The 55674-nt window shown below is 64.7% G+C and carries 55 protein-coding genes and 3 pseudogenes (2 of these 58 only partly in view); 20 read left to right on the top strand and 38 right to left on the bottom strand.

What is annotated here, in order from left to right; genetic code table 11:
* The 7 genes and pseudogenes from ASG57_RS36355 to ASG57_RS30110 all read right to left on the bottom strand — a co-directional run.
* Positions 1-16 carry the 5' portion of an OmpA family protein gene (locus tag ASG57_RS36355; RefSeq protein ID WP_063997030.1) on the bottom strand. Its footprint begins 2153 nt before the window's first position, so only the first 16 of its 2169 coding nucleotides appear in the window; it begins with the start codon at positions 14-16; its stop codon lies off the left edge, out of view.
* Positions 17-203: 187 nt separating this feature from the next.
* Complete coding sequence (locus tag ASG57_RS30135; protein WP_024338799.1) at positions 204-446, bottom strand: hypothetical protein; 243 nt, start codon at positions 444-446, stop codon at positions 204-206.
* Positions 446-931, bottom strand: a complete 486-nt coding sequence (locus tag ASG57_RS30130) for a pyridoxamine 5'-phosphate oxidase family protein (protein WP_057198710.1) — start codon at positions 929-931, stop codon at positions 446-448. The genes ASG57_RS30135 and ASG57_RS30130 overlap by 1 nt, the downstream gene beginning before the upstream one ends.
* 66 nt (positions 932-997) lie before the next feature.
* Positions 998-1383: pseudogene (locus ASG57_RS30125) on the bottom strand (VOC family protein).
* 24 nt (positions 1384-1407) lie between these two features.
* Entirely contained in the window at positions 1408-2232 is an 825-nt protein-coding gene (locus ASG57_RS30120; RefSeq protein WP_057198819.1) for an FkbM family methyltransferase, read from the bottom strand.
* 279 nt (positions 2233-2511) lie between these two features.
* Positions 2512-4667, bottom strand: a pseudogene (locus tag ASG57_RS30115) (ATP-binding protein).
* Positions 4668-4876: 209 nt separating this feature from the next.
* Positions 4877-6490, bottom strand: coding sequence for a GMC family oxidoreductase (locus ASG57_RS30110; protein WP_057198818.1), 1614 nt, complete (start codon positions 6488-6490; stop codon positions 4877-4879).
* Between the two features lie 427 nt (positions 6491-6917).
* On the opposite strand from ASG57_RS30110, the gene ASG57_RS30105 reads away from it, so the two are divergent.
* Positions 6918-8081, top strand: coding sequence for a GAF domain-containing protein (locus ASG57_RS30105; protein WP_057198708.1), 1164 nt, complete (start codon positions 6918-6920; stop codon positions 8079-8081).
* A 39-nt stretch (positions 8082-8120) separates the two neighbouring features.
* On the opposite strand, the gene ASG57_RS30100 is transcribed toward ASG57_RS30105, so the two are convergent.
* The 4 genes from ASG57_RS30100 to sdhC form a co-directional block, all read right to left on the bottom strand.
* Entirely contained in the window at positions 8121-8903 is a 783-nt protein-coding gene (locus ASG57_RS30100; protein ID WP_024338806.1) for a succinate dehydrogenase iron-sulfur subunit, read from the bottom strand.
* A 135-nt stretch (positions 8904-9038) separates the two neighbouring features.
* Entirely contained in the window at positions 9039-10874 is a 1836-nt protein-coding gene (gene sdhA / locus ASG57_RS30095) for a succinate dehydrogenase flavoprotein subunit (protein WP_024338807.1), read from the bottom strand.
* 3 nt (positions 10875-10877) lie between these two features.
* A complete protein-coding gene (gene sdhD / locus ASG57_RS30090; RefSeq protein WP_035697998.1) occupies positions 10878-11294 on the bottom strand; it encodes a succinate dehydrogenase, hydrophobic membrane anchor protein in 417 nt (138 codons plus the stop codon).
* Positions 11291-11689, bottom strand: a complete 399-nt coding sequence (gene sdhC / locus ASG57_RS30085) for a succinate dehydrogenase, cytochrome b556 subunit (RefSeq protein ID WP_024338809.1) — start codon at positions 11687-11689, stop codon at positions 11291-11293. Before sdhC ends, sdhD begins: the two co-directional genes overlap by 4 nt.
* Positions 11690-12188: 499 nt before the next feature.
* On the opposite strand from sdhC, the gene ASG57_RS30080 reads away from it, so the two are divergent.
* Positions 12189-13049 carry a sulfite exporter TauE/SafE family protein gene (locus tag ASG57_RS30080; RefSeq protein ID WP_024338810.1) on the top strand — a complete coding sequence of 287 codons (861 nt, stop codon included), beginning with the start codon at positions 12189-12191 and terminating at the stop codon, positions 13047-13049.
* A gap of 337 nt (positions 13050-13386) precedes the next feature.
* Here ASG57_RS30080 and ASG57_RS30075 read toward each other — a convergent pair whose 3' ends face one another.
* Entirely contained in the window at positions 13387-14916 is a 1530-nt protein-coding gene (locus ASG57_RS30075; protein ID WP_024338811.1) for a malonate--CoA ligase, read from the bottom strand.
* Between the two features lie 86 nt (positions 14917-15002).
* Between ASG57_RS30075 and ASG57_RS30070 the strand changes: the two genes are divergently transcribed.
* The 4 genes from ASG57_RS30070 to ASG57_RS30055 all read left to right on the top strand — a co-directional run bounded on the left by ASG57_RS30070 (position 15003) and on the right by ASG57_RS30055 (position 18307).
* Positions 15003-15764: an SDR family oxidoreductase gene (locus ASG57_RS30070; protein ID WP_057198706.1), complete on the top strand. Its 762-nt coding sequence runs from the start codon at positions 15003-15005 to the stop codon at positions 15762-15764.
* Positions 15765-16146: 382 nt separating this feature from the next.
* Positions 16147-16701, top strand: coding sequence for a fasciclin domain-containing protein (locus ASG57_RS30065; protein WP_024338813.1), 555 nt, complete (start codon positions 16147-16149; stop codon positions 16699-16701).
* A 183-nt stretch (positions 16702-16884) separates the two neighbouring features.
* Complete coding sequence (locus ASG57_RS30060) at positions 16885-17514, top strand: cytochrome b/b6 domain-containing protein (protein ID WP_024338814.1); 630 nt, start codon at positions 16885-16887, stop codon at positions 17512-17514.
* A gap of 10 nt (positions 17515-17524) precedes the next feature.
* Positions 17525-18307 carry a molybdopterin-binding protein gene (locus tag ASG57_RS30055; RefSeq protein ID WP_057198704.1) on the top strand — a complete coding sequence of 261 codons (783 nt, stop codon included), beginning with the start codon at positions 17525-17527 and terminating at the stop codon, positions 18305-18307.
* Between the two features lie 46 nt (positions 18308-18353).
* On the opposite strand, the gene ASG57_RS30050 is transcribed toward ASG57_RS30055, so the two are convergent.
* On the bottom strand, positions 18354-19550 hold the full coding sequence (locus ASG57_RS30050; RefSeq protein ID WP_057198703.1) for a YbfB/YjiJ family MFS transporter: 1197 nt from the start codon (positions 19548-19550) through the stop codon (positions 18354-18356).
* A 255-nt stretch (positions 19551-19805) separates the two neighbouring features.
* On the opposite strand from ASG57_RS30050, the gene leuB reads away from it, so the two are divergent.
* On the top strand, positions 19806-20918 hold the full coding sequence (gene leuB, locus ASG57_RS30045; RefSeq protein ID WP_024338817.1) for a 3-isopropylmalate dehydrogenase: 1113 nt from the start codon (positions 19806-19808) through the stop codon (positions 20916-20918).
* A gap of 104 nt (positions 20919-21022) precedes the next feature.
* On the opposite strand, the gene ASG57_RS30040 is transcribed toward leuB, so the two are convergent.
* The gene (locus tag ASG57_RS30040) at positions 21023-21409 is read right to left on the bottom strand and encodes a hypothetical protein (RefSeq protein WP_024338818.1); all 387 of its coding nucleotides are present in this window, start codon (positions 21407-21409) and stop codon (positions 21023-21025) included.
* Between the two features lie 156 nt (positions 21410-21565).
* On the bottom strand, positions 21566-22354 hold the full coding sequence (locus ASG57_RS30035) for a hypothetical protein (RefSeq protein WP_057198701.1): 789 nt from the start codon (positions 22352-22354) through the stop codon (positions 21566-21568).
* Between the two features lie 116 nt (positions 22355-22470).
* Between ASG57_RS30035 and ASG57_RS30030 the strand changes: the two genes are divergently transcribed.
* Positions 22471-23505 carry an aspartate-semialdehyde dehydrogenase gene (locus ASG57_RS30030; RefSeq protein ID WP_024338820.1) on the top strand — a complete coding sequence of 345 codons (1035 nt, stop codon included), beginning with the start codon at positions 22471-22473 and terminating at the stop codon, positions 23503-23505.
* 62 nt (positions 23506-23567) lie between these two features.
* Here the strand turns inward: ASG57_RS30030 and ASG57_RS30025 are convergent, their stop codons facing one another.
* The gene (locus tag ASG57_RS30025; protein ID WP_024338821.1) at positions 23568-24209 is read right to left on the bottom strand and encodes a carbonic anhydrase; all 642 of its coding nucleotides are present in this window, start codon (positions 24207-24209) and stop codon (positions 23568-23570) included.
* A gap of 102 nt (positions 24210-24311) precedes the next feature.
* Between ASG57_RS30025 and ASG57_RS30020 the strand changes: the two genes are divergently transcribed.
* The gene (locus tag ASG57_RS30020; protein WP_024338822.1) at positions 24312-25193 is read left to right on the top strand and encodes an HpcH/HpaI aldolase/citrate lyase family protein; all 882 of its coding nucleotides are present in this window, start codon (positions 24312-24314) and stop codon (positions 25191-25193) included.
* A gap of 62 nt (positions 25194-25255) precedes the next feature.
* On the opposite strand, the gene ASG57_RS30015 is transcribed toward ASG57_RS30020, so the two are convergent.
* Positions 25256-26224, bottom strand: coding sequence for an AraC family transcriptional regulator (locus ASG57_RS30015; protein WP_057198699.1), 969 nt, complete (start codon positions 26222-26224; stop codon positions 25256-25258).
* Between the two features lie 515 nt (positions 26225-26739).
* Here ASG57_RS30015 and ASG57_RS30010 point away from each other — a divergent pair.
* A pseudogene (locus ASG57_RS30010) lies at positions 26740-28393 on the top strand (methyl-accepting chemotaxis protein).
* Positions 28394-28700: 307 nt separating this feature from the next.
* Positions 28701-30182, top strand: a complete 1482-nt coding sequence (locus ASG57_RS30005) for a tetratricopeptide repeat protein (RefSeq protein WP_024338825.1) — start codon at positions 28701-28703, stop codon at positions 30180-30182.
* Between the two features lie 18 nt (positions 30183-30200).
* Here ASG57_RS30005 and ASG57_RS30000 read toward each other — a convergent pair whose 3' ends face one another.
* The 4 genes from ASG57_RS30000 to ASG57_RS29985 form a co-directional block, all read right to left on the bottom strand.
* On the bottom strand, positions 30201-30620 hold the full coding sequence (locus ASG57_RS30000) for a DUF6455 family protein (protein WP_057198817.1): 420 nt from the start codon (positions 30618-30620) through the stop codon (positions 30201-30203).
* Positions 30621-30887: 267 nt separating this feature from the next.
* On the bottom strand, positions 30888-31673 hold the full coding sequence (locus tag ASG57_RS29995) for a glycosyltransferase family 32 protein (protein WP_024338827.1): 786 nt from the start codon (positions 31671-31673) through the stop codon (positions 30888-30890).
* 80 nt (positions 31674-31753) lie between these two features.
* Positions 31754-32359 (bottom strand): 3-isopropylmalate dehydratase small subunit, encoded by a 606-nt coding sequence (leuD, locus tag ASG57_RS29990; protein WP_024338828.1) that lies wholly within the window; start codon positions 32357-32359, stop codon positions 31754-31756.
* Between the two features lie 164 nt (positions 32360-32523).
* The gene (locus tag ASG57_RS29985; protein WP_057198697.1) at positions 32524-32922 is read right to left on the bottom strand and encodes a metallopeptidase family protein; all 399 of its coding nucleotides are present in this window, start codon (positions 32920-32922) and stop codon (positions 32524-32526) included.
* 157 nt (positions 32923-33079) lie between these two features.
* On the opposite strand from ASG57_RS29985, the gene ASG57_RS29980 reads away from it, so the two are divergent.
* Positions 33080-33361 (top strand): hypothetical protein, encoded by a 282-nt coding sequence (locus tag ASG57_RS29980; RefSeq protein ID WP_024338830.1) that lies wholly within the window; start codon positions 33080-33082, stop codon positions 33359-33361.
* A gap of 54 nt (positions 33362-33415) precedes the next feature.
* Positions 33416-33676: a hypothetical protein gene (locus tag ASG57_RS36350; protein WP_035697995.1), complete on the top strand. Its 261-nt coding sequence runs from the start codon at positions 33416-33418 to the stop codon at positions 33674-33676.
* A gap of 9 nt (positions 33677-33685) precedes the next feature.
* Here ASG57_RS36350 and ASG57_RS29975 read toward each other — a convergent pair whose 3' ends face one another.
* Entirely contained in the window at positions 33686-33985 is a 300-nt protein-coding gene (locus tag ASG57_RS29975) for a DUF1330 domain-containing protein (protein ID WP_024338831.1), read from the bottom strand.
* Positions 33986-34158: 173 nt separating this feature from the next.
* On the opposite strand from ASG57_RS29975, the gene ASG57_RS29970 reads away from it, so the two are divergent.
* Complete coding sequence (locus tag ASG57_RS29970) at positions 34159-34722, top strand: hypothetical protein (protein WP_057198816.1); 564 nt, start codon at positions 34159-34161, stop codon at positions 34720-34722.
* A 116-nt stretch (positions 34723-34838) separates the two neighbouring features.
* Here ASG57_RS29970 and ASG57_RS29965 read toward each other — a convergent pair whose 3' ends face one another.
* The 7 genes from ASG57_RS29965 to ffh form a co-directional block, all read right to left on the bottom strand.
* Positions 34839-35048, bottom strand: coding sequence for a hypothetical protein (locus ASG57_RS29965; RefSeq protein ID WP_024338833.1), 210 nt, complete (start codon positions 35046-35048; stop codon positions 34839-34841).
* A 93-nt stretch (positions 35049-35141) separates the two neighbouring features.
* Positions 35142-36548: a 3-isopropylmalate dehydratase large subunit gene (gene leuC, locus ASG57_RS29960; protein ID WP_057198695.1), complete on the bottom strand. Its 1407-nt coding sequence runs from the start codon at positions 36546-36548 to the stop codon at positions 35142-35144.
* Between the two features lie 435 nt (positions 36549-36983).
* Positions 36984-37367, bottom strand: a complete 384-nt coding sequence (gene rplS, locus ASG57_RS29955) for a 50S ribosomal protein L19 (protein ID WP_024338835.1) — start codon at positions 37365-37367, stop codon at positions 36984-36986.
* Between the two features lie 109 nt (positions 37368-37476).
* Positions 37477-38232, bottom strand: coding sequence for a tRNA (guanosine(37)-N1)-methyltransferase TrmD (gene trmD, locus ASG57_RS29950; protein ID WP_057198693.1), 756 nt, complete (start codon positions 38230-38232; stop codon positions 37477-37479).
* A gap of 33 nt (positions 38233-38265) precedes the next feature.
* A complete protein-coding gene (rimM, locus tag ASG57_RS29945) occupies positions 38266-38817 on the bottom strand; it encodes a ribosome maturation factor RimM (RefSeq protein WP_057198692.1) in 552 nt (183 codons plus the stop codon).
* 9 nt (positions 38818-38826) lie between these two features.
* On the bottom strand, positions 38827-39159 hold the full coding sequence (gene rpsP / locus ASG57_RS29940) for a 30S ribosomal protein S16 (protein WP_024338838.1): 333 nt from the start codon (positions 39157-39159) through the stop codon (positions 38827-38829).
* Positions 39160-39244: 85 nt separating this feature from the next.
* Positions 39245-40792 carry a signal recognition particle protein gene (ffh, locus tag ASG57_RS29935; protein WP_057198690.1) on the bottom strand — a complete coding sequence of 516 codons (1548 nt, stop codon included), beginning with the start codon at positions 40790-40792 and terminating at the stop codon, positions 39245-39247.
* Between the two features lie 358 nt (positions 40793-41150).
* Here ffh and ASG57_RS29930 point away from each other — a divergent pair, with 358 nt between their 5' ends.
* The gene (locus ASG57_RS29930; RefSeq protein ID WP_156402856.1) at positions 41151-42140 is read left to right on the top strand and encodes an MBL fold metallo-hydrolase; all 990 of its coding nucleotides are present in this window, start codon (positions 41151-41153) and stop codon (positions 42138-42140) included.
* A 193-nt stretch (positions 42141-42333) separates the two neighbouring features.
* On the opposite strand, the gene ASG57_RS29925 is transcribed toward ASG57_RS29930, so the two are convergent.
* Positions 42334-43041, bottom strand: a complete 708-nt coding sequence (locus ASG57_RS29925) for an SIMPL domain-containing protein (RefSeq protein WP_057198688.1) — start codon at positions 43039-43041, stop codon at positions 42334-42336.
* Positions 43042-43046: 5 nt separating this feature from the next.
* Complete coding sequence (locus tag ASG57_RS29920; protein ID WP_024338842.1) at positions 43047-43808, bottom strand: GyrI-like domain-containing protein; 762 nt, start codon at positions 43806-43808, stop codon at positions 43047-43049.
* A 243-nt stretch (positions 43809-44051) separates the two neighbouring features.
* Here ASG57_RS29920 and dapF point away from each other — a divergent pair, with 243 nt between their 5' ends.
* Both dapF and mtaB read left to right on the top strand, forming a co-directional pair.
* A complete protein-coding gene (gene dapF, locus ASG57_RS29915) occupies positions 44052-44927 on the top strand; it encodes a diaminopimelate epimerase (RefSeq protein WP_024338843.1) in 876 nt (291 codons plus the stop codon).
* Positions 44927-46180: a tRNA (N(6)-L-threonylcarbamoyladenosine(37)-C(2))-methylthiotransferase MtaB gene (gene mtaB, locus ASG57_RS29910; protein ID WP_057198686.1), complete on the top strand. Its 1254-nt coding sequence runs from the start codon at positions 44927-44929 to the stop codon at positions 46178-46180. The genes dapF and mtaB overlap by 1 nt, the downstream gene beginning before the upstream one ends.
* Before the next feature lie 199 nt (positions 46181-46379).
* Here mtaB and ASG57_RS29905 read toward each other — a convergent pair whose 3' ends face one another.
* A complete protein-coding gene (locus ASG57_RS29905) occupies positions 46380-47492 on the bottom strand; it encodes a DUF2336 domain-containing protein (RefSeq protein WP_024338845.1) in 1113 nt (370 codons plus the stop codon).
* 187 nt (positions 47493-47679) lie between these two features.
* On the bottom strand, positions 47680-48381 hold the full coding sequence (locus tag ASG57_RS29900) for an RluA family pseudouridine synthase (RefSeq protein WP_024338846.1): 702 nt from the start codon (positions 48379-48381) through the stop codon (positions 47680-47682).
* Positions 48382-48591: 210 nt separating this feature from the next.
* Between ASG57_RS29900 and ftsY the strand changes: the two genes are divergently transcribed.
* Both ftsY and ASG57_RS29890 read left to right on the top strand, forming a co-directional pair.
* Positions 48592-49536, top strand: coding sequence for a signal recognition particle-docking protein FtsY (gene ftsY / locus ASG57_RS29895; protein ID WP_024338847.1), 945 nt, complete (start codon positions 48592-48594; stop codon positions 49534-49536).
* 3 nt (positions 49537-49539) lie between these two features.
* Complete coding sequence (locus ASG57_RS29890) at positions 49540-50142, top strand: septation protein A (protein ID WP_057198685.1); 603 nt, start codon at positions 49540-49542, stop codon at positions 50140-50142.
* 132 nt (positions 50143-50274) lie between these two features.
* Here ASG57_RS29890 and ASG57_RS29885 read toward each other — a convergent pair whose 3' ends face one another.
* The 5 genes from ASG57_RS29885 to ccmA all read right to left on the bottom strand — a co-directional run bounded on the left by ASG57_RS29885 (position 50275) and on the right by ccmA (position 53426).
* Positions 50275-50868, bottom strand: a complete 594-nt coding sequence (locus ASG57_RS29885) for a DsbE family thiol:disulfide interchange protein (RefSeq protein WP_057198682.1) — start codon at positions 50866-50868, stop codon at positions 50275-50277.
* Complete coding sequence (ccmD, locus tag ASG57_RS29880; RefSeq protein WP_024338850.1) at positions 50865-51050, bottom strand: heme exporter protein CcmD; 186 nt, start codon at positions 51048-51050, stop codon at positions 50865-50867. Before ccmD ends, ASG57_RS29885 begins: the two co-directional genes overlap by 4 nt.
* A complete protein-coding gene (locus tag ASG57_RS29875; protein ID WP_024338851.1) occupies positions 51047-51778 on the bottom strand; it encodes a heme ABC transporter permease in 732 nt (243 codons plus the stop codon). Before ASG57_RS29875 ends, ccmD begins: the two co-directional genes overlap by 4 nt.
* Before the next feature lie 90 nt (positions 51779-51868).
* On the bottom strand, positions 51869-52537 hold the full coding sequence (gene ccmB / locus ASG57_RS29870) for a heme exporter protein CcmB (RefSeq protein ID WP_018318886.1): 669 nt from the start codon (positions 52535-52537) through the stop codon (positions 51869-51871).
* Positions 52538-52823: 286 nt separating this feature from the next.
* Complete coding sequence (ccmA, locus tag ASG57_RS29865; RefSeq protein ID WP_024338852.1) at positions 52824-53426, bottom strand: heme ABC exporter ATP-binding protein CcmA; 603 nt, start codon at positions 53424-53426, stop codon at positions 52824-52826.
* A gap of 240 nt (positions 53427-53666) precedes the next feature.
* On the opposite strand from ccmA, the gene acnA reads away from it, so the two are divergent.
* Positions 53667-55674 carry the 5' portion of an aconitate hydratase AcnA gene (gene acnA / locus ASG57_RS29860; RefSeq protein WP_024338853.1) on the top strand. The gene runs 713 nt beyond the window's last position, so only the first 2008 of its 2721 coding nucleotides appear in the window; it begins with the start codon at positions 53667-53669; the stop codon falls past the right edge of the window.

Below are 55674 nucleotides of genomic sequence, written 5' to 3'. Positions count from 1 at the left end.
AACGAAGGTTGGTCATGGTGGTGAACTTCCCCGGAAGGTTCTTTGACGAAGTGTTGGGATGAACAGCTAGGCGTTAGGCCGCATTGTGGCGGGTGGTGTCGTCGCGGCCGAATTTATTTCTGCACCGAAATCATCTCACTACGGCAACGTTCATTGCGCATTCAGACCCTGCTTGCAATCGCCTCACATGCGATGAGCCAGCCTCAAGCGTAACCGCGCGACGAACTCGCGTCCGTCGCAGGGTTCGGCGTCAGCGGTCCATTCGGACCGCGCGATGGAATCTCTTCGGGCACGCGGCCCGGCAATTCGTCGGGGCTCGGTGATTCGCCCGGCTCGCGGACCGGCGGTGTGATTTCGGGCTGCGGATTGCCGGGCGGGACTCCGAGTGGCGGCTCGGTCGGCGTGCCTGGTGTCGAGGGTGGAATCTCGGGCGGTTCAATCGGCATCACATCGAGACCTTGCGGTTCTCGCCGAGATCGGGGCGCGTATTCGTGACTGCAGCGGCCGCCATCTTCACATAGGAGATCACCGTCCCCGGCGAGTCCCAGAATTCGGCGTCATCAGGCGTGATCTTGAGCACGCGGATGTTGGGATCTTCCGCGGAGTCCCACCATGCCTTGGCGGGTGTCGAGAACAGCTCCTTGATCTTGGCACGGTCGTTGGAGATGACGGCGGTGCCCGTCAGGGAAACGTACTTCTGGCTGCCGGCATCGGCGAACGACAGGTTGATCGACGGATCGCGCGCGATTTCCTCGTCCTTGTGATTGCGCGCATCGGTCAGGAAGAAAATCGTGTTCGCGGCGCGATCGAGATAGGCGCTCATGGGCCGGGCACGGAGCTTGCCGCCGTCGCGTGTGACAAGCATTGCGAATCCGATTGTCTTCATCAGGTCCCAGACGCGATCGACGTCGCGGGCATTGTCGTTGGCCATGTCGTGCTCCTTGCTGGAAGGAACAATAACGACCTGCCGGGAACGATGTTCCCCTGGGAATCCTCGCTATTCCGGCGCGTGGCAGACGGCCTCGATGTTGTGGCCATCAGGGTCGAGCACGAATGCGCCATAATAGTCCGCATGGTAATGTGGGCGGATGCCGGGCGGACCATTGTCGCGGCCGCCGGCCGCGATGGCCGCGTTGTAGAACGCATCCACCGTAGCGCGGTCCTTGGCGCGGAGCGCGATATGCACCGGCTTGTTCATGGCGCCGTCGCCGCCGAACCAGAAGTCCGGCTTGCCGTCCGCTCCGAAACCTGCGGCTGCGGCGTGACCGGTCTGCTCCGCCGTCACTTCCATGATTAGCCCATAGCCGAGTGGGGCCAGCGCCTTCGCATAGAACGCTTTGCGCGTTCATAGTCGGAGACCGAGATGCCCAAATGGTCGATCATCGCAACCTCTTTTGTCTGCCCTCGTCAGCGCGACAGGAACGTATTGCTTCGTGTCTTGCGCGCGATCGTAAAGCCGCGCGCGACCATGTCGGCAATACAATCCTGCTGCCATTCGTTTTGTGACAGATGCTCGATCACGACAGCGCGTGGCCACAGCGATGGCGGCGCGTCGCGGAAGAATCCGATCAGCACGCGGTCCTCGAATCCCTCGACGTCGATCTTGAGCGAATCGACCTGCGTAACGCCGGCCTCGCCGAGGATGCGCGTCAGCCGCAGCGACGGGACTTTGATCGCGTCGGTGCTCGCGGTGCCGGTAACGACATGCGTGGCGCCGAGATTGCCGCCGCCGCTCTCGATCATCAGCTCGCCATCTTTGTCGCCCGCGGCCGCCTGCAACAGGCGCACCTGCGCCGCTTTCGATGCGGACTGGTTGAACGAGAGCCGTGCGAACGTCAGCGGGTGCGGCTCGATCGCGACCACCTTACCCGTGGGCCCGACCTGCCGCGCCATCACCAGCGCAAAGGTGCCGACATTGGCGCCGACATCGACGAACACGCCGCCGCCGGACGTGTGCTGGCGCAGGAAATCCAGCTCGTCGAGATTGTACTCGGGATTGAATAGCGCGCCGCGCTCGGTCGCGCTGCCCTGATGATAGAACCGGAAAGAGGCGCCCTGATATTGCACGTCCACAGGGCCGCTGCGCACGAGGTTCACCAGCCGCGACATCCAGGGCCGGAAGGCGCCGCGCTTCAGTCGCGATCGTTGAGCGAGGCGGATGATCGCCGCCTGCGCCGCATTCGGCGCAAACGTGCCGAACGGCGCGGACGAAGAATTGTTGTCGGTCGTCAAACAGGCGGTCCTCATTGCAAGCGGCGCATGCATAGCCGGTTTTGCGAGGGGCCACAATTTCAGTGTCGGTCGGGACGCGAACCGAGCCCCGGGACGAGGGCGAGAAAGGCCCCCGGCATGGTGCGATGCGCGACGCCGACGATGGGTGCCTTCGGCAGCGCATCGGTGGCCCAGGAGCGCGTCCTCGGATAGTCCTTGCGCGCCTGCGGTCCGTTTGTGCATGAGCGGGCAACGCGAAGGGAACTCAGTCGGTCCGCCCGCGAGTTCCCCAGGGCACACCTATTCGGCGGCGCCGTCGCGCACGCGCCCCAGCCGCGCCGCGTGGTGCAGAACGCGCGACAATTCCTCGATCGAATAGGGCTTTTGCACGAGGTCGCAGCCGGCAGTGCCCTCTTGTGAAAGGGCCTGACTGTAGCCGGTGGTCAGCACGACGGGGACGCCGATGCCGCGGTCGCGAACTGCCTTCGCTAGGTCGAGTCCGGTCATCCCGGGCAGCGCCACGTCCGAGAACACGACGTCAAAGCGGTCCGCGTCCATGACGAGCTCGGCGAGTGCGTCGTTTGCATTGTCGACCAGCGTAATGCTGTAGCCGAGTTCGGTAAGGCCATCGGCGGCGAAATTGGCGAGCTCGATATTGTCCTCCACCACCAGTACGGACATGCCGCTGCCGGCTACCGCCGGCGCTGTGTGGGGCGCCTGCTGTTGCGGCAGCAGGTCAGGCGACACGCGCGGCAGATACAGCGAGAAGGCGCTGCCGCGCCCCACCTCGCTCGCCACGGTCACTTCGCCGCCGGACTGCCGGGCGAAGCCGAACACCTGGGACAGGCCGAGACCGGTGCCGTGGCCGACCTGCTTGGTGGTGAAGAACGGCTCGAAGATGCGCCCGAGCCTGGCTGCGGGAATGCCGACGCCGGTGTCGCTCACGGTCACGCAGACGAAGCCATGGTCCGCCAAGGCCTGGTTCGCCGAAAGCTGCGGCAGCGTCTGCGGAACGGTTGTCGTTGGCTCGACCCTGAAGACGATTCTGCCCTTGCCCTGCATGGCATCGCGCGCATTGGTCGCCATGTGTTGATCAGCGCGGTCTCGAATTGGCCGGCATCGGCATTGACGAGGCAAGGCTCCGCCGGCAGCCGCATCACGATTTCGATCGCAGAACCTAGCAGCGTGGCGAGCATGTCGTGCAGCGAGTGCACGCGCGCCCCGACGTCGAACACCTCCGGTTTGAGGGTCTGGCGCCGCGCAAAGGCGAGCAGCTGCGAGGTCAGCTTGGCCGCGCGCGCGACCGAGTCCGCAATGGCCGTGATGTAGCGCTGTCGCCGCTCCTCCGTCAGTTGCGGCCGGTTCAAGAGATCGACCGAAGCGCGGATCACCGTCAGGAGATTGTTGAAGTCGTGCGCGACACCGCCGGTGAGCTGCCCGAGCGCCTCCAGGCGCTGGCTGTGCTTGAGCGCCTCCTCGGCCTCGCGGCGCGCGGCGGCTTCGGCATGAAGATGCTGGGTGCGGCGGAAGGCGAAGGCGAGCAGCAGGAACAGCAGCGCGGTGGCGGGAATGCCGAACACCAGATGCTGGCCGATGGTGGCGAGCCAGCGCGCGCGGATCGCCGAGGTCTCGAGCCCGGCACTGACATAGATCGGATAATCGGTGATGCGTCGGTAGCCGATGCGGCGTTCGATCCCGTCCGGCGGCCAAACGATCGTCATCAGCCCATGCTCGGGGCTCGACGCAATCTTTTGGCCGACCGGGCCGCCCGGATCAAGCCGCAGGTCGCGGTCGAGCCGCGGGAAATGCGCAAGCACGGCGCCGTCGGCGCGTCCCATTGCGAAGAAGCTGCCGGGGTCGGAGCCGATCCTGGCGTAGAAGCTCTCGAAGTATTCCGGCAGGACAGAGGCCTGGATCACGCCGATGAAATTGCCGTCGTCGGAATCGCGGCGGCGGCTCACCCCGAAGAAGCGCGCGCCCTGATAGGGTGGACGCGGCGCCAGGGCCGTGCCGATGAACGTGCCGATGCTCTGGTCGACATGGGCATAGAAATAGTCACGGTCGGCAAAGCCCAGGTCCGGCGGCGGCGAGGCGAGGCTGTTGACCAGCGCCTTTCCATCCGCGTCGAAAATCCATGCCGATTTGAGCTGCGGCAGCGAATCGGCCAGGCGCTTCAGGCGAAGATGCAGCGTCGGCTCGCGCGCGCGGATGACGTCGTCGGAAAGGCCGCGCACGACCTCGTTGAGTTCGGCGAGGCTGCGGTCGATCGTCTCGAACACCTTGAGTGCGTGCTCATGCGCGACGTCGAGCGTGCGCTCGATCTCGCGGTCGGCGATGTCTGTGGTCGAGGTGTAGGAAATCGCGGAAGTGATCGCGAACAGCGCAACCGGAAGCGCCAGGGATGCAGCCATCATCCACTGCAGCAGTCTGAGCGATTTGCGTTGCGCGCCCTGCACGGCTCCTGTCCCTGACCGCGAGCTTAGCTGAATTTCGCGCAAAGAAGGAAGCCGATTATCGCTGGAACCCGTGGTTGTATCGTGATGAGATCACGCGCGCGGGCGTCCTGCAGCGCCATGTCGCGCTGCCCGGCAGGCCCCTCGATTCTTGGTTCGAGGGGCCAATGACACGAGCCAGCACTTTGGCTGTCGCTCTCGAGGGCGGCGGTTCAGATGCCGTGCTCGCTGCGCATCGCACGGGCAGCCTTCTCGCCAATGATGACGCAAGGCGCCATCGTGTTCCCGGTGGTGATCCGCGGCATCACGGAGCCGTCGGCGATGCGCAAGCGGTCGATGCCGTAGACCTTCAGCCTGCTGTCGACCACGGACATGGCATCGCGTCCCATCTTTGCCGTGCATGTCTGGTGCCAGTAGGTTACGGCGGAGTCGCGCACGAAACGCTCCATCCCGGCAGCGCCGAGAGGGCCGGGCAGACTTTCGCGCGCGACCAGCGGCTCGAAGGCGCGGGTATTGCCGAGCGTACGGCAAAGATCGACGCAGGCGACTGCCGTCGTCACATCGTCAGGATGCGACAGCATGTTGGCTTCGATCTGCGGCAGTGCAAGCGGCTCGGCGCTTCGAAGCCTCACCCTGCCTCGGCTCTTCGGCAAGGCAAGGCCGGCGAACATCGTCCAGCCATGGGCCGGCGCCCGCCCTGCCGTCTCACGGCTCGGCACCGGAAACTCGACTTGGCAGAACAGCAGGTCGGGAGTCTTGAGCGTGGAACGGGATTTCCAGTACAGGGTCGCCGCATTGCCGGTGTTGCGCGGCGCGATCGGCTCTCGATACTCCCAAATGCATCCGAACGACACGTGATCCTGCAGGTTCTGTCCGACACCGGGCAGATGCTGGACCAAAGATATGTCAAGTCTTCCAAGCTCCTTCTCATCGCCGATGCCGGAGCGCATCAGCACTGACGGCGTCTGGATCGCCCCGAGCGCGAGCACGACTTCCCGGCTCGCATTGATCCGCAAGGGACGGCCGTGACGTATCGCCTCGACGCCGACGGCCCTCCCGCGCTCGAGCAGGATGCGTGAGACGTGCGTGCCGGTGAGCAGAGTGAGATTGGGCCGATCGAGAAATGGATAAGTATAGGCGCGGAAGATGGAGTTGCGCCTGCCGTTACGGACAAGGATGTCCGTGACTGCGCAGCCGCCTTCGCCCTCCATCATCTCGCCGTTGGGGCTTTCGAAAGTCGGAATACCGATCTCCCTCGCCGCGGCGAGCATGGCCAACGCGGCCGGCCCGGGATCCGGTGACGGCTGCACGAAGACGGGCCCGCCGGTGCCGCGGTGGCGCGGATCAGGCGGTCCTTGCCAGTTCTCGATGTCCCGGAAGATTGTCGAGACCGCATCGTAGCCCCAGGATTGATCGCCGGTTTCGTCGGCGAAGAAATCCCAGTCGCTGCGATGGCCGCGCGCCCACAGCATCACGTTGATACTCGATCCGCCGCCGAGAACCTTGCCCATCGACATCGCTAGCGCTCGCCCGTTCAAGTGCGGGTTGGGCTCTGCGACAAAGCCCCAGTCCGTCGCGCTGCCGAGATTGCCGGGCCACGCCGCCGGGTCCATGACGGTCGGCACGTCGTCGCTGCCCCCCGCTTCGATCAGCAGGACCGTGACCGCCGGATTTTCGGCAAGGCGGCGTGCGACGACCGAGCCGGAGCTGCCGGCGCCACAGACGATGAAATCGTAGCTGCCGCGAGAATCTTCGTTGAGCCGGCGCTGGTTGGCGGCAACGCGGTCCGCGAATTCCGGCAGGTCGGAGGGCAGGAAGTCGTTCATGGTCATACTCCGGTGAAGCTGGCGATCCGGCCCGTGCGACGTTCCGGGCGGATGCCGTTGAGTGAAGGAAAGGGGGCTAGCGCCGGCGAGACGGCCGGCAAGGGCGCCAGGGATCGGACCGTTGCTGCAGTTTGGATCGCGTGGGATGCCTGACCGAGCCAGGGTTCGGATCGGCTGCTGGAGGCTCGTGGGCTTGGCTGGAAGGGGGCGGTCCAGAACATGATCTCCTCCATTCAAGCGGGCGCCTCCGGGCAGCTCGCATATGCCAAGCGGCTCGAAGACAGTTTATCAGATCTATCAAATCTATCATAATCATCGAATTTATCAAAATAGCACTGAAGTCCCCTTGTCAACACAGGCGGGAGCACGACATTGTGAGGTCTGGGGCAAGGCCGGCCGGCACGCGGCCGGGGGCAAGATGGACAGCATGGCCAAGGAAATTCTGACAACGGCGGGCGCTGCCAAGATCCTGGGCGTCTCGATCCGCACGGCGCAGCTTCTGATCGAAGGCGGATCGATCCCGTCCTGGAAAACGCCGGGAGGCCATCGCCGGGTCTACCGCCGCGACGTTCTGGGGCTGATCTCCGGTCCCGGCGCGTTACCGCCCCTTGCCTCCGCGCGGGTGGTCGTCATTGCGCGCCCGGAACGCATCGTTGATTACGAAGCAGCGCTGGCCAACGTGAAGGCCTGTGTCGTCGAAAGCTACTCGGATCCCTACGCGGCGCTGCTCGCGATAGGCACCCGGTTGCCGGCCGCAGTCGTGGTCGAAGCCGAGGCATCGGGCGCGAGCAGACGGGCCATGCTGGAGAGCCTGCGCGGCGATCCTGCGCTGGGACGCACCAAAATCCTGGTTGTCGGGGCTTCGGCGGCAGATCGGACGGTCGACGGGATCGGACCTGACATCAGAACGACAGTGTTCGTCGACGGATTGCCGGCGTTGCCCGAAGCGATCGACACCATTTTCAGAGCCGCCATCGAGCACCCGGCTCCGTTCGAGACGCCGCCCTCGTTTCCCTTTCCGGACAATGAGGGCGAGCGGCTTCTCGCGCTCGAACGCTCCGGTCTGATCGACACGCCGCCGGAGGATTCGTTCGACCGCCTGACCTGGCTGGCGGCGCGCAGCCTCGACGCTCCCGTCGCGCTCTTGACGCTGCTGACTCCAAACCGGCAATGGTTCAAGTCGCGCTATGGACTCGACATGTCCGATACGCCGCGCGACTGGGCGTTCTGCAACTACACCATCTTGCAGAAGGGCGTCATGGTCGCCGAGAACCTCGCGACTGACCCGCGCTTCTCGGAAAATCCCGCCGTGTTGGGCGAACTGGGATTTCGGTTCTACGCTGGCTGCCCGGTGAGCGATCCCGACGGCTTCACACTGGGCTCACTCTGCGTGATCGACACCCGGCCACGCACGCTGGACGATACCCAGAAGCAGACACTTGCCAATCTCGCCGCGCTCGCCTCGGACGAGATCAAGCTGCGCGCAACGGACCGCCAATTGCGCTGGGCAATCGATCAAGGAGTTTCAAAAGCGGGCGTGGCAGTAGCGCAGCCCCCGCTTGGTACCAAGCGTCTCGCGGAGCATCACTAGACCAGGGCCGCCGCGAGACGAGGTGCGTCCCAGACGCAATCAGATCTGCCGCTCGACCATCTTGAGCTTGAGCTCGGCGATGGCTTCGGCCGGGTTCAGCCCCTTCGGGCAGGCCTTGGCGCAGTTCATGATGGTGTGGCAGCGGTAGAGGCGGAACGGGTCCTCCAGATTATCGAGCCGCTCGCCGGTGGCCTCATCGCGCGAATCCGACACCCAGCGGTTGGCCTGCAGCAGCGCGGCAGGGCCGAGATAGCGCTCGCTGTTCCACCAATAGCTCGGGCAGGAAGTCGAGCAGCAGGCGCAGAGGATGCACTCGTAGAGCCCGTCGAGCTTCTCGCGATCCTCGTGGCTCTGGCGCCATTCCTTCTGCGGCGTCGGCGAGGTCGTCTTCAGCCAGGGCTCGACCGAGGCGTACTGGGCGTAGAAGTTGGTGAGGTCGGGGACGAGGTCCTTCACCACCGGCTGGTGCGGCAGCGGGTTGACCTTCACCGCGCCGTCCTTCACCTCGTGCATCGACTTGGTGCAGGCCAGCGTGTTCTGGCCGTCGATGTTCATGGCGCAGGAGCCGCAGACGCCTTCACGGCAGGAGCGGCGGAAGGTCAGCGACGGATCGATATGGTTCTTGATCCAGATGAGGCCGTCCAGCACCATCGGGCCGCAATCGTTGGTGTCCACGTAATAGGTGTCGACGCTCGGATTCTTGCCGTCATCGGGATTCCACCGATAGACCTTGAACTCGCGAAGCTCGGCCGCGCCCGCGGGCTTCGGCCAGGTCTTGCCGCCTGAAATCTTGGAATTCTTTGGAAGTGCGAATTCAACCATAAGTCCTGCCTCTGGTTTTCCGCGTCATTGCCGGGCTTCACCCGGCGATCCATCCCTTTTCGAAAGATGGATGCGCGGGTCATCAGGTTTGAAGACGTCGCTTCGCGCCCTTTGCCCGCGCATGACGAGCCCTGATCAATACACGCGCGCCTTCGGCGGGATGTACTGCACGTCGTTGGTCATGGTGTAGTTGTGAACCGGGCGGTACTCGATCCTGACCTTGCCGGCATCGTCCAGCCAGGCCAGCGTGTGCTTCATCCAGTTCTTGTCGTCGCGTTCGGAAAAGTCCTCGCGGGCATGGGCGCCGCGGCTCTCGGTGCGGTTGGCGGCCGAGTTCATCGTCACCACCGCCTGCGAGATCAGATTGTCGAATTCGAGCGTCTCGACGAGGTCCGAATTCCACACCAGCGAGCGGTCCGACACGCCGATGTCGGTGATGCCGCTGTGGACCTTCGCGATCAGATTCTGGCCCTCGCTCAGGACATCGCCGGTGCGGAACACCGCGCAATTGTTCTGCATGACGTGCTGCATGCCCTCGCGCAGCTTCGCGGTCGGCGTGCCGCCGGAGGCGTAGCGGAAATGGTCGAGGCGGCCGAGCGCCATCTCGGCCGAGTTCGCCGGCAGCTCCGGCTGCTTGCCGTTCGGCGTGAGCTTCTCGGCGAGACGAAGCGCGGCGGCGCGGCCGAACACGACGAGGTCGATCAGCGAGTTGGAACCGAGGCGGTTGGCGCCGTGCACGGAGACGCAGGCGGCTTCGCCGATCGCCATCAGGCCCGGGATCACCGCGTTGTCGTCGCCGTCCTTCTTGGTCAGGACTTCGCCGTGATAGTTCGTTGGAATGCCGCCCATGTTGTAGTGCACGGTCGGCACGATCGGGATCGGCTCGCGCGTCACGTCGACATTGGCGAAGATCTTTGCCGATTCCGAGATGCCCGGCAGGCGCTCGGCCAGCACGGCGGGATCGAGATGGTCGAGATGCAGGAAGATGTGGTCCTTCTTCTTGCCGACGCCGCGGCCCTCGCGGATCTCGATGGTCATCGCGCGCGAGACGACGTCGCGGGAGGCGAGGTCCTTCGCCGACGGCGCGTAGCGCTCCATGAAGCGCTCGCCCTCGGAGTTGACGAGATAGCCGCCTTCGCCGCGCGCGCCTTCGGTAACGAGACAGCCCGAACCGTAGATGCCGGTCGGGTGGAACTGCACGAACTCCATGTCCTGCAAAGGCAGGCCCGCGCGCAGCACCATGCCGCCGCCGTCGCCGGTGCAGGTGTGCGCCGAGGTGCAGGACGCATAGGCGCGGCCATAGCCGCCGGTCGCGAGAATGACGGTCTGGGCGCGGAAGCGGTGCAGCGTCCCGTCGTCGAGCTTGAGCGCGATGACGCCGCGGCAGGTGCCCTGGTCGTCCATGATCAGGTCGATGGCGAAGAACTCGATGAAGAACTCGGCCGCATGGCGCAGCGACTGGCCGTACATCGTATGCAGCATGGCGTGGCCGGTGCGGTCGGCGGCGGCGCAGGTGCGCTGTGCCTGGGCCTTGCCGAACTCGGTGGTCATGCCGCCGAACGGACGCTGGTAGATCTTGCCGTCCTCAGTGCGCGAGAACGGCACGCCCCAATGCTCGAGCTCGTAGACCGCCTCGGGCGCGTTGCGCACCATGTATTCGATCGCGTCCTGGTCGCCGAGCCAGTCCGACCCCTTCACGGTGTCGTACATGTGCCAGCGCCAGTCGTCCTTGTGCATGTTGCCGAGCGAGGCGGAGATGCCGCCCTGCGCCGCAACGGTGTGTGAGCGGGTCGGAAACACCTTGGTGATGCAGGCGGTGCGCAGGCCGGCCTCGCTGCAGCCGACCACGGCGCGCAGGCCCGCACCGCCGGCGCCCACCACGACGACGTCGTAGGTGTGGTCTTCGATCGGGTAGGCTTTGCCGTTGGTGGCGGGAGCGCCGTTGCCCTTGCCATTGATCTCAGCGGCCATGGGTTACACTCCGGAGGAAAGTTTCAGGATCGCGTAGGTCGAGGCGAGCGCCACGGCGACCGAGAAGAAATTGTTGAGCATGATCGCGGTGAGCTTCAGCTTCTCGTTATGGACATAGTCCTCGATCACCACCTGCATGCCGATCTTCATGTGCCAGGCGCTGGCGAAGATGAAGAGGAGCAGGATCACCGCAACGGGAATGGAACTCAGGGTCTGCGCAGCGTAGACTTGGTTGCGGCCGAGCAGCATGACGATGATCACCAGCGCCGGGATGATCAGCAGCGTCATCGCAACGCCGGTGATGCGCTGGCGCCAGAAATCGGACGTGCCGGAATGCGCGGCGCCGAGATTGCGGACGCGGCCGAGCGGCGTGCGCATCGAGGGGCGCTTCGGAGAGCCGTGGGATTCGTCGAAACTCATCGGCCGCCTCCGTTCGCATAGGCGATGATCCAGATCAGCACCGTCAGCGCGATGCCGCCGATCAGGGCGCCCCAGGTCAGTGCTTCGCGCTCGTTGGGTTTGAAGCCGTAGCCGAGGTCCCAGACGAAATGCCGGATGCCGCTGAGCATGTGGTGCATCAGGGCCCAGGTGTAGCCGAACACGATCAGCCGGCCGATGATGCTGCCGGCAAAGGCCTGCACGTGGGCGTAGGCGGTCGGGCCGGAGGCCGCGGCAACCAGCCACCAGACCAGCAGCAGCGTGCCGACATAGAGGGCGATGCCGGTGGCACGGTGAACGATGGAGAGCGCCATCGTCAGGGTCCACCGATAGGTTTGGATGTGCGGCGAAAGCGGTCGTTCGATCCGTGCGGTCATGGGCGGCTTTTGATGTTTGTTGCGGCCCAGCAGGGCACGCGGGGATCGCGAAAGGGTCGGCTCTATTTACGGAGTCGATTGGGCCTGCGCAATCACCAAATCGCCATAAATCGAACGCGCGTTCAGCTCTATGGCCTTGATGAAACAGGGTCAATCCCCGTTCTGGTATACCAGAAGGCAGGTCCGCCAACGAACAAATGATCTCAAGATCACTTCTTGTGCCGTGCTGCGAGACACATTGAAATTACTATTGGAATGCCTCTAATGCACGGGGTCGCCGCCCTGGGCCGCCGCTGACGCAGCCCTGCCCCTGATTCCCCGGCTCGAGTCTCGCACGCGCCCGGCGGCAATGCGCAACGGCGACCGATATGCGCGACCCGCAATCCACCCCCGCCAGCAACCTGGCCTGTCGACCGGATCAAGCAGATCGCCTACTGCTCCGCACAGCAAGTTCCGAGCTGACGTCACGGACGAGCTGCGACCAGTGGGGGGGAGGGGGTTGATTCCTGCTCTTGATCTCAAGGAAATCGTCGAGCTGACCCTGCTGCTGATCGCAACGGGCGCGGCCTCGGGCTTTCTGGCAGGCGTGTTCGGCATCGGCGGCGGCGCCATTCTGGTTCCGGTGTTCTACGAATGCTTTCGCATCGCCGGCGTGCCGCTGGAGGTGCGGATGCCGCTCTGCGTCGGCACCTCGCTCGCCGTGATCATCCCGACCTCGATCCGTTCGTTGCGAGCTCACTACAAGCGGGGCGCGGTCGACATGACGATCCTGCGCGTCTGGTGGCTGCCGATCCTGATCGGTGTCGTCATCGGTAGCGTGGTCGCACGCTATGCGCCGGAGCGGCTGTTCAAGATCGTGTTCGTCGCGGTCGCCTGGTCGGCCGCGGTCCGGCTGATCTTCGCGCGCGAGACCTGGAAACTCGGCGACGATCTGCCGAAGGGTCCATTGATGCGCGTCTACGGCCTCTGCGTCGGTCTGCTCTCGACCTTGATGGGCATCGGCGGCGGCCTGTTCTCGAACCTGCTGATGACGTTCTACAGCCGTCCCATTCATCAGGCCGTCGCAACCTCCTCCGCGCTCGCGGTGCTGATCTCGATTCCCGGCGCGCTCGGCTACATCTATGCGGGCTGGCCGGCGGCGGCGACCTATCCCGGTGTCGCAGCGCTGCAAGTGCCGTTCGCGCTCGGTTATGTCTCGCTGATCGGTGCCGTGCTGGTGATGCCGATGAGCCTCGTCACCGCGCCGCTCGGCGTGAAAGCGGCGCATGCGATGTCGAAGCGCACGCTGGAAGTGGCGTTCGGGTGTTATCTGTTGATCGTCGGCGGCCGGTTTGTGCTGAGCCTGCTGGGCGGGCTGTAGCCGCCACATCCACCGTCATTGCGAGCGAAGCGAAGCAATCCAGGCTGTCTCCGGGGAACGATTCTGGATTGCTTCGCCGCAAGTGCTCCTCGCAATGACGGGGAAGAGAGAAGAGCCCAGAAATCGCAAGGCGGACTGATCCTTCAGTCGCACTTCGCTACCCAACCAATCCCGGAGATTGCCGATGCCTTCGATGCGATCGGAGCCGGAAAGCACCTTCAGGCCGCGATGCTCACTCGGGCCCGGTCTAGGGCGCTATAAGCATCGAGGAGATGATCGTTGATCCGGGCAGCCTGCTCGCGCTGCATGCATTTCCCCAGCCCTGGAGCTTTTGCCCCTACTTCTTCGCGTAAATGTCCTTGTACGTCTCGCGCAGAATGTTCTTCTGCACCTTGCCCATGGTGTTGCGCGGCAGCTCGTCCACGACGAAGACCCGCTTGGGCATCTTGAATTTCGCGAGGCGCCCGTCCAGTCCCTTCAGGACAGTCGCTTCATCGATGCTCGCGCCGGGCTGGCGCACCAGCACCGCGGTGACGCCCTCGCCGAAATCGGCATGGGGCACGCCGATCACCGCGGATTCGACAACGCCGGGCATGGCGTCGATCTCGCTCTCGATCTCCTTGGGGTAGACATTGAAGCCGCCGGAAATGACGAGATCCTTGCCGCGGCCGAGGATGTGGACGTAGCCCTTTGCATCGATCTTGCCGAGGTCGCCGGTGATGAAGAAGCCGTCGGGCCGGAATTCGGCCTTGGTCTTCTCCGGCATGCGCCAATAGCCCTTGAAGACGTTCGGGCCCTTCACCTCGATCATGCCGATCTCGTCGCGCGGCAGCTCTTTCCCCGTTTCGGGATCGGTCACGCGCACGGAGACGCCCGGCAGCGGGAAGCCGACTGCGCCCGGCACGCGCTCGCCGTCGTAGGGGTTTGACGTGTTCATGTTCGTTTCGGTCATACCGTAGCGCTCGAGCACGGCATGTCCCGTGCGCGCCGACCATTCGCGATGGGTATCTGCGAGCAGCGGCGCCGAGCCCGAGATGAACAGGCGCATGTGCTTGGTCGTCTCGTGCGACAGGGCCGGGTTCTGCAGAAGACGCGTGTAGAAGGTCGGTACGCCCATCAGCACCGTCGCGCGTGCCATCAGCTTGATGATCAGGTCCGGATCGAGCTTCGGCAGGAAGATCATCGAGGCCCGCGCGAACAGCGTCACATTCGTCGCCACGAACAATCCGTGCGTGTGATAAATCGGCAGCGCGTGGATCAGCACGTCCTTGTCGGTGAAGCGCCAGTAATCGACCAGCGAGAGCGAGTTCGAGGCGAGATTGTCGTGGCTGAGCATCGCGCCTTTGGAGCGGCCGGTGGTGCCGGAGGTGTAGAGAATGGCAGCGAGGTCGTCGCTCGCGCGCGGCACGGTCGTGAACTCGCTGCCCGCCTTGTCTGCGGCCTCCGTCAGCGAACCCTTGCCGTCAGCCCCGAGCGTCTCGACCTTGGCCTTCACCTTGCCTGCGATCGGCGCGAGCCCTTCCGCCTTCGATGGATCGCAGACCACGAGCGACGGCTCGGCATCGCCGATGAAATAGTCGAGTTCGTTGAGCGTATAGGCCGTGTTCAGCGGTAGATAGACCGCGCCGGCGCGCACTGTGCCGAGATACAGCACGATGTTGGCGACGGACTTCTCCACCTGCACCGCAACGCGGTCCCCGGGTTTCACGCCGCGGGCGGCCAGCACGTTCGCCATCTGCCCGGCGCGTGCGATCAGATCGCCATAGCTGATATGGGCGCCGTCATACGTCTCGATCGCGAGCCGTTTCGGATCGTCCAGGCCGTCGAACAGGCGGGAAAACAGGTTGGCGTTGGCAGCTTGGTTCATGCAACATTCCTCGCCGGCAGAAGCCGGTCAAAACCGAGGGCTGGATTAGCAAAAACCGCCCCGTAGAAGCAACGGAGACAGTTTGCATGTCAAAAAGCGGGAAACGCGTGGCCTGGGTCACGGGTGGCGGCAGCGGGATCGGGGAGGCGGGCGCAGAGGCGCTCGCCGCCGATGGCTGGACGGTGGTGGTGTCCGGCCGTCGCAAGGATGCGCTGGATGCAGTGGTTGCGAAGATCACGAAAGCGGGCGGCGCGGCCGAGGCGATCGCGCTGGACGTGTCCAACGCCGCCGAGGCGCAGAAGGCGGCGGATCAGATCGTCGCCCGACACGGCCGGATCGATCTGCTGGTGAACAACGCCGGCATCAACATCCCCAAGCGCAGCTGGAGGGACATGGAACTGGAAGGCTGGGACAAGCTCGTCCAGGTCAATCTCAACGGCGTGCTCTACTGCATGCGCGCGGTGCTGCCGACGATGCGCAAGCAGCAGGACGGCTCGATCATCAACGTCTCGTCCTGGGCGGGCCGTCATGTCTCGAAGATGCCGGGCCCGGCCTACACCACGACCAAGCATGCGGTGCTGGCTTTGACCCATTCCTTCAACATGGACGAATGCGTCAACGGCCTGCGCGCCTGCTGCCTGATGCCGGGCGAGGTGGCGACGCCGATCCTGAAGCTGCGGCCGGTGGTGCCGAGCGAGGAGGAGCAGGCGAAGATGCTGCAACCCGAGGACTTGGGACGCACCATCGCTTTCATCGCGAGCATGCCGGCGCGCGTCTGCATCAACGAGCTGCTGATCAGCCCGACACACAATCGCGGCTTCATCCAGACGCCGAACAGCAGGGATTGAGACGCAAAGACCGCGCGGCAAAATCTCCTCGTCGTCCCGGGGCGCGACGCAGTCGCGAACCCGGGACCCATAACCACAGGGAGTAGTTTGGCGAAGACTCGGAGTGACCATCTCGTGTCACGACATCTGCCTGGGGCTATGGGTCCCGGATCTGCACTTCGCTTGTCCGGGACGACAGCGGAGCGCGAGAGGTTCGCCAACACGAACATCGCCCCCGATAGTTTCAAGCATCACAAAGAATTTTTCCCCGAAACCGCAACGCAAAGCCTCCCGTAGTTCGGTCCAACGACGGCACTGCTTCATCACCTCAACTGTCGCAGGTGCCGTTGTTGCCAACTCAACGCCGGCCGTCGCCGGCTACGGTTCAATCGGGAGATTCTCCATGTCCAAGCGCATTGCCTATCTTGCTGCCGCCGCCTTCAGCGCCCTCGCCATCACCGCGACCGTCGTCGCGCCTGTTAGCGCCGAGGAAAAGACCGTCATGGTCGGCGGCGCCGCGATGTACCCGTCCAAGAACATCGTCCAGAACGCGGTCAACTCGAAGGATCACACCACGCTGGTGGCGGCGGTGAAGGCGGCCGGCCTGGTGCCGACGCTGGAAGGCAAGGGCCCGTTCACGGTGTTCGCGCCCACCAACGCGGCTTTCGGCAAGCTGCCGGCCGGCACCGTCGACAACCTCGTCAAGCCCGAGAACAAGGCGACGCTGACCAAGATCCTCACCTATCACGTCGTGCCCGGCAAGCTCGCGGCCGCCGACCTCTCCGACGGCAAGAAGCTGAAGACCGCCGAGGGCGAGGAGCTGACGGTCAAGAAGCAGGACGGCAAGGTCTGGATCGTCGACGCCAAAGGCGGCACCTCGATGGTGACGATCTCCAACGTCAACCAGTCGAACGGCGTGATCCATGTGGTCGACACTGTGCTGATGCCGGCGACGTAACACCACGCGATCCTGTTTCTTCCCCGAGCAGGATGCTTCCAGACCGCGAGCCGGGGATACCCGGCTCGCTTTTTTGTGACCACAATAGCCTCGCGGTATCGATTCCATGGCGGACAGGGCGTAACGAAAACCGAAATACAGGCGTATAATTGCCATCGCACGGACCTTCAGGACGGAACCATCATGGCGAGCCTCACAGTCACCGACGAGCAGGTCGGAGCCACCCCGGCCAAAGTCATCCAGCCGGCCTGGGTCCGGATCATGCACTGGATCAACGCGCTTGCCATGATCCTGATGATCCTGTCGGGCTGGCAGATCTACAACGCCTCGCCGCTGTTCGACTTCCGCTTCCCGCGCGAATACACGCTCGGCGGCTGGCTCGGCGGCGGCCTGCTCTGGCATTTTGCCGCGATGTGGCTGCTGATGATCAACGGACTCGCCTATCTCATCACCGGTCTCGCCACCGGACGCTTCCGAAAAAAGCTGCTGCCGATCACGGCGTCCGGCGTGCTTCACGACGTCAGGGCCGCGCTGACCTTCAAGCTCGGCCATGACGATCTCACCGTCTACAATTACGTGCAGCGCCTGCTCTATGCCGGCATCATCGTGGTTGGTGTGCTGATCGTGCTCTCCGGCCTTGGAATGTGGAAGCCGGTGCAGCTCTATTATCTCGTGATGCTGTTCGGCGATTATCCGACCGCCCGCTATGTGCACTTCTTCTGCATGGCCGCGATCTGTGTGTTCCTTGTCATCCACGTTCTGCTTGCGCTGCTGGTGCCGAAGAGCCTGCGCGCCATGATCATCGGCCGCTGAGGAGGAGACTATGGCGAAGCGTCCGTTCCTGATTCCCGGCGTCGACAGGCGGCTCCTGATCAAGGATTCCCTCAAGACGATGCCAGATGTCACCCGCCGCCGCTTCATTGCGGGCGGCGCCAGCCTGGGCGCGCTGACGCTGCTCACCGGCTGCGACGTCATCGACTCCTCCTCGGCCGAAACCATGCTCGCCAAGGTCTCGAAGTTCAACGACGCCGTGCAGGCGTGGATGTTCAATCCCGACGCGCTGGCGCCGACCTTCCCGGAGAGCGCGATCACGAAGCCGTTCCCGTTCAACGCCTACTACGATCTCGACGACGCGCCGGACATCGACGGCAAAGACTGGAAGCTCGAAGTGCGCGGCCTCGTCGACAACAAGAAGTCCTGGACGCTGGATGAACTCTATCAATTGCCGCAGGTCACGCAGATCACCCGCCACATCTGCGTGGAGGGCTGGAGCGCGATCGGCAGCTGGACCGGCACGCCCTTGCGCGATTTCCTGAAACTGATCGGCGCAGACACGCGCGCTCAATATGTCTGGTTCCAGTGCGCCGACAAGGATGGCTACAACTCGCCGCTCGACATGCGCAGCGCGCTGCATCCGCAGACCCAGATGACGTTCAAATATGCGAACGATATCTTGCCGCGCGCCTACGGTTTCCCGATGAAGATCCGCGTGCCCACCAAGCTCGGCTTCAAGAATCCGAAATACGTGGTCTCGATGGAAGTCACCAACGACTACAAGGGCGGTTATTGGGAAGACCAGGGCTACAATTCGTTCAGCGGGAGCTGAGAGGGCGAATAGCGAATAGGGGCGAGGCCGATTCTATCGCTACTCGCTACTCACTGTTCGCCTTCGGCCCCACCTTCCTCTGGCACAGCGCCGCCACGGCACCCAGCGCCAGCAGCGCCGCCGACACGTTCAGCGCGTAGCTCAGGCTGCCCAGCGCATCCGTGATCGCGCCGACTGCGATCGGACCGAGCGTCTGGCCGACGCCGAACGAGATCGTCATCGCCGCGATCGCGGTCGGCCACACCTCTGGCGGATAGTTGAAGCGCACGAAGGCCGTGGTTGAGCCGACCACGGCGAAGAAAGCGACACCGAACACGACCGCCGACACCGCAAGCCATGCCGGCGAATGCCCGAGCATCGGCAGCGCTGCTCCCAGCGCGTTGGTGCCGAGGATGATGGCGGTGGCGAGTCCACCCCGATCGAGCGCCAGCACACCGCGCCAGGCCCAGGGGGTCACGAACGCGCTCAGACCGATCAGGCCCCAGAACGCGGCCTGCGCCGCGGCCCCGCCGCCGCCGTCCCGCACATAGGCGATCATGAAGGTCATGTAGGCGATGTAGCCGGCGCCGAACAGGAAGTAGCCGGCGAGGTAGATCAGCACGGGTCGGATCGCGAAGGAGGCGTGGCCGCCTTCCGAGAAACGCACGCCGCTCTCGATGCGGATCAGAAAAAGGGGAATCGTCATCGCGATGGACAGCAGCGTCAGCGCCCACCACACGATCCACCACGAGCCGGAGCCGAAATATTGCAGCGTGAACGGGGAGATCAGCCCCGAGGCCAGAATGCCGATGCCGGGTCCGGCATAGAACAGGCTCAGCAGGAAATTGGCCCGCTCGGGGCGCGACTGCGCGATGGTCGCAGCCAGCGCGCCGCCGGCGACGAAGCCGGCCGCGGCGCCGAGGCCCAGCACGAGGCGCGCGAGGCTCAGCGCGACGAAATTTCCCGTCAGGGCGCACGTGGCGAGCGCGGCGACGCAGGCCAAAGTTCCGCCGCGGATCGCCGCCGACCAGCCGACGCGCTGGATCAGCCGGGACGCCATCAGCGCGCCCGCGAGATAGCCGACCGCGTTGATGGTGTTCATGAAACCGGCAGCCGAGTAGGACCAGCCGAGGTTCTCCCGCATGTCGGGCAGCACCAAAGCATAGGCGAAGCGGCCGATGCCGAGCCCGACCGTCGCCGCCAGCGACAGTGTCAGGATCAGCCGCGCGGGATGCGCGTAGGGCGGGCGGTCAGGGGCGTGCAAGGGGTGCTCCGGCCGGCGCAGTGTGGCAGGCCCTGCTCGTCTTGCACAGCGGCGCGGCGGCAATGGTGTCTTGCCAAGCGCGCAACGCCGCTCTAGCACTCCGGCCATCCGTCATTCCGGGGCGCGCGAGCTATGGTGCGCAATTGCGCACCTGAGAATCCATTTCCCCGCCTGCGCTGTGGCCTGATGGATTCCGGGCTCGCTCGCTTTGCGCGCGCCCCGGAATGACGAGAGAGGATCGAAGAGGACACGACCATGGCGACCCACAAACTGCTGCTGCTCCCCGGCGACGGTATCGGCCCCGAAGTGATGGGCGAGGTGAAGCGGCTGATCGACTGGCTCAATTCGGCCGGGATCGCCAGGTTCGAGACCGACACCGGCCTCGTCGGCGGCTCCGCCTATGACGCGCACAAGGTCTCGATCTCCGAGGGCGACATGGCCAAGGCCAAGGAGGCCGACGCCGTGATCTTCGGCGCGGTCGGCGGTCCGAAATGGGATGCCGTTCCTTACGAGGTGCGCCCCGAAGCCGGCCTGCTGCGCCTGCGCAAGGACCTCGCGCTGTTCGCCAACCTCCGCCCCGCCGTGTGCTACCCGGCGCTGGCGGACGCTTCGAGCCTGAAGCGTGAGGCGGTCGAGGGGCTCGACATCATGATCGTGCGCGAGCTCACCGGCGGCGTCTATTTCGGCGAGCCCAAGACCATCACCGATCTCGGCAACGGCCAGAAGCGCGCGATCGACACCCAGGTTTACGACACCTATGAGATCGAGCGCATCGGCCGCGTCGCCTTCGAGCTTGCCAGGAAGCGCAAGAACAAGGTGACCTCGATGGAGAAGCGCAACGTCATGAAGTCGGGCGTGCTCTGGAACGAGGTCATGACCCAGGTCCACAAGCGCGAATATCCTGATGTCACGCTCGAGCATCAGCTGGCCGATTCCGGCGGCATGATGCTGGTGAAGTGGCCGAAGCAGTTCGACGTCATCGTCACCGACAACCTGTTCGGCGACATGCTGTCCGACATCGCGGCGATGCTGACGGGCTCGCTCGGCATGCTGCCGTCGGCCTCGCTCGGCGAGGTCGACGTCAAGAGCAAGAAGCGCAAGGCGCTGTACGAGCCGGTGCACGGCTCGGCGCCCGACATCGCAGGCAAGGGACTCGCCAATCCGATCGCGATGATCTCGTCCTTCGGCATGGCGCTGCGCTATTCCTTCGACATGGGCGATCTCGCCGACAAGGTCGATGCTGCGATCGCCGCGGTGCTCGCCAGTGGTCTGCGCACCGCCGACATCAAGTCGGAAGGCACCACGTCCGCTTCCACCACGCAGATGGGCGAAGCGATCCTGAAGGAATTGCAGAAGCTGCACGCGTAAGCGGCGGCGTCATTCCGGGGCGATGCGCAGCATCGAACCCGGAGCGACGTGTCCCAAACAAAAAGGCCGGGCGAGAGCCCGGCCATTTGATTCGCGACGTCCGTTCAGTACAGCGGGAAGGTCTGCGGGTAGCCGCCGACATCCTGCGGCGGCGAGAGCGGCTGGCGATCGATCGGACGGTTCAGGTTCTCGCGGGCGAAGGACGGATAGCCCACCGCCGGCGGGAAGGCGTAGTCGGTGAACTTGCGGTCGCCCGGATTAACCTCGGTGCCGCCGTCGAGCCAGGAGCGCTTGCTCACGTAGATGCGGGTGCGGCCCTGCTGATAGACGGCATTGGGACCGCTCGGGCCGTAATAGGGGCGGCCCCGCTCGTCATAATAGCGCTTGGTCTTGGTGTCGGCCGAGGCCGGAGTCGCGAACGCGATGGCAATTGCGGCGCCCGCCGCAAGCAATGTCGCCAGTTTGTTCGCGGCAGAAAATTTCGAGCTCATCACGTCCCCTTCAGGCGGCACGCCGCCAGTCGATTTCACCCCATACTAGCCCGGCGGGGGTGACCGCAACTAGGTCAATTGGGTCACACCGGCCCGGAATAATCGGGCGCGCCGTCAAAAGTTGCATCAATACCAGCCACTTGAGCTTGATGCGGCTCAAAGCGTCCCGCGCAATTGCGCGTTCGCATGACCGAGCAGCCAGTCCGCCGCAGCCGCGGGGTCACAGCCGCGGCGCTTGAGCTCGGCACGGGCGAACAATTCCGCCAGCTTCGGCTCATTGCCGGACGTGAGCAGCGTCAGCCGGTTCAGCGTGCAGGCGATGGCCGCGCGCCGGGCGGGCAGGGTGTCGCCCCGGCAGGAGAAGCCGGAGATCTGCAGGGCAGGTTCTTCGCTGCGCTTGAGGTAGCCGAGGCACGCCCGCTCACCCTCCATCGTTCCGGTTGGCCGGAACAGGGCGACCGGGCCGAACTTGGTGTCGATCAAGCCGGCCAGCTCGAACGGAGTGGACGCCTCCGCGCCCATCTGGACGGCCAGATCCGCCGTTGCCGGACGCGCCACGTCGAATTCGGCGCCTTCCCGGTAAACCTCGAGCTCGGCCACGGGCTTGCCCGCCGCGTCGGCCCAGCGCAGCACATCCTTGCGGCCGCCTTCGGGGTGCCGCAGGATGGTATAAGACATTGTTTTGTCAGCCGAATCGAATCGGCTGAGGGTGAAGGCCGGATGCGAGCGGCCGGCGACGCCCCAGCCCGGCCTCGGAGCCGGCTGATCGCCCCGAAGCTCGGGCAGATGGCCGAGTGCGGCAACGCCCAGGATGGCAAACAGGGCGAGCGCCCCCACATAGGCAATCAGGTGCGCCAGCGTGCCGACGACCTCGTCGGCGAAAGCTAGAAGCGTCAGATGGATCTGAGTGGGGCTTACGGCCGTGCTGGCCTCAGGCGACTGCATCCACGGCCTTCAGGCATGGTCCAACGTTGTCTTGAGGCCGGTTCTCGCATAGAAGCGCTGCTCTTCCTGTTTAAGCGTCAGCTGCAGGAACGGGCTTTTTCGTCGGAGAGTGAACGATGGGTTACAAAGTCGCAGTCGTCGGCGCGACCGGCAATGTCGGTCGGGAAATGCTCAACATCCTGGACGAGCGCAAATTCCCCGCGGACGAGGTCGTGGCCCTGGCGTCGCGCCGCAGCGTCGGCGTCGAGGTGTCCTATGGCGACCGCACCCTGAAGGTCAAAGCGCTCGAGCATTACGACTTCTCCGACGTCGACATCTGCCTGATGTCGGCCGGCGGCGCGGTGTCGAAGGAATGGTCGCCGAAGATCGGCGCCGCCGGCGCCGTCGTGATCGACAATTCCTCCGCCTGGCGCATGGATCCGGATGTGCCGCTGATCGTGCCGGAGGTGAACGCAGGCGCGACCGAGGGCTTCAAGAAGAAGAACATCATCGCCAACCCGAACTGCTCGACCGCCCAGCTCGTGGTCGCGCTCAAGCCGCTGCACGACAAGGCGACGATCAAGCGCGTCGTGGTCTCGACCTATCAGTCGGTGTCGGGCGCCGGCAAGGACGCCATGGACGAATTGTTCTCGCAGACCAAGGCCGTCTACACCAATGACGAGCTGGTCGCGAAGAAGTTTCCCAAGCGCATCGCCTTCAACGTCATCCCCCACATCGACGTCTTCATGGAGGACGGCTACACCAAGGAAGAGTGGAAGATGATGGCGGAGACCAAGAAGATCCTTGATCCCAAGATCAAGCTCTCCGCGACCTGCGTGCGCGTGCCCGTGTTCGTCGGCCACTCCGAGGCCGTCAACATCGAGTTCGAGAATCCGATCAGCGCGGACGAAGCCCGCGAGATCCTGCGCAAGGCGCCCGGCTGCCTCGTCATCGACAAGCAGGAGCCCGGCGGCTACGCGACGCCGTACGAGGCGGCCGGCGAGGACGCCACCTATATCAGCCGCATCCGCGAGGACGCGACGGTGGAGAATGGCCTCGTGCTCTGGTGCGTGTCCGACAATCTGCGCAAAGGCGCCGCGCTCAACGCGATCCAGATCGCGGAAGTGCTGATCAACCGCAAGCTGATCAGCGCGAAGCAGAAGGCGGCGTGAGAGGTGGCGAGTAGGGAGTAGCGAATGGCGAATGGAGTTCCCCATTCGCTACTCGCCATTCCCTATTCGCCGTTTGCCTTCTTGAATTCCTTCGACGCCTTGTCCAGCACGAACAGCGACCCCTCCGCGACGCCGAAATAGGCGCCGTGGGTCTGCATATGGCCGCTCTCCACGGCCTTGCGCACGAACGGAAAGGTCATCAGGTTTTCCAGGCTGCGGAACACCGCGGCCTTCTCGATGCGCTCGACGAACTGCGCCATGGTCTCGTGATCGCGCTGCTCGACCACTTCGCCCGGCTTGATGAACATCTGCATCCAGCGGCCGATGAAGTCGCCGGGCGTCAGCGGCTCGATCTTGTCGACGAAGGCGCGGATGCCGCCGCATTGCGCGTGGCCGAGGATGACGATGTGCTTCACCTTCAGCACCGTCACCGCATATTCCAGCGCAGCCGAGACACCATGGGCGTTGCCGTCGGGCTGATACACCGGCACCAGATTGGCGATGTTGCGCACGACGAACAATTCGCCCGGGCCGACGTCGAAGATCACCTCGGGCGAGACGCGGCTGTCGCAGCAGCCGATCACCATCACTTCCGGGGCCTGTCCCTTCACCGACAGTTCGCGATAGCGGGTCTGCTCGGTCGGCAGCCGCTGGGTGGCGAAGGCCTTGTAGCCTTCCAGCAAATGCTTCGGGAATGTCATCATACCTATGCCTAATCATAGACCGCAGGGGCGAACAAGCCTTTCGAACGGGCAGGCCAAGTGCTATCCGCTCAGCCGGAAGAGAGACGAGGAAGGAACGCTCGCATGACCCGCCCGCGCCGCAGCCATCTGTTCATGCCCGGCTCCAACCCCCGGGCGCTGGAAAAGGCGCGCAATCTCGCCGCCGACGGCTTGATCCTCGATCTGGAAGACTCGGTCGCCCCCGAGGCCAAGGCAGCGGCCCGCGACGGCATCGCCGCTGCGATCGCGGCCAAGGGCTTTGGCAAGCGCGAGATTTTGATCCGGACCAACGCACTCGACACGCCCTGGTGGGTCGATGACGTCGCGATGGCCGCCAAGGCTTCGCCCGACGGAATCCTGGTTCCAAAAGTTTCAAGCATTGAAGATCTCGGGACGATCGGCCGCAAGCTGGCCGAGCTGGGCGCCGCGCCGACCGTGAAGGTCTGGGCCATGATCGAGACCGCGCGCGCCGTGCTGCATGCCGAGGAGCTGGCTGCCGCTGGGCGCGATCCATCGTGCCGCCTCTCCGGCTTCGTGTTCGGCCCGAACGACATCTCGCGCGAGACGCGGATCAAGATGCTGCCGGGCCGCGCCGCGATGATCCCGATGATCACCCACTGCATCCTGGCGACGCGCGCCCACGGCCTCGAGATCCTCGATGGCCCCTACAGCGACATCGCCAATCCCGACGGCTTCGCTACCGAATGCGCGCAAGGCCGCGATCTCGGCTTCGACGGCAAGACCCTGATCCACCCTTCGCAGATTGATGCCTGCAACGCGATCTTCACGCCACCCGAAGAAGAGATCGCGCGCGCCCGAAAGATCATCGCCGCGTTCGAGCTGCCCGAGAACGCATCGCGCGGCGCGATCCGTCTTGACGGCGCGATGGTCGAGCGCCTGCACGCCGACATGGCCCGGCGCACGATCGATATCGCGGACGCGATCGCGGCGATGGGGAAGGGCTGAAAAAGGAACGTCTCGCTCCTCGCGGGCTGCGCAGCGGCATTGCTGCCGTCTATGGGCTGCGACTACTTTCGCCTCGCGTTCTTCAGAGTCTCCGACGGCAGCTCGCCGATCGCCCGCCGATACTCGGATGCGAAGCGGCCGAGATTTCGGAAGCCGCATTTGAAGGCCACGGCGAGCACGCTGGTCTGCTCGTCGGGCCGGCGCAGCAGCTCTGCCGCGTGCTGAAGCCGGACGCGCCGCGCGAACTGGCCGGGCGATCCTCGCCCGGTATCTGAGAACTCCCGGAAGACAGTCCGCACGCTCACGTTGGCGATCTCCGCGATCCTTTCCAGATCGAGGGGTTCGTTCCAATGCGCCTCGATGTAGGACTCGACGAGGTCGATCACGGTCCGGTTGGCGCTCGGGGCGGAGCGCTGAAGCCGATCGGAAAAATTGTGCCGGTGCGCCAGGAGAATTCGGACCATCAGCGCCCGCTCGAGCTCGGCGATAGCGATGGGTGAGTAGTCCTGTCCGAATCTTTCCAGCTCCTCCGCCAACCTGAAGACTTCCTGCCGCACATGCGTCATGACCGCAGGATCGCCTTCGTCCCCGACGAAGCGCAGCTTCATGTCGCTGCCGTCGCCGATCATGATCTTCAGCAAGCGCTCCAGCGCGGCGGCATCTATCCTCACCACCAGCTGCCGGTAGCCCGGCGCGAAGTCGAGATCGAGCCTGGCGTCTCCGGAGATGATTGGGCTCCAGGCTTCGATCGGCTGGCTATTTCCATTGGTGCTGAACCGCGCTCCTCCCTGGATGGAGAAGAACTGGCGGAGGATCTGCGATTCAGGAAAGGAAAGCGATGCCGCTCCGTCGTAGGCGCAGAAGGCGAGGCCCATCGAATTCAAGCGGGCAAGATTGGCCTGGATGCCGAACGCGTTGTCATGCGTGTCGAAGCGGTCGGCGCCATACACCGCGAACAGGCGGTCGCGCGCGAACTCGCTGTCGCGCGAACGAAGTAAAGGATAGCGGTCAAGATAAGAGACGGCGCCCAAATCAGATTCCTAAAACGTTCAAACTACTGAATCCGAATCGCAGCGCTACCAATTTCAGATTGCATGTAACGTCGTGCAGGCGCGGCTGGATTTTTGCGCGAAGCATGTCCGTTGAATTACTGCTGCGGCGAAATGTCCACGCGCTGGGCGTAGGTGCGGTCGCCGGCCTTTCGCCGGCCGGTCCGTCGCACCAGCGGTACATCGATGCTGCCACCGCGGCCGCTTTGCCGAATTGCGATAGTGGTCTTAGGGCCACCTTCGCGGATTCTTGGCCGCTGCCATCCGCGACAGGCTCGCGCGTCGCTGTCAGGTTAATCGTCCTGGCAAAATCCGGCCATTGTGTCTTCGATCGGACAAACACTCTGATAATTCGATTCAGATACCTCCTTGGTGCACGAGGATGGCGTGTCGGACGAGAACTCGGCCCTCACCAAATCCTGGCAACAGACATGAATGCTGAAGCCGCCTCGCGCGAACGCGCTGCGAGCGGGAGCATCACTTTCGGAGCAGGTATAATGTTCGGTCGCAGATCCCACGGCGATGCGCAGGCGCAGATTGATGCGATCGGCCGTTCGCAGGCCATGATCACGTTCAACACGGACGGTACGATCGTCACAGCCAACAAGCATTTCCTGGACTTGCTCGGATACGGCCTCGACCAGATCCAGGGCAAGCATCACTCCATGTTCGTGCCGGCCGATCAGCGCGACGGCGCAGATTACCAGGCCTTCTGGGCGGCACTGCGCCGCGGTGAATGCAGGGCCGGCGAATTCAAGCGCATCGCCAATGGCGGCCGAGAGATCTGGATCGAGGCGTCGTACAACCCGGTGCTCGACGATGCCGGCAAGCCCGTCAAGATCGTCAAGATCGCCACCGACATCACCGCCAAGAAGATTCGCGGTTTGACCGAGGCCTCCAAGATCGCCGCTATCAGCCGCGCTCAGGCCGTCATCGAGTTCAAGCTCGACGGCACCATCGTCACCGCCAACGAGAATTTCTGCAAGGCGCTCGGCTTTTCGCTGGCGGAGATCGAGGGCAAGCATCACAGCCTGTTCATGCCGCCGCAAGCCCGCGACAGCGCGGCCTACCGCGAGTTCTGGGAGAAGCTCAACCGCGGTGAATACCAGGCCGGCGAGTACAAGCGCATCGGCAAGGGCGGCCGCGAGGTGTGGATTCTCGCTTCCTACAATCCGCTGCTCGACGAGACCGGCAAGCCGTTCGGCGTCGTCAAGTTCGCAACCGACGTCACTGCGGAGAAGCTGAAGAACGCCGATCTCGCCGGTCAACTCGCGGCCATCGACAAGGCCCAGGCCGTCATCGAGTTCAACATGGACGGCACGATCATCGCCGCCAACGCCAACTTTCTTGCCACGCTCGGCTATTCGCTGGCCGAGATCAAGGGCAAGCATCACAGCATGTTCGTCGAGCCCAGCGAGCGCGACAGCGTCGCCTATCGGGAGTTCTGGGCCGCCCTCAATCGCGGCGAGTACCAGTCGGCCGAGTACAAGCGCATCGGCAAGGGCGGCAAGGAGGTCTACATCCAGGCCTCCTACAATCCGATCCTCGATCTCAATGGCAAGCCGTTCAAGGTCGTGAAGTACGCCACCGACACCACAAAACAGGTTCTGGTCCGCATGGGCAACGAGCGCGTCCGCGCCATGATGGAATCGGTTGCCGCCGGCTCCGAGGAGCTCAACGCGTCGGTGCGGGAGATTTCCGAGGCCATGACCAAGTCGCGCGAGACCGCGATGGGCGCAGTGGAGCAGGTCTCCTCTGCCGACGCGCAGGCAGGCGATGAGCGGCATCGTCGAGATGATCAACAACATCACGGGGCAGATCAACCTGCTCGCGCTCAACGCCACGATCGAGTCCGCGCGCGCCGGCGAGGCAGGCCGGGGCTTTGCGGTGGTCGCATCCGAGGTGAAGGGCCTTGCCAACCAGGCCAAGCAGGCCACCGACAAGATCGCTCAGGAGATCGGCAGCCTGAACCAGATCTCGGGGGATGTTGTCGGCTCCCTGAATGCGATCAAGCAGGCGATCAACAATGTCAGCGAGTACGTGACGTCGACCGCCGCTGCGATCGAGGAACAGAGCACGGTGACGAACGAGATGTCGACCAGCATGCAGCGTGCTGCGGCAGAGGCCGCTGCCATGGCGAACCGGGCCTGATCAGTCCGGCTGCGTCCTCGGAGCATCCTGCCATCTGAGCGGCGGGGTGACCGGGGACGATATGAGAAGCACGCCGTGTTGCGTTGCGGTAGAGCAGCCGTTCGCGGCTCGACCGACCGACGCTGACGATCTCGTCCCGGGTCTCCCCCGGACCGGATCTGCCGGTTGCTGCGCACTGCAGCTGCCGCTGGCTCGTTATGCGGACATTGCTGTGATCCAGGTCACACATTCCGCAGAGTTGCTCCGATAAATTTGCGTCGCTTAAATGCTGCTTTCAGTCCCCCGGTCATAACGAGTGGGAATTCGCATGCTTCGCAAATTCATCTATTGCCTTGCACTCCTTGTTCTCGCTGGTCCCGCTGCCGCTATTGACCGCGTCAGAGGCGACGCGAACCCGGCGATTGCTGCTGCGTCGGATGCCATACGGCGAGATCCCAGGGACGCGAACGCCTATTACAATCGCGGGAATGCCTATGCCGCGAGCGGCGATAACGAGCGCGCCATAGCCGATTACACCGCGGCGATCCGACTCGATCCGGCGCACGCGAACGCCTACTACAACCGAGGCAACGGCTACAGCAACAAGGGCGACAACGATCGCGCCATCGCCGACTACACGGCCACGATCCGGCTCGATCCGGCCTATGCGAATGCCTACTACAACCGAGGCAACGCCTTCAGCAACAAGGGCGACAGGGATCGCGCCATTGCCGATTATGCCGAAGTGATCCGCCTGCAGCCCGCGAATGCGAACGCGTATTTCAACCGAGGGAACGCCTACGCCAGCAAGGGCGATACGGACCGAGCCATTGCCGACTACACGGACGTGATACGCGTCGATCCCGCTTATGCCAACGCCTACGTCAATCGCGGGCTGGCTTATGAGAAGCGCGGCGATTTCGCCAAAGCCAGGGCTGACTTCAATGCCACGCTGGGATTGCGGCATGGTGTCACCAAATGGGCCCAGGACAAGGCGCGCGAGCGGCTTGCCGTCCTGCCTTCACCGCGGCCGTCGACAATACTGGTCGAGAAACCCAGCGCCGCCCCGGCCGTCGTAACGTCCGACGCGTCGACGGGAGACCGTCGCATCGCTCTCGTCATCGGCAATTCGGCTTACGAGAACGTCGCCGCGCTTCCGAACCCCGTCCGCGACGCAAGCCTCGTCGCCGATGTCTTGAAGCTCACCGGGTTCGAATCTGTGACGCTCGTGACCAATCTCCGCAAGGATGCCTTGGTGAGCGCCTTGCGCGAGTTCGCGGCTCGTGCGGAAACGGCGGATTGGGCCGTCGTGTATTATGCCGGACATGGCATGGAGGTCGGGGGCGTCAATTATCTCATTCCGATCGATGCCAGGATCGCGGCCGATCGCGAAATCGGATTCGAAGCCGTCCCGGTTGATCAGGTCCTCAATGCGGCAGAGCGCGCCAGGAAGCTGCGCCTCGTCATCCTCGATGCCTGCCGCGACAACCCGTTCGCGGCCCAGATGAAGCGCACGATGACGGTGGCGTCGCGTTCGGTGTCGCGAGGTCTTGCGCCGGTCGAGCCGGAGGCGGGCACGCTGGTGGTTTACGCCGCCAAGGACGGCGAGACCGCGCTCGACGGTGACGGGAGCAACAGTCCGTTCGCGGCAGCGTTCGTCAAGAATCTTCCGACGCCGGGCCTCGAAGTCCGCAGGCTGTTCGACTTCGTTCGCGACGACGTCATGGAAGCGACCGGCCGCAGGCAAAAGCCGTTCAGCTACGGCTCGATCTCCGGCCGGCAGGACTTCTATTTCGTGGCCGGCAAATGACGCCGCAGGAGCTGCGGCTCAGCGCGGCGCGAGATCGGCGCGATTGAGCGAATCCAGCGTCGAGGCATTTGCGCAATAGCCGTGGTAATTCTCCGCAGCGGTGCCGTCGGCGAGATCGCGGTCGCACTGGCCCTTGTGCTCGCAGAGCGAACAGACCCGCTCCATGTCGCGGAGCAGCAGCGGCTGCGCGCGGCCAAGCCCTTCGGCATTGATGCCGAGTTGCTCGAGCATCTTCGGCAACTCGTCGGCGGCATGCTTGCCGTGACGGACCAGCTCCTCCAGATCGTCAGGCGCGATCCTGAGGTCATTCGCGATCCGATCGAAATCGGCGCGATCGAGCTGCCGCATCTCGTTCACCTCGCGGCGATGCTTCAGCCAGCCGGCAAAGGAGTCGATGAGGTCCTGAACGATGGGATAGGGCTTGCTTGCGGTGCTCATGGAAAGCTCCATTCGGACGGCGGAACTGGAGTCAATTAAGCACAATGCTGCAGGAGCGCGTTGCGCTGGATCAAAGTGGGAAGGGGTACAAAAACCCTGTTCTCTGCCCCCGATGCGGCAAGATGACCGCGTGTAAGGCGCAGATCCTTCGTCATGGCCGGGCTCGACCCGGCCATCCACGTCTCAATGTGCAGTACGAAGGACGTGATACCCGGGACAAGCCGGCATGACGGCCTCTTTCGCTGGCACGCGATCACTCGGGCAGAGCTACCCAAACCGCTCCGTCGCCCACGCATACAGGCTGCCCGGAATTGGCTTTTCGCCGCCGCGGCCCTTGGGCGAGATGTGCAGGCCGATGATGGCGGGATCGGTCACGAGGCCGAGATAGCTCGAAGGATCGAAGAACAGTTTCGGCTCGGCATGCACGGCGTAGAACGACTGCTTCGGCAGCGCGTTCTGCAATTCACCGGTGCGGCGCGCGAGCGCGGTGAGCGCCGCGGGGCCGTAGATCGCAACGCGGATGTCGGAGAGCCGGTTCGAGCCGCCGCGCAGGCGGCGCATCATGAAGGTGACGCGGTGGCGCACCGACAACCAGTTCGGCGTCAGCTCCTCCTGCTCCATCAGCTCCTCGAACGCGCGCACGATGCCGTGCTCCGCCGGCAGGTAGATCACGGAATTGCCGAGCTGGCGTGGCCGCTCCCACGCGAAATAGGGTTTTGCCGAATCGATCTCGATCGGCCTCAGCAGCAGCACGTCGGCATCGAGCCACAAGCCCAGTCCTTTCGCCATCAGCCTCATGCGGAAGAAGTCGCTGAACTGCAGAATGGTCCAGTCGCGCCAGCTACCGTCCGGCTCCGGCGGGCGCAACCGTTCGGAGAACGCATGGGGCAGGATCGCCTCGGCATCGGCATTCTCGACGCCGGCAGGCAGGCCGGGAATGGTGTCGAAGCTGTAGACCGTGACCTTGTGCCCGGCAGCCAATTGCGAACGCAGGCAGGTCTGGCGCAGCGCGTCCATCGGGCCATGCCAGAAGGTGACGATCTCGGGCAGCATGCGCGGAGCTATACGGTACAACCGGAGCAAAGAAATAGCCCCGGCGCTTGCAGCACCGGGGCTTGAACGGGAAACGGATATCAGGCCCAGGCGCGTTCGCGCTTGAGCTTCTCCTCATAAGTGTCGATCGAGGCCTTCTTCTCCATGGTGAGACCGATGTCGTCGAGGCCGTTGATCAGGCAGTGCTTGCGGAACGGATCGATCTCGAACTTCACCTTGCCGCCGTCCGGGCCGCGGATCTCCTGGTTCGGCAGGTCGATCGTCAGCGTCGCGTTGGCGCCGCGCTCGGCGTCGTCAAACAGCTTGTCGAGGTCTTCCTGGGCAACGCGGATCGGCAGAATGCCGTTCTTGAAGCAGTTGTTGTAGAAGATGTCGCCGAACGAGGTCGAAATCACACAGCGGATGCCGAAATCGAGCAGCGCCCAGGGCGCGTGCTCGCGGCTCGAGCCGCAGCCGAAATTGTCGCCGGCGACCAGAATCTTGGCGTTGCGATAGGCGGGCTGGTTGAGCACGAAGTCCGGATTCTCGCTGCCGTCGTCCTTGTAGCGCTGCTCGGAGAAGAGACCCTTGCCCAGGCCGGTGCGCTTGATGGTCTTGAGGTACTGCTTCGGGATGATCATGTCGGTGTCGACATTGATGATCTTCAGCGGCGCCGCGACGCCTTCCAGCGTGGTGAACTTGTCCATGGTTGCGCTTTCCGCACGTGGTTCAGGGAACCGGTATTTATCGCGATCGGGTCGGAAATCCTAGGCCGAATTGGGCAGGGCTAGTCTGCTTGGCGGGTTGAGGCGAGCCCGGTGCGGCATCGGGCTTCACCTCTCCCCACGGGGAGAGGTGAACCGAGACCGTCCTACTCCGCGTTGGCCTCGATCGCCTCCATGTCGTCGTCAGACAGGCCGAAATGGTGGCCGATCTCGTGAATCAGGACATGGCGGACGATGTGGCCGAGGCTTTCGTCGTGCTCGGCCCAATAGTCCAGGATCGGCCGCCGGTAGAGCCAGACCATGTTGGGCAGCCGCGCCACGTCGCCAAGACTCTGCTGGGGCAGGCCGACACCCTGGAACAGGCCGAGCAGGTCGAACTCGCTCTCGCATTCCATCTCGTTCAGGACCTCCTCGGTCGGGAAGTCGTCGACGCGGATGATGACCCCCTCGCAGAGCTTGCGGAACTCCGTCGGCAGGCGCTCGAACACATCGTGAGCCATCGCTTCCATCTCGGCGAGCGAGGGTGCTTTCAATTCCGTCCACATGCACACCTCTTAGCGCGGGTTCCGCCGCGATGCATCCGGCTATATAAGCGCGGCGAGGTTGACGGGCGCCATCAAAACGGGGAGCGTGGGGGCCGTCGACGGGACGTTTCAGGTGGGCGGAAAAATGCGAGCGAAAACGGCGGTGATTCTACTGTGCATGGGGTTGTTTTCGCAGCTTTGCGTTGGCGCCGAGGCGCAGACCGCCAGTTCCGGGATCCAGGTGGCCCAGGTGGTCTCGCCTAACGAAGTTCCCCCGCCACGCAAGCGGTCCCCGGCGCGACTGCGCGTGACGCCCTATTACAGCCCCGACGGCGTCTATCCCCGCTACAATCCCGGCCCCGACGCGGTCCGCGTCTGCAACGCCACCTATGTGCAGGAGTACCGGCCGAGCGGCACGGTGATCGTGCCGCGCGTCAGCTGCCACTGGCGCCGCGGCTGACGTCGTTCAATGCCCACGCCATCGAGCGTGCGTGGTGGCCTTGCGGAGCCCGCCGTGACGAGATGGATCGCACTAGCTGTCGCCGTGGCACTTGCCGCCGGTTTGCCCCACGCTTCCGCGGCGCAAAGGCGGGTCATTCCGGAAGCTTCGGCGGGGATCGCGGTTTTCGATGCACGGCGACACACGCGAACCCATGACCTCGCGCGGCCTGTCCTCCGCCGTGACCCACGCTATTATGCGCGGCCGGTCTACTATCGTCCCTATCCTTATGGCGTGCCGGCACCCTTCGTGTTCGGCTATGGGCCGTTCTGGTGAGGCGTCGCGCTATCCTGCGGGTGCAAATCCCTTGACCAGCAGCACGGTCGCCTCTGCGCCGGCCTTGCGATCACGCGAAATCTCTTCGTATTCGGGCGAGGTCGAGAAGGCGAGGAACGCGGCCTCGTCGGGAAACGACATCATGACGAGCTTGTCGTGCGGCCATACGCCCTCGAGCACGCGCGGACGTTCATCGGCGGCGAGCAGCCGTCCGTTGTACTTCCTGAACACCTCGAAGAACCGCGCCTGATAGCGGTCATAGGCCGCGCGGTCCGTCATCTTCAATTGCGCAATGGCGTAGACACTCATCTGCAAAATCCCTCGTCGCGGCACTGCGTCGCATCGCGGAGCGCAGTGCCGTTCATTCATGGCGCGTTCACGTCGCTGTCCGCAATTTAATCTTGGGAGCGACCGTCATTGAAACAGCAATGCTGCGGCCGAAAGGCATCGCAGCCCTGCTGTCCGGACTCAGGGAGAATTCCATGCTGAGGATATTTGGCCGTCGGGCCGGGCCGATGCGCCTGCTCGGGCTCGCCGCCGCTGCGACACTGATGCTGTCGGCCGGTACCGCGCGTCGCGCTGAAGCGCTGACCTTGATCAATCCGGCGACGTCGCCCGCCGCCAAGGCCGCGACGGACGATCTCGTCACGCAGGTTCGCCAAGGACCCGGCGGACATCGCTTTCACGGCGGAGGATTCCATGGAGGAGGCTTCCATCGCGGCGGAGGACATGTCGGCGGCTTCCATGGCCGCGGATTCCGCGGCGGCCATATCGGCGGCTTCCGCGCCGCACCCGCGTTTCATCACAGGCACGTCGGCTATCGACATCACGGCTTCCGCTACGGCGGATATGGCGGCTATCACCGTCACTGGGGCCATCATCGCCCGCACTTCCGCCATCGTCACGTCTACCGGCCCTATTATGTCGGCGGCTACTATCCGTCCTACCACTATCCCCGCCGCTGCCGAATCATCTGGACTTATTACGGCCCGCGCCGCGTCTGCCACTGGCCGCGCTGGCGCTATCCGTACCGGTACTATTGGTGATGTGAGCTGTTCGAGCAGCGTCATGGCCGGGCTTGTCCCGGCCATCCACGTTTCCTGGAGCGGCACAACGAGGTCGTGGATGTCCGGGGACGAGCCGGGCATGACGGAGGCTGCGGCTAAAGCCAGTCCCTCAGCTTCCACGACGACGCCTTCCAGCGCATCAAGTTCTCGAGCTTCCATTGCCGGAACAACGCCGGCGGCCAGCGGCTGAGCCTTGAGGTCTCCTCCACCTCCGGCTTGGCGACGATGCGTAGCGGCGTTGCGCGCCGGCGGTGCTGGCGCGTGGCCTCGCTGATCAGATCGACATATTCCGGCTTGGTGGCCATGGGCGCGTCCTCGCGAAATCATCGCGAGGACGAGAGTGTCAGGGGACAGTTTAACGGCGGTTTGCCGCGATCGCTACAATTGCAGGAACTGGCTTACCGCCACTCCCTGACATCGACGAAGTGACCGGCAATCGCCGCCGCCGCGGCCATCGCCGGCGACACCAGATGCGTGCGGCCCTTGAAGCCCTGACGGCCCTCGAAGTTGCGATTCGAGGTCGAGGCGCAACGCTCTTCCGGCTTCAGCTTGTCCGGGTTCATGGCAAGGCACATCGAGCAGCCCGGCTCGCGCCATTCGAAGCCGGCCTTGATGAAGATCTTGTCGAGACCTTCGGCTTCCGCCTGCTCCTTCACGATGCCGGAGCCCGGCACGACCATGGCGCTGACGTTGCCGGAGACGGTCTTGCCTTCGGCAATCTTGGCTGCCGCGCGCAAATCTTCGATGCGGCCGTTGGTGCAGGAGCCGATGAAGACGCGGTCGAGCTTGATGTCGGTGATCTTCGTCCCCGCCGTCAGGCCCATATATTTCAGTGCGCGATGCTTGGAGATACGCTTGGCCTCGTCCGCGATCTTGTCGGGATCGGGCACGATGCCGGTCACGGAGATGACGTCTTCAGGGCTCGTGCCCCAGGTCACGATCGGCGGCAGCTTTGCCGCATCGAGGCGCAGCTCGTGGTCGAAATGCGCGCCCTCGTCGGAGCGCAGTGTCTCCCAATAACGCATCGCCGCATCCCAGGCCGCGCCCTTCGGGGCCTTCGGCCGGTCGCGCAGGAAATCGTAGGCCTTCTGGTCGGGCGCAACCAGGCCGGCGCGCGCGCCGCCTTCGATCGACATGTTGCAGACCGTCATGCGGCCTTCCATCGAAAGCGCGCGGATCGCCTCGCCGGCATATTCCAGCACGTAGCCGGTGCCGCCCGCGGTACCGATCTCGCCGATGATGGCGAGGATGATGTCCTTGCCGGTCACGCCGTCCGGCAATTTGCCGTCGACGGTGACGCGCATGTTCTTGGCCTTCTTCTGGATCAGCGTCTGCGTCGCCAGCACGTGCTCGACCTCGCTCGTGCCGATGCCGTGGGCGAGCGCGCCGAACGCGCCATGCGTCGAGGTGTGGCTGTCACCGCAGACGATGGTGGTGCCCGGCAGCGTAAAACCCTGCTCCGGGCCGATGACGTGGACGATGCCCTGGCGCTTGTCGAACTCGTTGTAATATTCGATGCCGAATTCCTTGGCGTTCTCAGCCAGCGCCTTGATCTGCTCGATGCTCTCGGGATCGGGATTCGGCTTGGTGCGGTCGGTGGTCGGCACGTTGTGGTCGACGACGGCGAGCGTCTTCTCGGGCGCATGCACCTTGCGGCCCGTGGCGCGCAGGCCTTCGAACGCCTGCGGCGAGGTCACTTCGTGCACCAGGTGGCGGTCGATATAGAGCAGGCAGGTGCCGTCCTCGGCTTCGTGCACCAGATGGTCGTTCCAGATCTTGTCGTACAGGGTGGTCGGCTTGGACATGAGCTTGAGCTCCGAAGAATGTGTGAAGCGGATGTGCGCAAATCGCGCGGGGCAAAAAACCGTCAGCGCAGCCTCTCAGGCTGCGCGAATAAGCTCTGACGTTGCCGAGGTCGCGAAGCGTCCGAAGAACCGCCCAGGCAGCCGCGAGCGATCGTCGATGACGATGCGCTTGACGGGTGCGAGGCTGGTCGGATCTGGAAACATTCTAGAGGCTATATAGCACGCAGCGGTCAAAGCGCGAGAGCTTCAACGCGTCATTGCGAGCGCAGCGAAGCAATCCAGAAATGCACCCGCGGAGACCGTCTGGATTGCTTCGTCGCATCAGTGCAAAATTGCTACGCAATTTTGTCACGAGCTCCTCGCAATGACAGCCGGCGCAACAAAAAAGCGCGGAGCCAGGCCCCGCGCTTCTCGAAACTTGCCGGATGGCGAAGCTTACTCGTTGACGGCAGCCTTGGCGTGCTCGGTCTTCTCGACGATGCGGGCGGACTTGCCGCGGAGATTGCGGAGGTAATAGAGCTTGGCGCGACGCACCTTGCCGCGGCGCACCACCTTGATCGAGTCGATCATCGGCGACATCACCGGGAACACGCGCTCGACGCCTTCGCCGTAGGAGATCTTGCGGACGGTGAAGCTCTCGTTGAGACCGCCGCCGGAACGGCCGATGCAGACGCCTTCATAGGCCTGCACGCGGGTGCGGTCGCCTTCAACCACCTTCACGTTGACGATCACGGTGTCGCCGGGGCCGAATTCCGGAATGGTCTTGCCGGCGGACAGCTTGTCGAATTGCTCTTGCTCGAGCTGCTTGATCAGGTTCATGGGTAAATCTCCATCGGCGCGCCCAGCCTTCAGAACGGGGGCTGCGCGAAATTCGTCTATCCAGCCATTGCGGATGTGGCCGGTCCTATAAGGCAAGCCGGAGCGTTTGTCACCCGTCTGTCTTGCTTTTTGGCGTTTTTTGGCGACCGGCTCGATTCGGGGGCTTGCTTGGGATTTGAGCCCACAAATCCGGCCGCCGGGCCGCCGTCAGGGCCTCGGATTGCGCCCGCCGCCAGGCCGCGACCTTGGCGTGGTCGCCGGAGGTCAGGATCTCCGGGATCGGGACCCCCTCGAACAGCTGCGGCCGGGTATATTGTGGGTATTCGAGCAGGCCATCGGAGAAGCTCTCCTCAGTTCCCGAGGCTTCCTTGCCCATCACCCCCGGCAGCAGCCGGACGCAGGCGTCGATCAGGGCCAAAGCGGCGATTTCGCCCCCCGAGAGCACGTAATCGCCGATCGAGACCTCCTGCAGGCCCCGCCCGTCGATCACCCGCTGGTCGACCCCCTCGAACCGCCCGCAGACGATCAGGGGGCCGGGGCCGCGGGCAAGTTCCGCAACCCGGGCCTGGGTCAATGGCCGACCGCGCGGGCTCATCAGCAGGCGGGGGCGGTCCGGACCGATCTCGGCGGCATCGATGGCCGCGGCCAGCACATCCGCCCGCAGCACCATGCCCGGCCCGCCGCCGGCCGGGGTGTCGTCGACGCTGCGGTGGCGGTCGGTGGCGGAAGCACGGATGTCGCGCGCCTCGATCTCCCATATGCCGGCCGCAAGCGCCCGGCCGGCCAAGCTCACGCCGAGCGGCCCCGGAAACATCTCCGGAAACAGCGCCAGCACGGTCGCTCGCCAGGGTGAGGGATTTGCCATTGCAGCCAGCTTAGCCAAAACCACGACCTGTCGTTATGGGCCCCCCTCTTCGCGAGGGGGACTTGGCGAGGCATCTTCGTCCTCACCCTCGATCTCCTGCGGGAGCGCGATCACGACGCGGCCGCCGGAGAGATCGACCTCCGGCACCACGGCATTCGAGAACGGCAGCAGCAGCGTCGGGCCCTTGGGCGGGGCGATTTCGATGATGTCGCCGGCGCCGAAATTCTGGATCGCTACGACACGACCGAGCGCATCACCATCAGTGGTGACGGCGGCGAGCCCGATCAGGTCGGTGTGGTAATATTCGTCCTCGTCGGTCGCGGGCAGCTTTTCGCGCGGGACGTAGAGCTCGATGCCGTTGAGGCGCTCGGCCTCATCGCGGGTCGTGACGCCCTTGAACGTGGCGACCAGATGATCTTTCGCCTCGCGCGCCGTTGCGACCTCGAACTGGCGCCGGCCGTCCTTGGACAGCAGCGGGCCATAGCGCTTCACGGCAAACGGATCTTCGGTGAAGGTCCACAACTTGACCGCACCGCGCACCCCATGCGCGGCGCCGATCCGCGCGACGCAGACCAGCGCCGACATGTCGTGGCCTTAGCTCTTCGCGGCGGCTTCGGCCTGCGCCTTGCGCTCCTTGCGCGGCACGGCCTTCTCCGGATTGTTGCGCGCTTCGCGCTTCTTGACGCCGGCAGCATCGAGGAAGCGCGCAACGCGGTCGGACGGCTGCGCGCCCTTGGCGAGCCAGGCCTTCACCTTGTCCATGTCGAGCTTGAGGCGGGTCTCGTTGTCCTTCGGCAGCAGCGGGTTGAAATGGCCGAGACGCTCAATGAATCGGCCGTCGCGCGGAAAGCGCGAGTCGGCGACGACGACGTGATAGACGGGACGCTTCTTGGTGCCTGCGCGGGCGAGGCGGATAACGACGGACATTTGGTTCTCCTTCAAAGTACAGTTTGTTCGGTTGATTGGTATTCCGCGTCGCGTGAGACCGATGCGATCCCGTGCGACGAATTCCTCATTTCTTCTTGCCCGGGAAACCGCCGAGGCCCGGCAGCGTCGGCTTGCCGCTCAGCCCGGTCAGTCCAGGAAGGTTGGGCAGACCCTGGCGAAGACCAGCCGGCAGATCCTTCGGCAGGTTCGGCAGGCCCTGTCCGCCGCCGCTCTGCATCTTCTCCTGAAGCGCTTTCATCTCTTCCGGAGAGGGAGGCTTCATGCCGCCGCCAAAGCCCATCGCCTGGGCGATGCCGGCGAGCGGGCCGCGCTTGCCCGAGCCCATGGCCTTCATCACGTCGGCCATGTTCCGGTGCATCTTGAGCAGCTTGTTGACGTGCTCGACACTCTGGCCGCTGCCTGCAGCGATGCGCTTCTTGCGGCTCGCTTTCAAGAGATCCGGATGACGGCGCTCCTCGCGCGTCATGGAATCGATGATTGCGACCTGGCGCTTCAGGATCTTGTCGTCGATGCCGGCTGCCGCGATCTGGTTCTTCATCTTGGAGATGCCGGGCATCATGCCCATCAGCCCGCTGATGCCGCCCATGTTCGCCATCTGCAGCAGCTGCTCGCGCATGTCGTTGAGGTCGAACTGACCCTTGCGCATGCGCTCGGCAGTGCGCGCGGCCTTTTCGGCGTCGATGTTGGCGGCGGCGCGCTCGACCAGCGACACCACGTCGCCCATGCCGAGGATGCGCCCGGCGATACGATCGGGATGGAAATCTTCCAGCGCGTCGGTCTTTTCGCCGGTGCCGAGCAGCTTGATCGGCTTGCCGGTGACCGCGCGCATCGACAGGGCAGCGCCGCCGCGGCCGTCGCCGTCGACGCGGGTCAGCACGATGCCGGTGAGGCCGACGCGCTGATCGAACGAACGCGCGAGGTTCACGGCGTCCTGGCCGGTGAGGCTGTCGGCGACCAGCAGCACTTCGTGCGGATTCGCCGCAGCTTTGATCGCGGCTGCCTCCGCCATCATCTCTTCGTCGAGCGTGGTGCGGCCGGCGGTGTCGAGCAGCACGACGTCGTAGCCGCCGAGCTTGCCGGCTTCCAGTGCGCGCTTGGCGATCTGCGGCGGTTGCTGTCCCGCCACGATCGGCAGGGTCGGAATGTCGAGGTCGCGGCCGAGCACGGCCAGCTGTTCCATCGCGGCCGGGCGGTAGACGTCGAGCGAGGCCATCAGAACCTTGCGCTTGTCGCGCTGGACCAGGCGGCGGGCGAGCTTTGCGGTGGTGGTGGTCTTGCCGGAGCCCTGCAGGCCGACCATCATGATCGGCACCGGCGGCACGGAATTGACGTCGATGGTCTGGCCTTCGGCGCCGAGCGTGTTGACCAGCTCGTCATGGACGATCTTGACCACCATCTGGCCCGGCGTGACCGACTTGACCACGGTGGCGCCGATCGCCTGCTCGCGGACCCGCTCGGTGAAGCTGCGCACGACTTCGAGCGCAACGTCGGCCTCGAGCAGCGCGCGGCGCACCTCGCGCATCGCGGCGTCGACGTCCTTTTCGGTCAGCGCACCGCGCCCCGTCAGACGATCGAGAATGCCACCAAGCCGTTCCGACAGATTGTCGAACAATGCCGTTGTCCTTTGTCCTGCTCGCTAAAGAAGCGATCTTCCAAACACCTTTGCGCCCGAGGGCGCACAGCGCTGTCGGGCGTTGACCTCCGGCCTCCAGGGCCAGTCGGCGGGTCGAAAAGAAAGCCTTTCCGAGAAAGTGTCGGGGTTAAACGCCGCTCACGTCCAAAAGTCAAGGAAAGTTAGGGGGGCGGGGCGCCGGTGCCAAGGCAAGATGCTGAAAATGTGAGGCTTTGGCGATGGGTTCCTTTTCTGCCGGGCCGGCCCATATAGCCGGTGATGTCTTACCGTCCGGGCTGCCCCAGGACGCCTGCTTTGCCGCCCACCCGCCCTCCGGCTTTTGGACTGCTCCCTCTGGATGTCCCGCATGAAAACCTATGACGGCCCCGCCTCCGATCATTTCAATGGTCGGCACTTCTTCGACCCCGACGGCGCGCCGCCGAAATCGCTTCGTGAGGTGCTGCGCTGGCAGTTCGGCGGAAAGAGGCAGCGCGCGAAGTGGCCCGCATGGGCGCCGAGCCCCCATGCGGACACGCCGCCGGCGCGCGTCGAGGGGGACAAGGTGCGTCTCTCCTTCGTGGGCCACGCCAGCTGGCTGATCCAGGCCGGCGGTCTCAACATCCTCGTCGATCCTGTCTGGTCGATGCGGGTTTCGCCGGTCAGCTTCGCCGGACCGAGGCGGCACAACGATCCCGGCATCGCCTTCGAGAAGCTGCCGCAAATCCATGTCGTGCTGGTCTCTCACGGACATTACGATCATCTGGATATCGCGACGCTGTCGCGGCTGGCCAAGAATTTTGCCCCGCGCGTGGTCACCCCGCTCGGCAACGACGTCACGATGCGCGGCGCCGATCCCACCATCCAGGTCGAAGCCTTCGACTGGCACGACCGCATCGAGCTCGGCGGCGGCATCGCCGTGCATCTGGTGCCGACGCGGCACTGGACCGCGCGCGGCCTGTTCGACCGCAACAAGGCGCTGTGGGCGAGCTTCGTCCTGGAGACGCCGGCCGGAAAAATCTACGTCGTCTGCGATTCCGGCTATGGCGACGGCAGGCATTTCCGTCGCGTCGCCGAGCGGCACGGGAAGCTGCGTCTGGCGATCCTCCCGATCGGGGCCTACGAGCCGCGCTGGTTCATGCGCGACCAGCACATGAATCCGGAAGACGCCGTGAAGGCGTTGCTCGATTGCGGCGCTGAAGCCGCGCTCGGGCATCATCACGGCACGTTCCAGCTGACGGACGAGGCGATCGACGCGCCGGCCAAGGCGCTGCTCGAGGCGCTGGATGCGGCAGAGATTCCGCAGCAGCGGTTCGTCGCGATGAAGCCTGGGCAGGTGGTGGAGATCTAGCTCCGCTCTTGCCACCATACAGCTCGTCGTTCCCGGTCGCGACGAAGTCCCGAGTCCGGGACCAATAGCCGGAGGGAGATGTTTGGCGAAGACGCGGAATTGCCAGCGTTGCGCCACACCGCCCCCTGTGGCTATGGGCCCCGCCGTCGCGGGGGCGACACCGATGGTGTTGCGGCACCGTGCCCCCTACGGCCTACGGTTCCTTCGGCTTGATCGCCCAGCTCACATTGACAGTCACCGACAGCGTCTCCTCGCCGGGTGCGACTGCGGCCTGCGGTGCTGCGGCCATCCGTTCGGCCATCCGCGTCTTGAACAGCGGCACCGGGGCGCCGCCTTCCGAGACGCTGAGCGGCGCGCCCAGCGTGACGCCGGTAGCCCTGGCGTAGATATCGGCCTTGCGGCGAGCGTCCGCAACTGCCTGCTCGCGCGCGTCGTCGAGCAGCTTCGAGGCCTGTGTTACCTCGAACGAGATGTTGCCGATGTCGTTGGCGCCGGCGCCGACCAGCGTATCGATGATGGCTGCGACCTTGGCCACATCGCGAATCTTCACGGTGACGCGGTTGCTCGCGCGGAAGCCAACCACGGGCGAGGCGCCGGTGGCTTTGTTCTGGCCGTACTGCGGCTGAAGCGACAGCCGCGAGGTCTGGTAGTCCTTCTCGGCGATGCCGGCCCCCTTCAGCGCCAGCAGCACCTTGCCCATCGCGGCGTTGTTGGCATCGGAGGCTTCCTTCGCCGTCTTGGCGTCGTTGGCGACGCCGGCATCGATTTGCGCGAGATCGGGGGCCGCGGAAATCATGGCCTCGCCGCTCACCGTAATGGCGGATGGAAAATCGTCGGCGCGTGCGGGCGCCGTCAGAAGGACAGTGGCGAAGACGGTGGCAAGCAGGGCAGGCTTTTTCATCAGTCTCACTTCAGCGGTACGAAAACATTGATCACGAGCTTGTCCTCGGCCGTCTTCAGGGGATCGGTGAGGTACTCCTCGATGAACGTGTCCTTGGCTTCCAGCCTCTTGTCGTCGAGGTGATTGGTGATCGCCTCATAGGTGTTGTCCATGTTGTCGTAGGAGCCGCGATGGACGAATTTCAGCGCCTTGCCTTCGGGCGACTTGCCGATGCTCATGTCCTTGGGCAGATTCTTGGGATCCTGGTCGACCGGGATCTGGGCGAGGAAGGTGAAACCGGTGTCGTCGGTCGAGGTGTAGACGATCATCGAATTCCCTGCGGGCTTGATGCCCTGCTTGTCCAGCAGCGTGTTCAGCGCCTTGAAGGCGTCGATCAGCGTATCGAAGGCCGAGTCCCAATTGGCCGTGCCCTTGACCATCACGACCTTCCTGGATTCGAGCGTGGTTTCCAGCCCGAAGGGATCGGCGGTCTGCACCGGCGCAGGCGTGGCGGCCGCGGCAGGCGGTGGCGCCGTCGGGCTGGGCGAGGCGCTGGCGGCAGGTGATGGCGATCCCGCAGGAGCGGGGGAGGCGCTGGCCGCTGGCGAAGGTGTCGCAACGGGGGCGGGCGAGGCGCTTGCCGCCGGCGAGGGCGAGGCGGTCGGGGCCGGCGAGGGGCTGACCGACGCGGCGGGCGCCGGGCTCTGCGCCAGAGCATGGGACAGGCCAAGCGACAAGGCGGCTGCCGGGATCAGTGCGGCCAGAGCGAGACGACGAAACCTGAACATTTTATTCTCCCCAAGACCTTGGCTGCCAAGACCTTGCCCATCAAGACCCTGCCCACCAAGGTCAAAATCCATCCTGGCGCCCGCCCGTGCGTCCCGGTTCGCGCGAACTGCGCCGTTCTAACACGCGGGCGCCGAATTCGTCCCATGACAGATGCGTCATGGCAGGCGTCTCGGCAGCGCCGCAAATCACTGGCCAAGCCGCCGAGGATCGCCATATAAGGCAGGCGAAATTCGGGAATTTTCATGAGCGCGCTGGCCAACCACGCATTTGCCAAGATGAATGGCATCGGCAACGAGATCGTCGTTGTCGATATGCGCGATTCCGCTGGCGGGGTGACGCCGGAGGACGCCCGCGCGGTGGCATCTGCGCGAGGTGGCATCGCCTATGACCAGCTCATGGTGCTGCAGAAGCCACGGCTGGACGGCACCGAAGCCTTCATCCGCATCTACAACAACGACGGCTCGGAGGCCGGCGCCTGCGGCAACGGCATGCGTTGCGTGGTGCGCCGCATCTTCGAGAAGACCGGGCAGACCACCGCGACCTTCGAGACGGCCGCCGGCCTGCTCAATGCCTGGCAGGGTCCGGCGGCCGATCTCTACACCGTGGACATGGGCGTGCCGAAATTCGGCTGGCAGGATATTCCGCTGGCGGAAGAATTTCGCGACACGCGCTACATCGAACTGCAGATCGGGCCGATCGACAATCCGATCCTGCATTCGCCCTCCGTGGTGAACATGGGCAATCCGCATGCGATCTTCTGGGTCGAGGACGTCAACGCCTACGATCTCAGCCGCTTCGGCCCGCTCCTGGAAAACCATCCGATCTTCCCGGAGCGCGCCAACATCACGCTCGCTCATATCGTCGATCGCGAGCACATCACGATCCGCACCTGGGAGCGCGGTGCGGGCCTGACCAAGGCTTGCGGGTCGGCAGCTTGCGCTACGGCGGTCGCTGCGGCGCGGCTGAAGCGCGCAGAGCGCAAGGTCGAGATCACGCTGCCAGGCGGCAAGCTCGGCATCGAATGGCGCGAGCGCGACGACCACGTGTTGATGACGGGGACCGCGACCTTCGAATATGAGGGCAATTTCGATCCGGCGCTGTTTGCGCCGGTCGGATGATGGGCGTCGAGGTCGTCACCTTCGGCTGCCGCCTCAATGCGTTCGAGGCCGAGGTGATCCGCCGCAAGGCGGAAGGTGCAGGCCTTTCCGACACGATCGTCATCAACAGCTGCGCTGTCACCAACGAGGCTGTGGCGCAGGCGCGCCAGTCGATCCGCAGATTGAAGCGCGAGCGGCCAGGCGCGCGCATCGTCGTCACCGGTTGCGCGGCACAGACGCAAAGCCGGATGTTCGCCGACATGGCTGAGGTCGATCGCGTCGTCGGCAATGACGACAAGATGCGCGGCGAAGCCTGGCGCGAGGCCCGCGACGCCTTCGATCTCGACGCCAGCGAGAAGATCGCCGTCAGCGACATCATGTCGGTGAAGGAGATGGCGCCGCATCTCGTCGACGGTTATGCGAGCGGCCTGCCCCGCGTGTTCGTGCAGGTGCAAAACGGCTGTGACCATCGCTGCACCTTCTGCATCATTCCGTTCGGCCGCGGCAATTCGCGCTCGGTCCCGATGGGCGCCGTGGTGGAGCAGGTGCGGACGCTCGCCCAGCGCGGCCATGCCGAGATCGTGCTGACGGGCGTCGATCTCACCAGCTACGGTGCAGACCTTCCGGGAGCGCCGAAGCTCGGCATGCTGACGAAGCAGATCCTGCGGCACGTGCCGGAGCTGAAGCGCCTGCGCATCTCCTCGATCGATTCGATCGAGGCCGACAACGACCTGCTCGATGCCATCGCCGGCGATGCGCGGTTGATGCCGCATCTGCATCTGTCGCTGCAGTCGGGCGACGACATGATCCTGAAGCGCATGAAGCGGCGGCATTCGCGCAATGACGCCATCGCGTTCTGCGAGACGGTCCGCCGGCTGCGCCCGGACATCGCCCTCGGCGCCGACATCATCGCGGGCTTCCCGACCGAGACAGAGGAGATGTTCGCGCGCTCGCTAGCCCTCGTCGAAGAATGCGGCCTGACCTTCCTCCACGTTTTTCCCTATTCGCCGCGGCCCGGTACGCCGGCCGCGCGCATGCCGCAGGTTGCCGGCGGTGCGATCAAGGAACGAGCCAAACGGCTGCGTGCAGCGGGTGAAGCCGCACTGCGGCAGCGGCTGCGGGCCGAGGTCGGCGCAACGCGCGATGTGCTGATCGAGAGCGCCGGGCAGGGACGCACGGAGCATTATCTGCCGGTGGCCGTGGCTGGCGAGCGGGTCGGAAGCATCGTGCCGCTGAGAATTGCCAGCACTGACGGCGAGCGCCTCACCACATAGTCGGCTGGCCTCTTCCTTCTCCCCTTGTGGGAGCAGGTGGCGCGAAGCGCCGGATGAGGGGTCCCTCTCCAAGAATTCAAATGAGAGCCGGACTCACGGAGAGAGACCCTTCACCCGCCTCGCCGCTTCGCGACGAGCCATCCTCTCCCGCATCGGGAGAGGGAAGAACGCGCGACTCCCGCGTTTGCCTCAGACGAGTCTACGACGCCCTTACCTGCCAGAACCGCAGCGTCCGCTTGGCATTCTCCGTCGTCATTCTTGCGTAGAGCCCCTGCGCTCTTGCAAGATCCGCCGGCTTCATCGCACCCGTTGCAAAACGGCTTTCGAGCACGGCCACGGTCGTCTCCCAGCGGAGCTGCGCGGCCTTGCAAGGCACCAGCAGGCCGTCTTCGCGCAGACTCTGCATCAACGGACGGATCACCTCGACCGTCGATCCTGACAATGCCGCCAGCGCCGCCATCGTCTCCTCGTAGCGCCGCTGTCTGGCAAATCCGAGCAGCGTCGGCTCATCGAGCTGGCCGGCGGCCTTGAGATTTGCAACGGCGCGCTTGGCGCCTTCCAAATCGCGGACGCCCGACATTTCGCGCGCGACACCGATGGTGACGGCGGCGATCGCGCTCTGGATTTCCTCGAACAGATGCGGCGGGGCGCGCGACAACAAGCGGGTGCGCACGGCATCGGTTGCCGAGCGCAGCAATTGGCGGCGCAGATCCGACGGCAGATCGACGCGAACGCCGACGCTGACGGCGAGCTCCGGATCGCTTTCGGCCTGTCCGACGATGACGGCAAATCCGTTGCCCGAGACGCGCGCGCCCGGATTGGCGGCGAGCCGCCGGCTGACGCTGGGGTAGCGGCGGGCCAGCAGCGCGTCCGTGACGATCTCCTTCAGCCACCACCGGCCGGCGACCGCGAGCAGATGCGCCTCGCCCTTGCTCGAGGCGATCTTCACGAGTTCGGCGTCGTCGAGGCGGGCGGATTCCTGCAGCACGGGACCGGCGATGCGGATCTCGTCATTGTTGGCGAGGCGGCGGATCACGGACGGCGGCGCCTGAGCGATCGGCGCCAGCTGCGCGCTGATCTCGGCGAGCGCCACGCGCGCGCCGATGTCGGCGATGGCGCGCAGCTCGATGGTGCCGATCAGGCGTTCGAGCACGTCATCGAACAGCGCGATCTGCTCGTCGTCGAAGCTGCCGGCGGAAGACAGGAACAGGTCGGTGACGCGGCGGGCCGTTGCCAGGCCCTTCTCTGCCGAGCCGGCGCGTATCGCGGATTCGACCTCGTCGATGATCGATAGCCCGGCCTTGGTCGTCACGCGCGGCTCGTCCTGAGCGGTTACGGAAGCTTTTCTAAGCAGCCGCTATCATTAGAGGCGAGCGCTGAAGGTTTGGTAAACCATGGCCGGAGGTGTTCGGATCAGGTTCGATGACCGCCACGAAGGCCGTCGGCGCTCTCTCTCTCTCTCTGCAAGCGGGAGAGGTGAACGACGGCGGCGCGCGCCGCTACTCCCCGTTCCAGCCGCAGGCCATGAGCTTCTCGTGCATGTGCGGCGGGGCCGGGGCCACGACGCGGACCGGCTCCTTGTTCCGGGAGATCGGGACCACGATCTCGCGGGAATGCAGGTGCAGGCGCGGCTCGCCGAAGCGGGGTCCGTTGCCGTAAATGTTATCGCCGAAGATTGGCCAACCGCTCTCGGCTGAATGCACCCGCAATTGATGCGTCCGGCCGGTCACGGGTTCCATGGCGAGCCAGGTCAGGCCGCCGCCGCGGCCCAACACCTTCCAGTTGGTGATGGCCCTCTGCCCCTCCGGGTCCGGCTTCTGCCACCAGCCGCGTTCGGCATTGAGCCGGCCGAGCGGCATGTCGATCGTGCCTTCGTCTTCCGCGGGACCGCCCTCGACCACGGTCCAGTAGGTCTTGCCGATCTTGCCATGCTTGAACAGCAGTCCGAGGGACGCCGTGGCTTTGCGGTGGCGGCCGAGCACGAGGCAGCCGGACGTGTCCTTGTCGAGCCGGTGGGCCAGCACCGGCGGCCGCGGCAGGCCGAACCGCAGCGCGTCGAAGGAATGCTCCAGGTTGGGGCCTCCCTTGGGGCCGCGATGCACCGGCAGGCCGGCCGGCTTGTTGATGACCAGCATCAAACCGTCGCGATGGAGTACGCGCGACAAAATCTCGTCAGCGGTCAATTCGGGAACATCGAGCACTTGCAAGACTTTCGTTTAATCGCCGGAACGGCTAACACACCAGTGCGGCGGATTTGGCATTCGCTTGGTGTTTGCCGCAAGCGCGGAGCGAATGCCAAATCCAAAAGCCGCAATGGCAAGAAAACATCTCTCGTGCCGCTCTTCGATTTGAAGTTCCTAACCGAACGCGCGGCAAGAGAGTAGGAACTTCGAATCGGCGGCACGAGCAACATGAACGATACCTCCGAAACCCCCAAGCTGAGCTGGTGGCGCCGCCTGTCCAACGGGTTGAAGCGCACCTCGTCCTCGCTCGGGACTGCGGTCGCCGACCTTGTCACCAAGCGCAAGCTCGATCGCGCCATGCTCGACGAGATCGAGGACGTGCTGCTGCGCGCCGATCTCGGCACCGCGGTCTCGGTACGGATTGCCGATGCGGTCGGCGCCGGACGGTACGACAAGGCGATCTCGGCCGACGAGGTCAAGGACGTGGTCGCGACCGAGGTCGAGAGGGTGCTGGCACCGGTGGCGAAGCCGCTCGAGGTCGACAAGGCCAAGAAGCCGTTCGTGATCCTCGTGGTTGGCGTCAACGGCTCCGGCAAGACCACCACGATAGGAAAGCTCTCACAGAAATTCGCCTCCGAAGGCCGCAAGGTGATGCTCGCCGCCGGCGATACGTTTCGCGCAGCCGCCATCGAGCAGCTCAAGGTCTGGGGTGAGCGCACAAGGACACCCGTGATCGCGGGGGCGCAGGGCTCGGATTCGGCCAGCCTTGCCTTCAACGCACTGACCGCGGCGAAGGAGCAGAACATCGACGTGCTCCTGATCGACACCGCCGGACGCTTGCAGAACAAGGCCGAGCTGATGAACGAGCTCGAAAAGGTCGTGCGCGTGATCCGCAAGGTGGATGCCACCGCGCCGCACGCGGTGCTGCTGGTGCTCGACGCCACCGTCGGCCAAAACGCGCTGTCGCAGGTCGAGGCGTTCCATCGCACCGCAGGGGTCACCGGCCTCGTGATGACCAAGCTCGACGGCACCGCCCGCGGCGGCATCCTGGTGGCGCTCGCGGAGAAGTTCAAGCTGCCGGTGCATTTTATCGGCGTCGGCGAGGGCGTCGACGATCTCGCGCCGTTCACCGCGCGCGATTTCGCCAAGGCTATCGCGGGAATCGAAAGCTGAAAAATGGACAAGACTCAGCCGCACCCGATGTTCAAGCTCGCGACCGAACTCGGTCCGCTGCTCGTGTTCTTCTTCGTGAACGCGAAGTTCAATCTGTTCGCCGCGACCGGCGCCTTTATGGTGGCGATCGCGGTCGCGATGACCGCGTCCTATATGGTGACGCGCCACATTCCGATCATGGCGATCGTGACGGGCGTCGTCGTGCTGGTGTTCGGTACGCTGACCCTGGTGCTGCACGACGAGACCTTCATCAAGGTCAAGCCCACCATCATCTACGGCCTGTTCGCCGCGATCCTCGGTGGCGGCCTGTTGTTCGGCCGTTCCTTCATCGCGGTGATGTTTGACCAGGTGTTCAATCTGACCCCGCAGGGCTGGCGCATTCTCACGCTGCGTTGGGCGCTGTTCTTCGCCGGAATGGCGGTGCTGAACGAGATCGTGTGGCGCACCCAGAGCACGGACTTCTGGGTGAACTTCAAGGTGTTCGGCGTCACGACGCTGACCATGATCTTCGCGGTCGCCCAGCTGCCGTTGACCAAGCGGCATCACCTCGAGCCGGTCTCGCTGGAGACCAGCGAAGCCGAGGCGGGGGATGTGAGTAAGGGGTGACGGTCTCTCCGCTCGTCATTGCGAGCGAAGCAATCCAGAATCGTTCCGCGGAGAGACTCTGGATTGCTTCGTCGCGCCAGCGCAAAATTGCTTTGCAGTTTTGTCGCGGGCTCCTCGCAATGACGGTCTTGGTTAAGACCCTGCCTTCAGCGCCTTCTCCAGCTCCGGCATCAGCACGGTCTTCAGGTTTTGCGCCGTGATCGGTCCGACCAGCTTGTAGACGATGTTGCCCTCGCGCCCGACGACGAAGGTTTCCGGCACGCCGTAGACGCCCCATTCAATCGAGGCGCGGCCGTTGCCGTCCACCCCGACATGGCTGAAGGGGTTGCCGTAGCGGCCGAGGAAGCGGCGCGCGTTGTCGGCGGCGTCCTTGTAATTGATCCCGACCAGCTGAATGCGTTTGTCCTTGGCGAGCTCGGTCAGGAGCGGCGCCTCGTCATGACACGGCACGCACCAGGACGCCCACACGTTGACCAGGCTCACCTTGCCCTTGAACGCGGCGGGGTCGAGGCCGGGCACCTGCGCATTGCCAGCCTGCAATCCCTCGAGCGGCGGCAGTACCGTCTGCGGCGCCGGCCGTCCGATCAGCGCGGACGGAATCCGCGAGGGATCGCCGCTGCCGAGCCGGAACCAGAACAGCAGCGCCAATGCGAGGAATGCAATCAGCGGCAGCACCATCAGGAAGGTGCGGCGCCGCGGCGGAGCGGAGCTCGGCTGATCGCTCATCGCAGCTCCGTCGCGCTGCGGCCCGAACGGCGGGTGATGCCGCGCTCCTCCAGCTCGCGCAGGCGCTGCGTCTGGCTGCGGTAATCGAGCATGACCCAGCCGATCAGGATGGCGACCACGAGGGCGGCAGCCGCGTAAGACGTCACGATGAAAGACGCGTAGGGACCCAGCGACATTGTCATGCGGCTTTCTGACTGGCCTGCATCATCTGCAGCGAGCGGACCCGGCGGCGCAGGATCTCGTTGCGCATCGCGGCCAAATGCAGCGTGACGAACAGCAGCGTGAAGGCGATCGCCATCACCAGCAGCGGGATCAGGAAAGACTTGTCCAGCGCCGAGCCGCCCATGCGCATCACCGAGGCCGGCTGGTGCAGCGTGTTCCACCAGTCGACCGAGAACTTGATGATGGGCAGGTTGATCGCGCCGACCAGGGTCAGCACCGCAGCCGCCCGCGCCGCGCGCGAGGGATCGTCGACCGCGCGCCACAGCGCCATCAGGCCGAGATACATCAAGAAGAGAATCAGGACCGAGGTCAGACGGGCGTCCCATTCCCAATAGGTGCCCCACATCGGTCGGCCCCACAGCGAGCCCGTGAGCAGCGCAAGGAAGGTGAAGGCGGCGCCGATCGGCGCTGCCGCTTTGGCTGCGACGTCGGCGAGCGGATGCCGCCATACCAGCGTGCCCAGCGAGGCAATGCTCATCACGCCCCACACGAACATCGCCAGCCAGGCATTGGGCACGTGAATGAACATGATCTTCACGGTCGCGCCTTGCTGGTAGTCGTCCGGTGCGGACGCGGATTGATAGAGGCCAATCGCGAGCAGGATGACGGTCGCGGCCGCGAGCCACGGCAACAGCCGCGCCGTCAGCGCGAGGAACCGTGTGGGATTGGCGAGATCGATCAGCGTCATGGTATCCTGATAATCACCGGGAGCCGCTCAGGCAATCAGCACGAAAGTCCGTCGCGAAAGTTGATCGGGGTCAAGTCAGTCGAGACCATCTCAGTCGAGGCCATGCCGCAGGCTTGCCGCGGCCGCGAAGGGGCCGATGACGAGGCTGACCAGCGACAGCGCGCAGAGGATCGAGAAGGGCGCGCCGAACGTCATGGGGCCGACGATCACGGCCTGCGAAGCCGCAACCCCGAAAATCAGCACCGGGATGGACAGCGGCAGTACGAGGACCGCCATCAGCAGCCCGCCGCGGTGCAGCGTCACGGCCAGCGCTGCGCCGATCATGCCGGTGAAGGTCAGGGCCGGCGTGCCCGCCAGCAGCGTCAGCGCCACAGCTCCGGTCGCGACCATGTCGAGGTTGAGCAGGAGGCCGAGCACGGGGGTTGCGACAATCAGCGGCAGGCCGGCCGCCAGCCAATGCGCCAGCGCCTTGGCAGCGCAGGCGAGTTCCAGCGGCGTCCGGCTCATCGTGATCAGGTCGAGCGAGCCGTCCTCGTGGTCGGCCATGAACAGCCGGTCCAGCGTGAGCAGGCTCGCCAGCAGCGCGCCGAGCCACAGGATCGCCGGCCCCAGGCGCGACAGCAGCGCCAGATCCGGCCCCACCGCGAACGGCATCAGCACCACCACGGTCAGGAAGAACAGCACGCCGATCAGCGCCCCGCCGCCAACGCGCAGCGCGATCCTGATGTCCCGGCGGACGAGGGCTGAGAGGGCGGTCATGGGATGACGCTTCCGGCAGGGCAGCCATGGGAGCCGGATTGGAGCTGCGAGGATGGTGCGCTCCCTCCGCCGCTTGCGGGGGAGGGTTGGGGAGAGGGTGTCTCGACAACGAAGATTCCCCCAGAGGACAGAACCCTCTCCCGGCGCTCCGCGCCGGTCTCTCCCGCAGGCGGGAGAGGCTTGGGAGCCGGCGGCGACGCCTGCTTTCCGGGTGCGAGATGGGCGAGGGGGGAAGGAACGGTGAGACCAGGGGCCCGCCGCTCGGAAAGCTGAGGGTGGGCCCGAATCACGCCACACCCCCGATCCGCAGCTCCCGCGATTCGATCCCCAGCGGCGCATGGGTCGCCGCGACGATCATCCCGCCGCGCGAAAGGTGCTGGCGCATCAGGCCGCCGAACATGTCCTGGCCGGCGACATCCAGCGCATTGGTCGGCTCGTCCAGCAGCCAGACCGGGCGGCGCACCGTCAGCAGCCGGGCCAGCGACAGCCGGCGGCGCTGGCCGGCGGACAGGAAGCCGGCGGGCAAATGGGTGGCGTGGTCGAGGCCGACGGTCGCGAGGGTCTCGGCGGGGTCAGCGCGCTCGCCGCCGAGGAAATCGGCCCAGAATGTCAGATTTTCAGTCACGCTCAGCGCCGGCTTCAGGGCATCGCGATGGCCGAGGTAATGGCACTGCTCGGGCAGCGTCAGCTCGCCGTCGCCGCCGTCCAGCACGATGGTCCCGGCCGCCGGGACGAGCAGGCCAGCGATCAGCCGCAGCAGCGAGGTCTTGCCCGCGCCATTGCGGCCCACCACCGACACGGCCTCGCCGGCAGCCGCGGCGAAATCAAGCCCGGAGAACACCTCGCGGCCGCCGCGGACGCAAATGAGCCCGCGTCCGGACAGCTGCATCTTGCCTTGTGTCGTTCCGCTCACAGCCAGGCCTCAGGAAATCTTAGGGTAGCGCATGGGAATTTTTGGCTCGCGAATTGCTGCGGCACGATTGAGGCTGTGGCGGCGCGGTTAGAAAGCTTCTATAAGCCCGGAACTACTTGATGCAGCAACTCAACCTGCCCCTGCAAGCGGCCCAGCCTGATACGCCAACGGTGTTAAAATACCCTGCCGGGTATAACTAACAATTGGGATTCCTACATGACCTCGCTCGACAGCTTCAAATGCAAAAAGACCCTCAAGGTCGGCGCCAAGACCTATGTCTATTACAGCCTGCCTACGGCCGAGAAGAATGGTCTGAAGGGGATTTCGAAACTTCCCTATTCGATGAAGGTCCTGCTCGAGAACCTGCTGCGCAACGAGGACGGCCGCTCGGTGAAGAAGGACGACATCGTGGCGGTGTCGAAATGGCTGCGCAAGAAGTCGCTGGAGCATGAGATCGCCTTCCGCCCGGCGCGCGTGCTGATGCAGGACTTCACCGGCGTCCCGGCGGTGGTCGACCTTGCCGCGATGCGCAACGCGATGCAGAAGCTCGGCGGCGATGCCGAGAAGATCAATCCGCTGGTTCCGGTCGATCTCGTCATCGACCACTCCGTGATCGTGAACTTCTTCGGCGACAACAAGGCCTTCGGCAAGAACGTTGCCGAAGAATACAAGCAGAACCAGGAACGCTACGAGTTCCTGAAGTGGGGCCAGAAGGCATTCTCGAACTTCTCCGTCGTGCCCCCCGGCACGGGCATCTGCCACCAGGTCAATCTGGAATATCTGGCCCAGACGGTCTGGACGAAGAAGGAGAAGATGACGGTCGGCAAGAAGACCGGCACGTTCGAGGTCGCCTATCCCGATTCGCTCGTCGGCACCGATTCCCACACCACCATGGTCAACGGCCTTGCGGTGCTCGGCTGGGGCGTCGGCGGCATCGAGGCGGAGGCCTGCATGCTCGGCCAGCCGCTGTCGATGTTGCTGCCCAACGTCGTCGGCTTCAAGCTGAAGGGCGCGCTGAAGGAAGGCGTCACCGCGACCGACCTCGTGCTGACCGTGACGCAGATGCTGCGCAAGCTCGGCGTGGTCGGCAAGTTCGTCGAGTTCTTCGGCCCCGGCCTCGACCACCTTTCCGTTGCCGACAAGGCCACCATCGCCAACATGGCGCCCGAATACGGTGCGACCTGCGGCTTCTTCCCCGTCGATGCCGCAGCGCTCGACTATCTCAAGACCTCCGGCCGTTCTTCCGCGCGCGTCGCGCTGGTACAGGCCTATGCCAAGGCACAGGGCCTGTTCCGTACCGCGAAGTCGCCCGATCCGGTGTTCACGGAAACGCTGACGCTCGACCTCGGTGACGTCGTGCCGTCCATGGCCGGCCCGAAGCGTCCCGAAGGCCGCATCGCGCTGCCCACCGTCGCGGACGGCTTCTCGCTCGCGCTCGCCAGCGAGTACAAGAAGGCCGAGGAGCCTGCCAAGCGCTTCCCTGTCGAAGGCAAGAATTTCGACATCGGCCATGGCGACGTCGTGATCGCAGCGATCACCTCCTGCACCAACACCTCGAACCCGAGCGTCCTGATCGGTGCCGGCCTGCTCGCGCGTAACGCGGCTGCGAAGGGCCTCAAGGCCAAGCCGTGGGTGAAGACCTCGCTCGCCCCGGGCAGCCAGGTGGTCGCCGAATATCTCGCCAATTCCGGTCTCCAGCCGTATCTCGACAAGGTCGGCTTCAACCTGGTCGGCTTCGGCTGCACCACCTGCATCGGCAATTCCGGTCCGCTGCCCGAGGAGATCTCCAAGGCGATCAACGACAACGGCGTCGTCGCGGCCGCCGTGCTCTCCGGCAACCGCAACTTCGAGGGCCGCGTCTCGCCGGACGTGCAGGCGAACTATCTGGCTTCGCCGCCGCTGGTCGTCGCCTACGCGCTTGCCGGCAGCGTCACCAAGAACCTCGCCACCGAGCCGCTCGGCGAGGGCAAGGACGGCAAGCCGGTGTACCTGAAGGACATCTGGCCGACGACGAAAGAGATCAACGCCTTCATGAAGAAGTTCGTGACCGCGTCGATCTTCAAGAAGAAGTACGCCGACGTGTTCAAGGGCGACACCAACTGGCGCAAGATCAAGACGGTCGAGAGCGAGACCTATCGCTGGAACATGTCTTCGACCTATGTGCAGAACCCGCCCTATTTCGAAGGCATGAAGAAGGAGCCGGAGCCGGTCACCGACATCGTCG

This window comes from Bradyrhizobium sp. Leaf396 (genome assembly GCF_001424605.1).
GTDB classification, from domain to species: domain Bacteria; phylum Pseudomonadota; class Alphaproteobacteria; order Rhizobiales; family Xanthobacteraceae; genus Bradyrhizobium; species Bradyrhizobium japonicum_C.
The sequence above is the reverse complement of the archived record's forward strand: the minus strand, read 5'-3'. Positions and strand labels throughout refer to the sequence as shown.

Excerpts from the sequence above, each read along its gene's own strand:
- ASG57_RS29890 (WP_057198685.1), top strand. The coding sequence starts at position 49,540 with ATGGACAAGACTCAGCCGCACCCGATGTTCAAGCTCGCGACCGAACTC.
- ASG57_RS30040 (WP_024338818.1), bottom strand. The coding sequence starts at position 21,409 with ATGAGCTCGAAATTTTCTGCCGCGAACAAACTGGCGACATTGCTTGCG.
- sdhD (WP_035697998.1), bottom strand. The coding sequence starts at position 11,294 with ATGAGTTTCGACGAATCCCACGGCTCTCCGAAGCGCCCCTCGATGCGC.
- ASG57_RS29975 (WP_024338831.1), bottom strand. The coding sequence starts at position 33,985 with ATGAGTGTCTACGCCATTGCGCAATTGAAGATGACGGACCGCGCGGCC.
- ASG57_RS30000 (WP_057198817.1), bottom strand. The coding sequence starts at position 30,620 with ATGAGCACCGCAAGCAAGCCCTATCCCATCGTTCAGGACCTCATCGAC.
- ASG57_RS29875 (WP_024338851.1), bottom strand. The coding sequence starts at position 51,778 with ATGACGCTGATCGATCTCGCCAATCCCACACGGTTCCTCGCGCTGACG.
- ASG57_RS30060 (WP_024338814.1), top strand. The coding sequence starts at position 16,885 with ATGGCGAGCCTCACAGTCACCGACGAGCAGGTCGGAGCCACCCCGGCC.
- ASG57_RS30110 (WP_057198818.1), bottom strand. The coding sequence starts at position 6,490 with ATGAACGACTTCCTGCCCTCCGACCTGCCGGAATTCGCGGACCGCGTT.
- ASG57_RS30055 (WP_057198704.1), top strand. The coding sequence starts at position 17,525 with ATGGCGAAGCGTCCGTTCCTGATTCCCGGCGTCGACAGGCGGCTCCTG.
- ccmA (WP_024338852.1), bottom strand. The coding sequence starts at position 53,426 with ATGCAGCTGTCCGGACGCGGGCTCATTTGCGTCCGCGGCGGCCGCGAG.
- leuB (WP_024338817.1), top strand. The coding sequence starts at position 19,806 with ATGGCGACCCACAAACTGCTGCTGCTCCCCGGCGACGGTATCGGCCCC.
- rplS (WP_024338835.1), bottom strand. The coding sequence starts at position 37,367 with ATGAACCTGATCAAGCAGCTCGAGCAAGAGCAATTCGACAAGCTGTCC.
- ASG57_RS30070 (WP_057198706.1), top strand. The coding sequence starts at position 15,003 with ATGTCAAAAAGCGGGAAACGCGTGGCCTGGGTCACGGGTGGCGGCAGC.
- rpsP (WP_024338838.1), bottom strand. The coding sequence starts at position 39,159 with ATGTCCGTCGTTATCCGCCTCGCCCGCGCAGGCACCAAGAAGCGTCCC.
- ASG57_RS30065 (WP_024338813.1), top strand. The coding sequence starts at position 16,147 with ATGTCCAAGCGCATTGCCTATCTTGCTGCCGCCGCCTTCAGCGCCCTC.
- ASG57_RS30105 (WP_057198708.1), top strand. The coding sequence starts at position 6,918 with ATGGCCAAGGAAATTCTGACAACGGCGGGCGCTGCCAAGATCCTGGGC.
- leuD (WP_024338828.1), bottom strand. The coding sequence starts at position 32,359 with ATGGACAAGTTCACCACGCTGGAAGGCGTCGCGGCGCCGCTGAAGATC.
- ASG57_RS29965 (WP_024338833.1), bottom strand. The coding sequence starts at position 35,048 with ATGGCCACCAAGCCGGAATATGTCGATCTGATCAGCGAGGCCACGCGC.
- ASG57_RS29925 (WP_057198688.1), bottom strand. The coding sequence starts at position 43,041 with ATGAAAAAGCCTGCCCTGCTTGCCACCGTCTTCGCCACTGTCCTTCTG.
- ASG57_RS29970 (WP_057198816.1), top strand. The coding sequence starts at position 34,159 with ATGCTGAGGATATTTGGCCGTCGGGCCGGGCCGATGCGCCTGCTCGGG.
- ASG57_RS30030 (WP_024338820.1), top strand. The coding sequence starts at position 22,471 with ATGGGTTACAAAGTCGCAGTCGTCGGCGCGACCGGCAATGTCGGTCGG.
- ASG57_RS30100 (WP_024338806.1), bottom strand. The coding sequence starts at position 8,903 with ATGGTTGAATTCGCACTTCCAAAGAATTCCAAGATTTCAGGCGGCAAG.
- ccmD (WP_024338850.1), bottom strand. The coding sequence starts at position 51,050 with ATGACAATGTCGCTGGGTCCCTACGCGTCTTTCATCGTGACGTCTTAC.
- mtaB (WP_057198686.1), top strand. The coding sequence starts at position 44,927 with ATGGGCGTCGAGGTCGTCACCTTCGGCTGCCGCCTCAATGCGTTCGAG.
- ASG57_RS30135 (WP_024338799.1), bottom strand. The coding sequence starts at position 446 with ATGCCGATTGAACCGCCCGAGATTCCACCCTCGACACCAGGCACGCCG.
- leuC (WP_057198695.1), bottom strand. The coding sequence starts at position 36,548 with ATGTCCAAGCCGACCACCCTGTACGACAAGATCTGGAACGACCATCTG.
- ASG57_RS29985 (WP_057198697.1), bottom strand. The coding sequence starts at position 32,922 with ATGTGGACGGAATTGAAAGCACCCTCGCTCGCCGAGATGGAAGCGATG.
- ASG57_RS29885 (WP_057198682.1), bottom strand. The coding sequence starts at position 50,868 with ATGAGCGATCAGCCGAGCTCCGCTCCGCCGCGGCGCCGCACCTTCCTG.
- ASG57_RS29995 (WP_024338827.1), bottom strand. The coding sequence starts at position 31,673 with ATGCTGCCCGAGATCGTCACCTTCTGGCATGGCCCGATGGACGCGCTG.
- dapF (WP_024338843.1), top strand. The coding sequence starts at position 44,052 with ATGAGCGCGCTGGCCAACCACGCATTTGCCAAGATGAATGGCATCGGC.
- ASG57_RS29980 (WP_024338830.1), top strand. The coding sequence starts at position 33,080 with ATGGGGTTGTTTTCGCAGCTTTGCGTTGGCGCCGAGGCGCAGACCGCC.
- sdhA (WP_024338807.1), bottom strand. The coding sequence starts at position 10,874 with ATGGCCGCTGAGATCAATGGCAAGGGCAACGGCGCTCCCGCCACCAAC.
- ASG57_RS30130 (WP_057198710.1), bottom strand. The coding sequence starts at position 931 with ATGGCCAACGACAATGCCCGCGACGTCGATCGCGTCTGGGACCTGATG.
- ftsY (WP_024338847.1), top strand. The coding sequence starts at position 48,592 with ATGAACGATACCTCCGAAACCCCCAAGCTGAGCTGGTGGCGCCGCCTG.
- sdhC (WP_024338809.1), bottom strand. The coding sequence starts at position 11,689 with ATGACCGCACGGATCGAACGACCGCTTTCGCCGCACATCCAAACCTAT.
- rimM (WP_057198692.1), bottom strand. The coding sequence starts at position 38,817 with ATGTCGGCGCTGGTCTGCGTCGCGCGGATCGGCGCCGCGCATGGGGTG.
- ASG57_RS30005 (WP_024338825.1), top strand. The coding sequence starts at position 28,701 with ATGCTTCGCAAATTCATCTATTGCCTTGCACTCCTTGTTCTCGCTGGT.
- trmD (WP_057198693.1), bottom strand. The coding sequence starts at position 38,232 with ATGGCAAATCCCTCACCCTGGCGAGCGACCGTGCTGGCGCTGTTTCCG.
- ASG57_RS29930 (WP_156402856.1), top strand. The coding sequence starts at position 41,151 with ATGTCCCGCATGAAAACCTATGACGGCCCCGCCTCCGATCATTTCAAT.
- ASG57_RS29920 (WP_024338842.1), bottom strand. The coding sequence starts at position 43,808 with ATGTTCAGGTTTCGTCGTCTCGCTCTGGCCGCACTGATCCCGGCAGCC.
- ASG57_RS30020 (WP_024338822.1), top strand. The coding sequence starts at position 24,312 with ATGACCCGCCCGCGCCGCAGCCATCTGTTCATGCCCGGCTCCAACCCC.
- ASG57_RS30035 (WP_057198701.1), bottom strand. The coding sequence starts at position 22,354 with ATGCAGTCGCCTGAGGCCAGCACGGCCGTAAGCCCCACTCAGATCCAT.
- ASG57_RS30075 (WP_024338811.1), bottom strand. The coding sequence starts at position 14,916 with ATGAACCAAGCTGCCAACGCCAACCTGTTTTCCCGCCTGTTCGACGGC.
- ASG57_RS30025 (WP_024338821.1), bottom strand. The coding sequence starts at position 24,209 with ATGATGACATTCCCGAAGCATTTGCTGGAAGGCTACAAGGCCTTCGCC.
- ccmB (WP_018318886.1), bottom strand. The coding sequence starts at position 52,537 with ATGACCGCCCTCTCAGCCCTCGTCCGCCGGGACATCAGGATCGCGCTG.